50 protein-coding genes and 4 pseudogenes (1 of these 54 cut by a window edge) are annotated in these 55,828 nt (G+C 72.5%); 27 read left to right on the forward strand and 27 right to left on the reverse strand.

Going from position 1 to position 55,828, the window contains the following annotated elements:
* Positions 1 to 128: 128 nt before the first annotated feature.
* Positions 129 to 2,762 (reverse strand): rifamycin-inactivating phosphotransferase, encoded by a 2,634-nt coding sequence (rph, locus tag AVW11_RS19145; protein ID WP_076044945.1) that lies wholly within the window; start codon positions 2,760 to 2,762, stop codon positions 129 to 131.
* A gap of 819 nt (positions 2,763 to 3,581) precedes the next feature.
* Here rph and AVW11_RS19150 point away from each other — a divergent pair.
* Both AVW11_RS19150 and AVW11_RS19155 read left to right on the forward strand, forming a co-directional pair.
* On the forward strand, positions 3,582 to 3,863 hold the full coding sequence (locus AVW11_RS19150; RefSeq protein ID WP_060178598.1) for a hypothetical protein: 282 nt from the start codon (positions 3,582 to 3,584) through the stop codon (positions 3,861 to 3,863).
* A gap of 355 nt (positions 3,864 to 4,218) precedes the next feature.
* Complete coding sequence (locus AVW11_RS19155; RefSeq protein WP_030848011.1) at positions 4,219 to 5,460, forward strand: NAD(P)/FAD-dependent oxidoreductase; 1,242 nt, start codon at positions 4,219 to 4,221, stop codon at positions 5,458 to 5,460.
* 13 nt (positions 5,461 to 5,473) lie between these two features.
* Here the strand turns inward: AVW11_RS19155 and AVW11_RS19160 are convergent, their stop codons facing one another.
* Complete coding sequence (locus AVW11_RS19160) at positions 5,474 to 6,910, reverse strand: serine/threonine-protein kinase (protein WP_076044947.1); 1,437 nt, start codon at positions 6,908 to 6,910, stop codon at positions 5,474 to 5,476.
* 286 nt (positions 6,911 to 7,196) lie between these two features.
* Here AVW11_RS19160 and AVW11_RS19165 point away from each other — a divergent pair, with 286 nt between their 5' ends.
* The 3 genes from AVW11_RS19165 to AVW11_RS19175 all read left to right on the forward strand — a co-directional run bounded on the left by AVW11_RS19165 (position 7,197) and on the right by AVW11_RS19175 (position 12,822).
* A complete protein-coding gene (locus AVW11_RS19165; RefSeq protein ID WP_076044899.1) occupies positions 7,197 to 9,137 on the forward strand; it encodes an FHA domain-containing protein in 1,941 nt (646 codons plus the stop codon).
* Between the two features lie 568 nt (positions 9,138 to 9,705).
* The gene (locus AVW11_RS19170; RefSeq protein ID WP_240528212.1) at positions 9,706 to 10,929 is read left to right on the forward strand and encodes a 4-hydroxybenzoate 3-monooxygenase; all 1,224 of its coding nucleotides are present in this window, start codon (positions 9,706 to 9,708) and stop codon (positions 10,927 to 10,929) included.
* A gap of 132 nt (positions 10,930 to 11,061) precedes the next feature.
* On the forward strand, positions 11,062 to 12,822 hold the full coding sequence (locus tag AVW11_RS19175; RefSeq protein WP_076044903.1) for a methyltransferase: 1,761 nt from the start codon (positions 11,062 to 11,064) through the stop codon (positions 12,820 to 12,822).
* A gap of 150 nt (positions 12,823 to 12,972) precedes the next feature.
* Here AVW11_RS19175 and AVW11_RS19180 read toward each other — a convergent pair whose 3' ends face one another.
* Together AVW11_RS19180 and AVW11_RS19185 are read right to left on the reverse strand one after the other, a co-directional pair.
* Positions 12,973 to 13,515 (reverse strand): GNAT family N-acetyltransferase, encoded by a 543-nt coding sequence (locus tag AVW11_RS19180; protein ID WP_076044949.1) that lies wholly within the window; start codon positions 13,513 to 13,515, stop codon positions 12,973 to 12,975.
* A 175-nt stretch (positions 13,516 to 13,690) separates the two neighbouring features.
* The gene (locus AVW11_RS19185) at positions 13,691 to 14,098 is read right to left on the reverse strand and encodes a RidA family protein (RefSeq protein ID WP_030847996.1); all 408 of its coding nucleotides are present in this window, start codon (positions 14,096 to 14,098) and stop codon (positions 13,691 to 13,693) included.
* A 98-nt stretch (positions 14,099 to 14,196) separates the two neighbouring features.
* Between AVW11_RS19185 and AVW11_RS19190 the strand changes: the two genes are divergently transcribed.
* The 3 genes and pseudogenes from AVW11_RS19190 to AVW11_RS39300 form a co-directional block, all read left to right on the forward strand.
* Positions 14,197 to 14,580 carry a winged helix-turn-helix transcriptional regulator gene (locus AVW11_RS19190; RefSeq protein WP_030847993.1) on the forward strand — a complete coding sequence of 128 codons (384 nt, stop codon included), beginning with the start codon at positions 14,197 to 14,199 and terminating at the stop codon, positions 14,578 to 14,580.
* A 79-nt stretch (positions 14,581 to 14,659) separates the two neighbouring features.
* A complete protein-coding gene (locus AVW11_RS19195) occupies positions 14,660 to 14,857 on the forward strand; it encodes a three-helix bundle dimerization domain-containing protein (RefSeq protein WP_060178602.1) in 198 nt (65 codons plus the stop codon).
* 29 nt (positions 14,858 to 14,886) lie between these two features.
* Positions 14,887 to 15,231, forward strand: a pseudogene (locus AVW11_RS39300) (hypothetical protein); the annotation flags it as partial.
* 165 nt (positions 15,232 to 15,396) lie between these two features.
* Here the strand turns inward: AVW11_RS39300 and AVW11_RS19205 are convergent.
* The 7 genes from AVW11_RS19205 to AVW11_RS19240 form a co-directional block, all read right to left on the reverse strand.
* Complete coding sequence (locus tag AVW11_RS19205; protein WP_030847989.1) at positions 15,397 to 15,684, reverse strand: hypothetical protein; 288 nt, start codon at positions 15,682 to 15,684, stop codon at positions 15,397 to 15,399.
* A 168-nt stretch (positions 15,685 to 15,852) separates the two neighbouring features.
* The gene (locus AVW11_RS19210; protein WP_060178603.1) at positions 15,853 to 16,500 is read right to left on the reverse strand and encodes a hypothetical protein; all 648 of its coding nucleotides are present in this window, start codon (positions 16,498 to 16,500) and stop codon (positions 15,853 to 15,855) included.
* A 197-nt stretch (positions 16,501 to 16,697) separates the two neighbouring features.
* Positions 16,698 to 16,904, reverse strand: coding sequence for a hypothetical protein (locus AVW11_RS19215; RefSeq protein WP_060178604.1), 207 nt, complete (start codon positions 16,902 to 16,904; stop codon positions 16,698 to 16,700).
* Positions 16,905 to 17,065: 161 nt separating this feature from the next.
* Positions 17,066 to 18,100, reverse strand: coding sequence for an iron-containing redox enzyme family protein (locus tag AVW11_RS19225; RefSeq protein WP_076044907.1), 1,035 nt, complete (start codon positions 18,098 to 18,100; stop codon positions 17,066 to 17,068).
* Positions 18,097 to 18,333 carry a CDGSH iron-sulfur domain-containing protein gene (locus tag AVW11_RS19230; RefSeq protein WP_076044909.1) on the reverse strand — a complete coding sequence of 79 codons (237 nt, stop codon included), beginning with the start codon at positions 18,331 to 18,333 and terminating at the stop codon, positions 18,097 to 18,099. The genes AVW11_RS19225 and AVW11_RS19230 overlap by 4 nt, the downstream gene beginning before the upstream one ends.
* Entirely contained in the window at positions 18,311 to 18,991 is a 681-nt protein-coding gene (locus AVW11_RS19235) for a HemK2/MTQ2 family protein methyltransferase (RefSeq protein ID WP_107423301.1), read from the reverse strand. The genes AVW11_RS19230 and AVW11_RS19235 overlap by 23 nt, the downstream gene beginning before the upstream one ends.
* Before the next feature lie 204 nt (positions 18,992 to 19,195).
* Positions 19,196 to 19,495: a WhiB family transcriptional regulator gene (locus tag AVW11_RS19240; RefSeq protein WP_030847972.1), complete on the reverse strand. Its 300-nt coding sequence runs from the start codon at positions 19,493 to 19,495 to the stop codon at positions 19,196 to 19,198.
* Positions 19,496 to 19,804: 309 nt separating this feature from the next.
* On the opposite strand from AVW11_RS19240, the gene AVW11_RS19245 reads away from it, so the two are divergent.
* The 7 genes from AVW11_RS19245 (at position 19,805) to AVW11_RS19275 (ending at position 27,827) form a co-directional block, all read left to right on the forward strand.
* Positions 19,805 to 21,526 carry a thiamine pyrophosphate-dependent enzyme gene (locus tag AVW11_RS19245; protein ID WP_076044913.1) on the forward strand — a complete coding sequence of 574 codons (1,722 nt, stop codon included), beginning with the start codon at positions 19,805 to 19,807 and terminating at the stop codon, positions 21,524 to 21,526.
* A 177-nt stretch (positions 21,527 to 21,703) separates the two neighbouring features.
* Complete coding sequence (locus AVW11_RS19250; RefSeq protein WP_076044915.1) at positions 21,704 to 23,896, forward strand: catalase; 2,193 nt, start codon at positions 21,704 to 21,706, stop codon at positions 23,894 to 23,896.
* Between the two features lie 91 nt (positions 23,897 to 23,987).
* Positions 23,988 to 24,311, forward strand: coding sequence for a DUF6479 family protein (locus AVW11_RS19255; RefSeq protein ID WP_079250685.1), 324 nt, complete (start codon positions 23,988 to 23,990; stop codon positions 24,309 to 24,311).
* A gap of 50 nt (positions 24,312 to 24,361) precedes the next feature.
* Complete coding sequence (locus tag AVW11_RS19260; RefSeq protein ID WP_076044953.1) at positions 24,362 to 24,685, forward strand: DUF3253 domain-containing protein; 324 nt, start codon at positions 24,362 to 24,364, stop codon at positions 24,683 to 24,685.
* Positions 24,686 to 24,694: 9 nt separating this feature from the next.
* Positions 24,695 to 26,065: a mycothione reductase gene (locus AVW11_RS19265; protein WP_076044917.1), complete on the forward strand. Its 1,371-nt coding sequence runs from the start codon at positions 24,695 to 24,697 to the stop codon at positions 26,063 to 26,065.
* 36 nt (positions 26,066 to 26,101) lie between these two features.
* Positions 26,102 to 27,067: an LLM class F420-dependent oxidoreductase gene (locus AVW11_RS19270; RefSeq protein WP_060178610.1), complete on the forward strand. Its 966-nt coding sequence runs from the start codon at positions 26,102 to 26,104 to the stop codon at positions 27,065 to 27,067.
* Between the two features lie 310 nt (positions 27,068 to 27,377).
* A complete protein-coding gene (locus AVW11_RS19275; protein WP_030847953.1) occupies positions 27,378 to 27,827 on the forward strand; it encodes an SRPBCC family protein in 450 nt (149 codons plus the stop codon).
* Positions 27,828 to 27,896: 69 nt separating this feature from the next.
* Here the strand turns inward: AVW11_RS19275 and AVW11_RS19280 are convergent, their stop codons facing one another.
* Positions 27,897 to 28,376: a hypothetical protein gene (locus tag AVW11_RS19280; protein ID WP_076044919.1), complete on the reverse strand. Its 480-nt coding sequence runs from the start codon at positions 28,374 to 28,376 to the stop codon at positions 27,897 to 27,899.
* A gap of 37 nt (positions 28,377 to 28,413) precedes the next feature.
* On the opposite strand from AVW11_RS19280, the gene AVW11_RS37435 reads away from it, so the two are divergent.
* Positions 28,414 to 28,587 carry a hypothetical protein gene (locus tag AVW11_RS37435; RefSeq protein ID WP_158076145.1) on the forward strand — a complete coding sequence of 58 codons (174 nt, stop codon included), beginning with the start codon at positions 28,414 to 28,416 and terminating at the stop codon, positions 28,585 to 28,587.
* 271 nt (positions 28,588 to 28,858) lie between these two features.
* Here the strand turns inward: AVW11_RS37435 and AVW11_RS19285 are convergent, their stop codons facing one another.
* Together AVW11_RS19285 and AVW11_RS19290 are read right to left on the reverse strand one after the other, a co-directional pair.
* Positions 28,859 to 30,133, reverse strand: coding sequence for a DUF1266 domain-containing protein (locus AVW11_RS19285; protein WP_076044921.1), 1,275 nt, complete (start codon positions 30,131 to 30,133; stop codon positions 28,859 to 28,861).
* Between the two features lie 395 nt (positions 30,134 to 30,528).
* A complete protein-coding gene (locus tag AVW11_RS19290; protein ID WP_060178613.1) occupies positions 30,529 to 31,200 on the reverse strand; it encodes a TIGR03086 family metal-binding protein in 672 nt (223 codons plus the stop codon).
* A 100-nt stretch (positions 31,201 to 31,300) separates the two neighbouring features.
* On the opposite strand from AVW11_RS19290, the gene AVW11_RS19295 reads away from it, so the two are divergent.
* Both AVW11_RS19295 and AVW11_RS19300 read left to right on the forward strand, forming a co-directional pair.
* Positions 31,301 to 32,272, forward strand: coding sequence for a helix-turn-helix transcriptional regulator (locus tag AVW11_RS19295; protein ID WP_060178614.1), 972 nt, complete (start codon positions 31,301 to 31,303; stop codon positions 32,270 to 32,272).
* Between the two features lie 143 nt (positions 32,273 to 32,415).
* Entirely contained in the window at positions 32,416 to 33,138 is a 723-nt protein-coding gene (locus tag AVW11_RS19300; RefSeq protein ID WP_143568867.1) for a hypothetical protein, read from the forward strand.
* Positions 33,139 to 33,398: 260 nt separating this feature from the next.
* Here the strand turns inward: AVW11_RS19300 and AVW11_RS37440 are convergent, their stop codons facing one another.
* The 3 genes from AVW11_RS37440 to AVW11_RS19310 form a co-directional block, all read right to left on the reverse strand.
* Positions 33,399 to 33,542 carry a hypothetical protein gene (locus tag AVW11_RS37440; RefSeq protein ID WP_158076146.1) on the reverse strand — a complete coding sequence of 48 codons (144 nt, stop codon included), beginning with the start codon at positions 33,540 to 33,542 and terminating at the stop codon, positions 33,399 to 33,401.
* 657 nt (positions 33,543 to 34,199) lie between these two features.
* A complete protein-coding gene (locus tag AVW11_RS19305; protein WP_063898504.1) occupies positions 34,200 to 34,850 on the reverse strand; it encodes a hypothetical protein in 651 nt (216 codons plus the stop codon).
* Between the two features lie 155 nt (positions 34,851 to 35,005).
* The gene (locus AVW11_RS19310) at positions 35,006 to 36,988 is read right to left on the reverse strand and encodes an APC family permease (protein WP_060178743.1); all 1,983 of its coding nucleotides are present in this window, start codon (positions 36,986 to 36,988) and stop codon (positions 35,006 to 35,008) included.
* A gap of 805 nt (positions 36,989 to 37,793) precedes the next feature.
* On the opposite strand from AVW11_RS19310, the gene AVW11_RS19315 reads away from it, so the two are divergent.
* Both AVW11_RS19315 and AVW11_RS19320 read left to right on the forward strand, forming a co-directional pair.
* Positions 37,794 to 39,164 carry an NAD(P)/FAD-dependent oxidoreductase gene (locus AVW11_RS19315; protein ID WP_076044923.1) on the forward strand — a complete coding sequence of 457 codons (1,371 nt, stop codon included), beginning with the start codon at positions 37,794 to 37,796 and terminating at the stop codon, positions 39,162 to 39,164.
* 122 nt (positions 39,165 to 39,286) lie between these two features.
* Positions 39,287 to 39,610: an antibiotic biosynthesis monooxygenase family protein gene (locus AVW11_RS19320; RefSeq protein ID WP_240528213.1), complete on the forward strand. Its 324-nt coding sequence runs from the start codon at positions 39,287 to 39,289 to the stop codon at positions 39,608 to 39,610.
* A gap of 1,158 nt (positions 39,611 to 40,768) precedes the next feature.
* Here AVW11_RS19320 and AVW11_RS19325 read toward each other — a convergent pair.
* The 5 genes and pseudogenes from AVW11_RS19325 to AVW11_RS19350 form a co-directional block, all read right to left on the reverse strand.
* Positions 40,769 to 41,200, reverse strand: coding sequence for a subtilase-type protease inhibitor (locus tag AVW11_RS19325; protein ID WP_076044925.1), 432 nt, complete (start codon positions 41,198 to 41,200; stop codon positions 40,769 to 40,771).
* Between the two features lie 356 nt (positions 41,201 to 41,556).
* On the reverse strand, positions 41,557 to 42,249 hold the full coding sequence (locus AVW11_RS38485) for a hypothetical protein (RefSeq protein ID WP_240528214.1): 693 nt from the start codon (positions 42,247 to 42,249) through the stop codon (positions 41,557 to 41,559).
* 195 nt (positions 42,250 to 42,444) lie between these two features.
* Positions 42,445 to 42,940, reverse strand: a pseudogene (locus AVW11_RS19340) (transposase); the annotation flags it as partial.
* Positions 42,847 to 43,326 (reverse strand): annotated as a pseudogene (locus AVW11_RS39305) (transposase); the annotation flags it as partial. The pseudogenes AVW11_RS19340 and AVW11_RS39305, both read right to left, overlap by 94 nt.
* 258 nt (positions 43,327 to 43,584) lie before the next feature.
* Positions 43,585 to 45,126 (reverse strand): fused MFS/spermidine synthase, encoded by a 1,542-nt coding sequence (locus tag AVW11_RS19350; protein WP_476755988.1) that lies wholly within the window; start codon positions 45,124 to 45,126, stop codon positions 43,585 to 43,587.
* 215 nt (positions 45,127 to 45,341) lie between these two features.
* Here AVW11_RS19350 and AVW11_RS19355 point away from each other — a divergent pair, with 215 nt between their 5' ends.
* The 3 genes from AVW11_RS19355 to tpg are packed head-to-tail and all read left to right on the forward strand — an operon-like array spanning position 45,342 to position 48,464.
* Entirely contained in the window at positions 45,342 to 45,728 is a 387-nt protein-coding gene (locus AVW11_RS19355; RefSeq protein ID WP_060178621.1) for a hypothetical protein, read from the forward strand.
* Positions 45,729 to 45,751: 23 nt separating this feature from the next.
* Positions 45,752 to 47,851, forward strand: a complete 2,100-nt coding sequence (gene tap / locus AVW11_RS19360; protein WP_076044929.1) for a telomere-associated protein Tap — start codon at positions 45,752 to 45,754, stop codon at positions 47,849 to 47,851.
* A gap of 58 nt (positions 47,852 to 47,909) precedes the next feature.
* The gene (gene tpg, locus AVW11_RS19365) at positions 47,910 to 48,464 is read left to right on the forward strand and encodes a telomere-protecting terminal protein Tpg (RefSeq protein ID WP_076044931.1); all 555 of its coding nucleotides are present in this window, start codon (positions 47,910 to 47,912) and stop codon (positions 48,462 to 48,464) included.
* Positions 48,465 to 48,518: 54 nt separating this feature from the next.
* On the opposite strand, the pseudogene AVW11_RS38490 reads toward tpg, so the two are convergent.
* The 3 genes and pseudogenes from AVW11_RS38490 to AVW11_RS19380 form a co-directional block, all read right to left on the reverse strand.
* Positions 48,519 to 48,632 (reverse strand): annotated as a pseudogene (locus tag AVW11_RS38490) (ATP-binding protein); the annotation flags it as partial.
* Entirely contained in the window at positions 48,589 to 49,128 is a 540-nt protein-coding gene (locus tag AVW11_RS19375) for a 2'-5' RNA ligase family protein (RefSeq protein ID WP_076044933.1), read from the reverse strand. The pseudogene AVW11_RS38490 and the gene AVW11_RS19375, both read right to left, overlap by 44 nt.
* A 61-nt stretch (positions 49,129 to 49,189) precedes the next feature.
* Positions 49,190 to 49,642: a pyridoxamine 5'-phosphate oxidase family protein gene (locus tag AVW11_RS19380; RefSeq protein WP_076044935.1), complete on the reverse strand. Its 453-nt coding sequence runs from the start codon at positions 49,640 to 49,642 to the stop codon at positions 49,190 to 49,192.
* Positions 49,643 to 50,333: 691 nt separating this feature from the next.
* Here AVW11_RS19380 and AVW11_RS19385 point away from each other — a divergent pair.
* Both AVW11_RS19385 and AVW11_RS19390 read left to right on the forward strand, forming a co-directional pair.
* Complete coding sequence (locus tag AVW11_RS19385) at positions 50,334 to 51,347, forward strand: SPFH domain-containing protein (protein WP_076044937.1); 1,014 nt, start codon at positions 50,334 to 50,336, stop codon at positions 51,345 to 51,347.
* Positions 51,344 to 52,243, forward strand: a complete 900-nt coding sequence (locus AVW11_RS19390) for an inorganic polyphosphate kinase (protein ID WP_030847898.1) — start codon at positions 51,344 to 51,346, stop codon at positions 52,241 to 52,243. The genes AVW11_RS19385 and AVW11_RS19390 overlap by 4 nt, the downstream gene beginning before the upstream one ends.
* Before the next feature lie 141 nt (positions 52,244 to 52,384).
* On the opposite strand, the gene AVW11_RS19395 is transcribed toward AVW11_RS19390, so the two are convergent.
* Together AVW11_RS19395 and AVW11_RS19400 are read right to left on the reverse strand one after the other, a co-directional pair.
* Positions 52,385 to 52,867: a peroxiredoxin gene (locus tag AVW11_RS19395; protein WP_076044939.1), complete on the reverse strand. Its 483-nt coding sequence runs from the start codon at positions 52,865 to 52,867 to the stop codon at positions 52,385 to 52,387.
* A 245-nt stretch (positions 52,868 to 53,112) separates the two neighbouring features.
* Positions 53,113 to 53,619, reverse strand: coding sequence for a DUF2199 domain-containing protein (locus AVW11_RS19400; protein WP_076044941.1), 507 nt, complete (start codon positions 53,617 to 53,619; stop codon positions 53,113 to 53,115).
* Positions 53,620 to 53,783: 164 nt separating this feature from the next.
* Between AVW11_RS19400 and AVW11_RS19405 the strand changes: the two genes are divergently transcribed.
* Together AVW11_RS19405 and AVW11_RS19410 are read left to right on the forward strand one after the other, a co-directional pair.
* Positions 53,784 to 55,220 carry an SDR family NAD(P)-dependent oxidoreductase gene (locus AVW11_RS19405; protein WP_076044943.1) on the forward strand — a complete coding sequence of 479 codons (1,437 nt, stop codon included), beginning with the start codon at positions 53,784 to 53,786 and terminating at the stop codon, positions 55,218 to 55,220.
* A 175-nt stretch (positions 55,221 to 55,395) separates the two neighbouring features.
* Positions 55,396 to 55,828: the start of a vWA domain-containing protein gene (locus tag AVW11_RS19410; protein WP_079250687.1), read on the forward strand. It continues 1,181 nt past the right edge of the window; only the first 433 of its 1,614 coding nucleotides appear in the window; the start codon lies at positions 55,396 to 55,398; its stop codon lies off the right edge, out of view.

Here is a 55,828-nt window from a genome sequence, read left to right on the forward strand (position 1 = left end):
GTGCCCGGAGCCACGCAGGAGGCTCCGGGCACGGCGCGGTCCCTTCCCGCCGGGCTCAGGCCCGGGTTCTGGCTCGGGTCCGGGTCCGGGTCCGGGTCCAGGTGCGCAGTGCTCGCGGGTCGGCCGTGTCAGGACAGGATCTCGACGTACCCGCCGGTGCCGTGCACGCGGATCCGCTGCCCGTCCCGGATCGTCCGGGTGGCCCGCTCCACGCCCACGACCGCCGGCAGGCCGTACTCTCGGGCGATCACCGCGCCATGGGTCATCAGACCTCCCACCTCCGTCACCAGACCCGCGGCCGAGACGAAAAGCGGCGACCAGCTGGGGTCGGTGAAGGCCGTCACCAGGATGTCGCCCGCTTCGAGGTCGGCGTCCGACATGTCCAGGACGACGCGGGCCCTTCCCTCGACGGTCCCGGCGGACACCGGTACGCCGACCAGGGCGCCGGCCGGCACGTCGTCGCGCCGGTACACCCCGGTGAGGGCCTCGCCGTCCGAGGTGAGCACGCGGGGCGGCGTGAGCGCGTGGTGCGCCGTGAAAGCCTCCCGGCGCCGCCGGATCAGCTCCGGGTCCTCCAGCCGCTGCGCGCGCACGACGTCGCGCAGTTCCTGGAAGGTGAGGTAGAAGACGTCCTCGGCCTCGGCGACCACGCCCGCGCGCACCAGGCGCTCCGCCTCCTCCAGCAGAGCCCGCTTGTAGACGAAGTAGCGGCTGACGATGTCGTACTTCGGATACTCCCGGTACCCGATGAAGGTCCGGACCCGGTCGATCATCCGCTTGGCCTCGTCGGCCTTGCGGTCCCCGTCCGGCAGGTCGCGCAGGCGCGACAGCACCTCCTGTTCCTTCTGCCGGGCCTTCCGCGCGCCTTCCTCGAAGCGCCGCCGGGCGGCGCCCGGTGCGAAGTTCCGCACGTTGTCGAGGAGTACGGGCACCAGCGTGGCGGGCCGCTCGCCCCAGCGCGGCCTCGTGATGTCGATCTCGCCGACGCAGCGCATGCCGTACCGGTCGAGGTAGGACCCGATGGCGTCGCGCGCCTCGGTGCCGCCCGGCAGCTTCGCCAGCTCCTCCAGGAAACCGTCGTCCTCGACGCCCTGCAGGAACGCCACCACCTCCGCGTGGGGGCGGATCACGTCGGCGACGTCCAGCAGCGCCAGACCCATCTCCGAGGTGATGTTGTGGGGGGCGGACAGGGTGAGGGTGTCGGTGGCGTTCTTCTCGCCCAGCCACTCCTGCAGCCTGTCGGCCAGCCACCACGTGGCGTCCATCCCCGCCATGACCGCCTGCATGCTCAGCCGATCACCGAGGACCCGCTTGTGCTCCTCGAAGGCCTCCGACAGGAAGTCGAAGAGCGCCGGGCCGGTCTTGGTCCGGATGTCCCGCTCCAGCGCGGCCACCGACTCCCGGCTGCGCTCGATCAGCTCGGCGACGATGTTCGGATCGGTCTCGATCGGGGCGGGATCCCCACCGCCGGGCGGCGGCACGACGGGGCCGGCGTCCGGGAACGACGGGAGGAAGCCGTCCCGTTCGAGGACCGTCTCCAGGGCATCCCTCACCAGCGGATCGCCCTTCCCGAAGGCTTCCAGCAGAGCGGCGCGGCTCGCGGGCGAGGCCAGACGCCGGGTGACGTCGACGAACAGCCTTCCGCCGGCCTCCTGCATCGGCACCATGGCGGTCAGCTGCCACATCGAGAACCCCAGCGGCCTCATGGGGTCGGTCATCATCTGCCCGTGGCCGACGGAGACATAGACGTGGATGTCCCGGTCGCCGCTGTCGGGAACGGGGAACAGCGTGGTGATCGGCCTGCTCTGGACGATCCGGAAGCCGTCGTCGACCAGGCACCACTCGATGTCCTGCGGGCGGCCGAAGTGCGCTTCTATGCGCCTGCCGAGCCGGACCAGCTCCACGGCCTGCTCATCCGTCAGCGCGGGCTGCTCCTGCCGCCCCGGCTCGACCGGGACCTCCCGCGTACCGCCGTCCGGCAGGGCGTGCACGGCACGCTGCTTGACGGAGATCGCCCGGTCCACGACCTCCCCGTCCCGCACCGTGAACACGTCCGGGTTCACCAGGCCGGAGACCAGGGCCTCGCCGAGGCCGAAGCCGGCGTCCACGGTGGCGGTCCTGCGGTCGCCCGTGACCGGGTGGGCGGTGAACAGGATGCCGGACGCCTGCGGGAAGGCCATCCGCTGCACGACCACGGCCATGTGGACCGCACGGTGGTCGATGCCGTTCCGCCTGCGGTACGTCACGGCCCGCTCGGTGAACAGCGAGGCCCAGCACCGGCCGACGTGCCGCAGGATCGCCTCACGGCCCACGACGTTGAGGTACGTGTCCTGCTGGCCGGCGAAGGAGGCCGTCGGCAGGTCCTCCGCCGTCGCGCTGGACCGGACGGCGTAGGCGGCCTGCCCGCCGTGCCGGGCGAGCGCGCCGGTGATCGCCGCCGCGAGATCGTCCGGGACGGCGATCGCCTCGATGGTCCGGCGGACCTGTGCGCTGAGAGTCCGGACCGCCTCCCGGTCGTCCGGGTCCACCTCCGACAACCGACCGAGCAGGACGTCGAGCGCCGGTGCCCCCGCCATGACCCGCCGGAAGGCTTCCGTGGTCACGCAGAAGCCGGGCGGCACCCGGACACCCTCGATCCGCGACAGTCCGCCCAGGTGCGCGCCCTTGCCGCCGACGACCGAGAGCTGTGTCTCGTCGACCTCCTGGAGATCCCGTACATACAACTCGTGCGCGGCCCCTTCGACGCGCGCGTCCTCATCCAGCTCGTCCGGCTGATCCCGCTCATCCCGCACTTGGAGTCCCCGTTTCCGCAGGTCGTGGCTTTGATCGGTGATTCTGCTCCATGGCGGGGGCCTTGCGGCAAGCCCCCCGGCGCGCTATAAGTTGACAGTGGCAAGGAGAGCGTTCTCCTTGCCTTCGTCGTTTCCGGTGCGGTTTCGCGAGCCGGGGTAGGCCCTGCGGACGGGGCGCCCGCAGCGCGCACGCGTCCACCGGGGGCCGGCTGGCGGGCCGGCGGGGGTGCGGGTCGTGCACCGGAACCCGGAACCGCCCCACTGGCGGCCCGGGAGCCTTCCGCCGCTTCCTGGTCTTGCGCACCCGCCCGCACGGCATCCCGTCCCTGGAACCCCCCGGCCGCCGCGCCGCCATGGGCTTCGACCCCGCCGTGCTGCGACGGCTGGTCACCGCGCGCCGCCGCTCGCGCCCAGAACTGATTCTCGTACCATCGCCCTCCCGGGCGAATGCGGAGGACTATTCACGCGGCATAGGTGGAGGGGCGTGTTTCGGCCGAGTTGAACCGGATCGAATCTGCCGCGAATGAACGGGAATGCAAGATTCCTGCTATTGAATGATCATATCTCGAATGCATTCGGCCTCATGCGCCCCACGGGTTCACCGGCCCTTCCCGCGCCACGCGGCCGAAGAGAGCCCACCCGGAACAAAAGTAGGCGGCATCGCGCCCCTACGCCTGTCCGCCGGATATTTCCATCCTCTTTTCTGCCATTTCTGCAAGATCTTTCTCTAGCCTCTTGATTGCGCCGGAGGAGTGACCGCCGGCGAAACCCGTCTCCTCGGAGGAAAACATGAAGGGATCCCTGCGCGCCCGTATCGCGAGCATCGCCGTCGGCGCTCTCGCCCTCGGCGGCTTCGCCGTCGTCTCGGCCCCGGCCGCCCAGGCCGCACCGAGCGACTGCACCACCTACCTCGCCGCCTTCGGCTTCTCCAGCACCGACATCAACCTCGCCTGCACGATCGGCGGCTCCGGCCTGCCGGCCGACTCGGCCCTGTGTCGCCTGCTCCTCACGAGCGTCTCGGCGGTCCCGCCGGCGCTGGCGCAGACGGCGTGCTCGCTCGCCAAGGTGTGACCGTGTGACCCGTGACTGACGGCCGGCCCGTCCGTCGCAAACCCGGCGCTCCGGGAAGACGCCCGAAACGTCTTCCCGGAGCGTCTTTTGATGCTCCCCCTCGCGGGTCGTGTACGCAACCTTCCTGCGGCCGCGTCTGACACCGCGTTAGGGTTGCCGGTTGGCTTCGGCTGAGACCGTGTCAGGTCGGCTCGCGCACCCCCGGAGCCCGCTGTGGGCCGTTGACGCCGGCCGCCGGGGGCCGGACGGGCGGCGGTCGGGCCCGCGGGGCGGTGTCGCATCCGTGTCCGGGTGATGCGCGGAACACAGTGGAGGAGCGGCATGCGCCGCACCGACACGGGAGAGAGGTGGTCGTATGTCCGCACCCCTGGACGCTACGGACGTACTGGTCGTCGGGGCCGGTGTGGCCGGGCTGGCGTGCGCCCGGGACCTGCTGGCGGCCGGCGTGGGCGTACGGGTGGTGGAGGCGGGCGACGCGGTCGGCGGCCGGATGCGCTCGGACCGGATCGGCGGCTTCGTGGTGGACCGCGGGTTCCAGGTGTTCAACACCGCCTACCCCCAGGTACGGCGCAGGCTCGACCTGAAGGGACTCCGACTGCGGCCCTTCACACCCGGCTTCCTCGTCCACACCCCGAACGGCAGGCTCGGCTTCAGCGACCCCACCCGCCGGCCGCGCACGCTTCCCGAGCTGCTCTCGGGCCGCCTCGCCGGCCCGCGTGACCTGGCCGCCCTCGGTCTGCTGTCCGCCCGCGACATGCTGCTGCCGCCCGGTCGGCTCAAACGGCGCCCGGACACCACCGCCCGCACCGCGTTCGCCGACGCGGGATTCTCCGAAGCCTTCGTCGAGAGGCTCTTCCGCCCCTTCGTCTCAGGGGTCTTCCTGGAGGACGAACTCGAGACCTCCGCCCGGGTGTTCCACATGGTCTGGCGGAGCATGCTGCGCGGCACCATCTGCCTGCCGACCGAGGGCATCGGGGCGGTCCCGCAGGCTCTCGCGGCCGCCCTGCCGCGGGACACCGTACGTCTGGAGACCGCCGTGGCATCCCTCACGGGCGACGGCGCCCTGACCGCCGCGGGGCAGGAGATCCCCGCGCGCGCCGTCGTCGTCGCCACCGGCCCCGGGTCCGTCCCGACGCTGCTCCCCGAGGTCGCCCTGCCCGCCTACCGGATCGTGACGACGTACTACCACGTGGCCCCGCGGTCCCCCCTCGGCGAGCCGACACTGCTCACGGACACCCGCCGCCGCTTCCTCAACACCTGTGTCCTCAGCGACGTCGTGTCCTCCTACGCCCCGCCCGGCCACGCGCTCGTCGCCACCTCGGTCCTCGGCCGGGACGGGCAGGACCGCGAGCGCGAGCTGCGGGCCGCGCTCGGCGAGGCGTACGGAACCGGCACGGACGGCTGGGACCTCCTCACCGTCCGCACCATCGAGGACGCGCTGCCCGCCATGGCGCCGCCGCACCCGCTGACCCGCACCACGCGCGCGGCGCCGGGCCGGTACGTGTGCGGCGACCACCGTGCCACCGGTTCCGTCCAGGGCGCGCTGGCCTCCGGCGCGCGGGCCGCTCGCGAAGTGCTGCGCGACCTGCGGCGCTGAGGGACGGGACGGGTCAGGAGGTGCAGGTGATGGAGAAGGGGACCGGGTTGGAGAGGGTGCGGGTGGGGCTCTGGAGTTCCACGGCCATCCCCGTGGTCAGGGTGCCCGTCTTGGCATAGGCCGCCAGGCGTACGGTGTCGCGTCCGGTGGGGTTGGCCTTGTCCCCGATCGACATCGTGCGCCACTGGGGGTCCACCACCGAGCCGTCGCCGGAGACCCATCGGTAGGAGATCAGCGTCGGCTCGGGCGCGGTGAACGTCGCGGTGAACGCCGGGGCCCGGCCGTCGGGGGCCGGACAACTGCCGCTGTAGGTGGTGTTCGTGCCCGTCACCGACACCCGTACGCCCGAACCGGCCGCGGGGTCCCCGCCGCCGTCGTCGCGGGTGAGCGCGTAGGCGAGACCGCCTGCGGTCAACAGGCAGGCGGCCGCGCCGGCGGCGACGAAGGCAGCCGTCCGGCGCCGGCGCGGCGGGCCCGGGACCACCGCGGGCCCGGCGGGCGGCTCGGGCGAGGGCTCCGTCGCCGTGGTGGTGGCCGGCTCCTCGGGGCGGGGGGCCGGGGCCGCCGCCGGCGTCCCCGCAGTGGCGGTCGTAGCGGTCGTGGAGGTCGGGGCGGTCGTGGAGGTCGGGGCGGTCGTGGCGGCATCCGGCCCGTGCGCGATGTTCCGCAGTGCCTCGGCGACTTCGGCCGCGGGTGTCCGCTCCGCCGGCTCCTTGCGGAGCAGCCCGGCGATGACCGGGGCGAGCGGCCCGGCCCGGTTCGGCGCGGGCGGTTCCCCGTCCACCACGGCCCGCAGGGTGCTCAGCGCGGTGTCCTGCCGGAACGGGGAGATCCCCTCCACGGCCGCGTACAGCATCACGCCGAGGGACCACAGGTCGGACTCGGGGCCCGAGGGGCGGCCCAGCGCCCGCTCCGGCGGCAGGTACTCGGGGGAGCCGACCACCTCGCCGGTCATGGTCAGGGCGGTGCTGCCCTCGACCACCGCGATGCCGAAGTCGCTGAGCACCACCCGCCCGTCCTCGGCGAGCAGCACGTTCGCGGGCTTCACGTCCCGGTGCTCCACCCCCGCGGCGTGCGCGGCGCGCAGCCCGCACAGCACCTCCGCGCCGATGTGCGCGGCGTGCCGGGGGGTGAGCGGCCCCCCGGCCCGCAGCAGATCGGCCAGCGACTGCCCGCGGATCAGTTCCATCACGATCCACGGCCGGTCGTCCTCCATGACCACGTCGTGAACGGTCACCACGTTGCGGTCGGGTATGCGGGCGGCGGCCCAGGCCTCCCGCTCCAGCCGGCTGTACATCCGCGCGATGTCGCCGGACCGCAGACCGGCCGGGGCCCGTACCTCCTTGACGGCGACCTCCCGGTGCAGGGTCTCGTCGTGGGCCCGCCACACGGTGCCCATGCCGCCCTCGCCGAGCCGGGACAGCAGCCGGTAGCGGTTCGCGATCAGCATGTCCCCAGCCGCCGCAGCCGCTGTCGTCACCGCGGTGGTGGCGGCGCCCGCGCCGGGCACCGCCGTGGTGGCCGCGAGCGCGGTCTCCGTCAGGGTCTCGGACTCTTCGTTGTGCATGGGGGCGGTTCTCCCTCGTATCGCCGGCCGACGCGAACATCACGTACGGCCCCGGCCCCCGGTTCAGCGGTACTCAAAAGTTTCTCGAAACTGGTTGAACCGAACACCTTCTCGGTGGCGTGTTGTCGGCGTAGGGGGAATCAGCGGCATCGTCTTCAAGGGGTGTGGAGTGGCATCGGTCATCGTTGGGCGCACGGGTCCGTTCACCGGGCAGAGCGTGGTCCTGGGCGGCGAGCCCCTCAGCTTCGGGCGCAAGGGGGAGAACGGCGTCGTGATCGTCAGCCCCAGTGCCTCCCGGCTGCACGCCGAAATCGTCACGGAGGACGCCGGGTTCGTGCTGTACGACCGCGACAGCCGCAACGGCACGTTCGTCAACGACCAGCGCGTCACCCGGCATGTACTGCGTCCGAACGACTGCATACGGATCGGTGACGAAACGTTCCTTTATGAGGCGCAGGACTCCATGGAGACGGTCATGGACCTCTCCCTCATGGACGTCCCCCGGCCGGCTGCCGCCGACCCCGGCACCCTGCGGGTCACCATCACCGGCGGCGGCCCCGTGGGCCTGGCCTTCGCCCTCGCGCTCGACGAGATGCTGCCCGGCCGGACGGCCGTGACCATCTACGACGGCCGCTGGACCAGGAAGGGCTCCGCGGTCGTCTGGAAGGACGAGACCCAGGGCAACTTCCGCCGCCAGCAGGTCGTGACCGTCCAGAGCCGGCAGTACCTCGCCCTCTCCGAGGAGGTCCGCGGCGCGCTGTTCGGCGACGCGGGTGCCTACAGCGAGATGTGGCCCGTCGGTCCGGACTCCGTCGACGGCCACCCGCCCCGCAACATCAGGATCGCCCACATCGAGGACCGGCTCCTGGACCTGGCGAACCGGAGGCCGGCGATCCGGCTCGTCGCCAAGCGCTTCGACGCGACGGAGCAGCAGAACCGGATCACGCAGGATCACGTCCTGGTCGTCAGCGAAGGCGGCCGCTCCCGCACCCGCGAGCACTACACCGACCGCTTCGGCGCCGCCGACGCCTCCATCTACTCCCTCGACGGCGAGCACCTTCAGGACATCGTGCTGGGACTGCGGGTCAAGTCGAAACTCCCGGACCCGATGAGCGTGCTGCTGACGGTGTCGCAGAACCGCTTCCTGCTCAACTCCCTGCGCGGCGAGGGCTTCCTGAACATGCGGCTCACCCGGGAGGAGGCCAAGAACGTCATCGGCATCGACCCGGTCCGCCACGTCTTCGAGGAGTGCATCGCGTCCCGCCCCTGCCTGATGAGCCGGCAGGAGGAGGACAACGAGTTCCGCTGCCCCACCCACGGCACGCTCTTCCTGCCCGCCCTCCTGCGCAGCTCCCCGCTGTGGAAGGAGATCCGGCAGGGCCTCGCCCTGTTCGGCGTGGCCGAGGAGGACCTGACGGCGATCACCTCGTTCCGGCTCGACATGGTGCAGCGCCCGCGGTTCACCGCGCAACTGCACCGGCCCACCGCGACCACCCCCGGCACCTACGGCTTCCTGCTGGGCGACGCGGCCAACGCCATCCACTTCTGGCCGGGCCGCGGCCTCAACAGCGGCCTCGCCTCCGCCACTTCGCTCGCGCGGTCCCTCAGCCGGGCCTGGCAGGGCAGGCCGTTGCGGGACGCCGACTTCATCCGCCACGAGGCCGCCATGTCCATGCTCCAGTACCGGCACAAGAGCAGGGCGTGGAACGCGATGGTCACCACGGACGAACAGGGCGTCACCCGCGCCATCAAGGACATCATCGCGCGAAGCACGGAAGCCGGCGGGGCCGCCGGGGCACCCGGCGCCCCCCGTCCCGCCGGTCCCGACGCCGCGGGCGGCAGCGACCTGGACGCGCTGCTGGACCGGATGGCCGAGATCCGCGACCGGCTGGCGTCCCGGCTCCCCGGCCTGCCCACGGACGGCGAACTCCGCGACCACCTCGCCCCGACAGCCCCCGCCACCCTCCGCACCCTGCGGGAGAGCGGCGCCTGGGACACCCTGATCGTCGGGGGAGAGGAGGCCGACATCGACCTCTTCTACCAGTCGGACTCCCCGGTCTACGTGCCCCGCCCGGCCGACCCCCGCAGCCTCCTGCAGCCTCAGGCGTAGGCGCTTTTCCGGATCGTGCCGGGCCCGCGCCGCCCGGCACCGCGCCTCATCGCCCGGACGCCGCCCGGGGCCCGCGTTGTCGGTGCTCCCGGGTGCGCCCGGTACACGGATGCCCCTGCGCCCTCGCCGCGTAGGGCAGCGGACGACGCGGACCCGGTCGGCGCCCCCCGACGGCAGGGCCCGGGCGCTCGGGGGGCCGCCGTCGCCCATGTCCCGACGCCGCCGGCCAGCCGGTGCGTCGGCGGCCCGAAAAGACCGGGTGTGGCGGCCAGGGCCGAGGGGCGCCCACGGCCGCGCCGGGCCGCGCACAGCCCGCGTAGGGCCCAGGGCCCGGGTCCCGCCGACGGGGCTCCCGCCCCTACGCCGAACGGCCGGGCCCGCGGCGGGGCGCGCGGGGAGAGCGCGCGTGCTCCCGTACGCCCGGCGCGCACCACCGGAAGGCCGCGGAATCGGGGAGCGGGTCCCGGTGTCAGCGGGCAGGCTCGGCCATGCCGATTGTCACTCTATTCCCGCCTTCGGATGGATCAGGTAGGTCCGTGGATCTTCGCGTGCTTATGCTTCACCCGTTATGACGGAAAGTCACACCTCCCGCACGTTATGTGAATCGGCCGACGTGGTCGTCCTCGGGGCAGGCCCTGCCGGGCTTGTCGTAGGACTCCTCCTGCAGGCCGCCGGAATCGACTGCGTCATCCTGGAACGCGCCTCCCGCACCCATGTGCAGACCCGGGCCCGTGCCGGGTTCCTCGCCCCGAACACCGTGCGGGTCCTCGAACGCCACGACCTCGCCGACGGTCTGCACCGCGACGGCCGCCGCCACGGCACGTGCGAATTCCGCACGGAGGACGGCCGGTTCCGCCTCGACTACGGATCCCTCGGCCAGGGCGGGCAGCACCATGTCTACCCGCAGCAGAACCTGGTCACAGACCTCCTGACCCGCTACCTCGACAGCGGCGGACGCATCCGGTTCCGCACCGAGGGCCTCGCCGTACGCGACGCCGACAGCGCACGCCCGTCCGTCACGACCCGCGAGCCCGACGGCCGGCCCACCCGGTGGACGGCCCGGTACGTCGCCGGCTGCGACGGCCGGCACGGAGCGGCCCGCCGCTCACTGCCGCCGGACACCGTCCGCCACCACCGGCACGACCACGGCGTCACCTGGCTCGGCCTGCTCGCCGCAACTCCGCCGAGCCTGGATGCCGTCGGATACGCCATCCACGCCCATGGTTTCGCGGGGCACATGGCCCGCACCGCCGACGTCACCCGCTACTACCTCCAGTGGCGGCGCGGCACGCCCGCCGACGCCTGGCCCGAGCAACGCGTCTGGGACGAGCTGGACATCCGCATGCGCGCGGCGGACCACGGCCCGCTGCGACGCGGCGCACTCCTGGAACGCGGGGTCTTCGACCTGACCTGCGACGTCGTCGAACCGCTGCGCCACGGCTCGCTCTTCCTGGCGGGCGACGCGGCGAGCCTGCTCGCACCCGCCGCCGCGAAGGGCGCCAACCTCGCCGTCCTGGAGGCCGAGATCCTGGCGCAGGCCCTCGTCGACGCCCTCGCCCGAGGGGACACCGCAGGACTCGACGCGTACTCGGACCGCTGCCTGGCGCACATCTGGCGGGCCCAGGAGTTCACCGGGTGGATGACGCGCCTCCTGCACGCGGCACCCGAGCAGGACCGGGGCGCCGGTGGCGGATCGTTCTTCCACGCCGCCCTGCAGCGTTCCCGGCTCAACTCGCTGCGCACCTCACGCATCCACCAGGACTGGTTCGCCGAGAACTACGTCGGCGTGTGACGACCGCGCCGTCCCGCACCCACCCCGCCTACCGCGCACCGCGCCGCCGCTCCACCGGCTTCATCCGGCCCTGCCCTGCCCTGCCTTGCCGCCCTGCCCTGCCCAGCTCCGTACCGGCCCGAGGACCCCACGATGACGACGACCCTCCCCGACAAAACGTTGCTCCTGGACGACATCGCCTGCCTGCGCGAGGCCGCCCGGTTCGTCCGCGAGCACGACAGCGCGGCGCTGCTCCCCCTCCTCCTGCCCGGACTCGAAGGCCCGGACCTCCAGGCGTTGGCCGGGCACTGCCGGTTCGCCCACGCGGGGCTGCTGCTCTTCCCGCCGGACGCGGACACCCTCCGGGCCCAACTCGCCTCCTGCGACCTGGACGCCGACACCCCTTCGCACCCCAGCGTCGTCGTCCGGGAACGCCTCGCCCGGCGCCACGGGCGCGACCCGGCGGAGCTCGACGTCCGGATCCTGCGCCCCCACGTGTACGGCTCCGCCGGGCAACGGCGCGCGGTCGAGGTGTTCGCCCTGACCGTGCCCCCGCACTCCGGCCTGGAACCGGTCGCCGCCTACGAACGAACCCGCCGGCACGAGGCGCACCTCGCCTTCGAGATCGAGCACCCGGAGCCGCTGGCGCTGCGCGGCCTGTGCGCGATCCTCCTCCGCCACGGCGCCCGGCCCGACGGCGGCGGCTACAACCCGCACGAGGACGGCACCGTCCTCTACTTCACCCTTCCCGCCGCCGGTGCCTGCGACTACGGGCGGCTGGAGCTGTACGCACGGGGCGACCACCGCGACACCCTCGCCGCCCACCTGGACCACCCCGACCTGTTCGAGCGCCCCCGCCACGACGCGCGACAGCCGGCCGAAACGCTCCTCCACCTCCTCACCGGCGCGTGGACGACACAAGCCCTCGCCACCTTCACCCGGCTGGGCCTGCCCGACGCCATGGACACCCGCAGCGCGCACCGCACCGAGGACCTCGCCCGGTCGACCGGCACCCATCCTCGAAGCCTCGCCACGCTCCTGCGCTACCTGGTGATGCTCGGAGCCGTCGCCGAGGACCAGGAAGGATTCCGGCTCACGGAGCTCGGGTCCCTGCTGCGCGCGGACACGCCCGGGTCGATGCGGCCGCTGGCCCTGATGTACGGCGGCCCGTTCTACCGTTCCTTCGGCGGCCTCGACCACGCCGTGCGGACCGGACAGCCGGCCTTCGACCGGATCTTCGGCGAGAACCACTTCGACCACTTCGCCCGCGATCCCCAACTCGCCTCGCTCTTCGACCAGTCCATGGCCGCGAGCTCACGGATGTTCCAGCCGCTACCCGCCCACCCGGTCATCACCGCCGCCGCCCGGGCGTCCGGACCCGCACCCGCGACCGTCGTCGACGTCGCCGGCGGCAACGGAGAGCTCCTCGGCCGGGTCCTCACCGCCCACCCCCGCCTGCGCGGCATCCTGCTCGAACGCCCGCACGCCGTCGAGGCCGCCCGGCACCGCCTCGACGCCGCCGGCTGCGGGGCGCGCTGCGCATACCGCCCGGGGGACTTCGCCGACGTGCCGCCCGGCGGCGACGTCTACGTCCTCTCACGCGTCCTGCACGACTGGGACGACGACCGCTGCCGCGAGATCCTGCGCCACTGCGCGCGGGCGATGCCCGCCCACGCGGACCTGCTCGTCGTGGAACGCCTCCTGCCCGTCGACGGTTCCCCCTCGCTGGCCACCGCCTGGGACCTGCACATGCTGTGCAACGTGGGAGGCCGCGAACGCAGCGCCGACCACTACGCACACCTGCTCGCCGAGGCCGGCCTCGAACTCGTCGGCCACAGCCCCCTGCCGCTGGACGCGCACGTGCTGCACGCCCGCAGGGCGGCGGCGCCGCAGCCCGCCACCCGACGCGGCTGAGGCGGCGCCCCGCCGCCACGCGGACCCGCCCGGCCCCGGACCGCTGCGCATCCTGCGGCGAGGCGCGGGAGAGGCCGGCGCCCGGTCCGCGCGGCGGCCGGCCGCCGAAGTTCGACCGGCAGGACGAAGCTACCGTCCTCGTTGCCGCCATCAACGAGTGGTTGTGACGTACTGATCCGACAGCAACTCGAACACCCGTACTCGCCGACCCCCTGTGGGATTGACCGTCTCACGGACCGGATGCATCCCCAGTTTGGTCATGATCCGTTCGGAGGAGTCGTTGCCCACTTGAGCGATGCTGACGATCCGCTCCAGCCCTCGCTCTTCGAACCCGAACCGTACAGCGGCCGCGGCGGCCTCGGTGGCCAAGCCCTGTCCCCAGTGGGAACGACCCAGCCGCCAGCCGACCTCAACCGCCGGCAGTACCTCCGGCAAGAAGTTGGGCACCGAAAGGCCGGTGAACCCGGCCAACTCGCCAGTGGACCGGATCTCCACGGCGAACAGGCCGAAGCCCTGTGACTCCCACTCGCTCTCCCACGCCTGGACCCGGCCACGAGTCTGCTGTTCGTCAAGGACGCTGCCGTCACGGATCCACCGCATGACCTCGGGGTCGGCATTGACCGCGGCCATGGGCGCAACGTCTTCCTCACGCCAGCGACGCAGGATCAAACGGGGAGTCTCAAGCGTGACCATCCGATCATTCTGGATCACAAATGGGCTCTCCTCCATCCTCGCCAGGCGCTTTCGACTCGCCCGGAGGCCTGGGCCGGAACGGCCCAGGCCCCGCTGCGCCGCCGACGAGCGGACGGGCTGGTCGGATCACCGGCCCGCGGCGAGCGCGCCCCTGCGGCGAACTCGGGTCGGCCCGTCAGTCGAGGACGGCGACGGCCTCCAGCTCGACCAGGTGCTCCGGCACGTCCAGGGCCGCCACGCCCAGGAGGGTGGCCGGCGGCACCGGCGCGACCCCCAGCTTCCCGGCCGCGCGGGTGATGCCCTCCATCAGCAGGGGCATCTTGTCGGGGGTCCAGTCGACGACGTAGACGGTCACCTTCGCCACGTCGTCGAACGACGCGCCGGCCTCGGCCAGGGCGATGCCGACGTTGAGATAGCACTGCTCGATCTGCGCGGCGAGGTCGCCCTCGCCGACCGTCACGCCCTCGGCGTCCCAGGACACCTGCCCGGCGACGAACACGAGCTTCGACCCGGTCGAGATCGACACCTGCCGGTAGGCGTCGACCTTCGGCAGTCCGGTGGGGTTCATCAGGGTGATAGCCATGCTGTCCGTCTCCTATGACTCTCTTGCGGTTACTCGAGAACCGTAGGAGAGTGTGCGCTGACGTGGAAGAACGCACTTATTAGTTACTGGGGAACCTCATGGTTACCAAGCAGTTCACCGGCTCGCCGGACGACGCGGATCTGCGGCGCGCGGACTCTCTGGCGCGGGAGATCTTCGCGGACGTCGCCAACAAATGGGCGTTCCTGATCATCGAGGCCCTGGGGGAGCAGACCCTGCGCTTCAGTGAGCTGCGCAACGAGGTCGAGGGCATCAGCCACAAGATGCTCACCCAGAACCTGCGCATGCTGGAGCGCAACGGGCTCATCGAGCGGACGGTCTACCCGGTGGTGCCGCCACGGGTGGAGTACACCCTCACCGAACCGGGGCAGGGCCTGCGGGTGACGATCGACGCCCTGTGCGACTGGACCCACCGGTATCTCGGGGACATCGAGGCCGCCCGCCACCGCGCGGATCCGGCATAAGCCGAAAGATCGACTTCCCGGCGGACGGCCGCTCCGTGAAAATGAGGAGGGGCCGGTCACCGGGAGGCTGAGGCGTGTGATGGCGGATCCACAGGACGCGACGACCATCCGTGACGTCGCCGAGCGGCTGATGAAGGCGCACCCGCAGGTCGACGCCCGCCTGGTGCACAGCTCGGTTCAGACCGCCTACGAGGAGCTCAGGTACGCGCGCGTACGCACCTACCTGCCGGTCCTGATGGAGCGCAGGGCGCAGGACCTGCTGCCGTCCGACGGATAGCAGCTGCGGACGACCACTCGGGTGTCAGTATGAACCTCGTGACCACACCTCATGCGTCGGTGAAGGCGAAGCCGTGTCGGCACGACAGGTCCTGCCTCTCCCTCTGGTCCAAGGACTCGATCCTGTCGATCGGGTCCGTCGGATCGGTCCTGTCGATCGGATCGGTCGGCTCGGTCCTGTCCGTCGGATCCGTGGGCTCGGCCCTGTCGGCCGCGTCCATCGGCTCCTCGCTGTCCCTGCTGTCCGCGGGGTCCTGGCTCAGCCTGGGCTCGGTGCTGTCCGCGCAGTCCCGCTGGTCGGTGCTCTCCTGGCGTTCACGCGGCGGCCTCCTGTCCGCGGGGATCGCCGCCGCGGCCACCGCCGCCGTCGCCCTGCACGCCACGTACGGCGGCGGCCGCGGGAACGGCGGAGCCGACGGCGCGGCAGGCTCAAGACCCGGCCGGCGGAACGGGCCCGGGACCGTGGCCCGGGATCCGCTCGGGCCTACGCGGCGGTGACCCCGCAGGCCCCGCCGTCCCCGCTGTCCCGGTCGGTACGGCTCACTGCGCCTTGAGCAACTGGTCGACCCGGGGCACGGAGAGCCCGGTCAGTTCCGCGACCTGCTTCAGGGTGCGGCCCTGCTTCAACTCGCCCATGGCGGCGCTGCGTATGAGCTTGGCCGCTTTGGCGCCGGTGAGCATGTCGTCGGTGACCAGTCGGGCGCCGCGCTCACGCGTGAGCGGGGACTCGACCTCGGCGAGGCGTGCGCGGACGGCCTGCATGTACTGGTCCGTCAGGGCGCGAAGGTCGGCGTACACCTGCTCGTCGTCTGTACTGGTATCGGTCATGCGGGTCAGCGTACTTGGGCGAGGAGCCGTGTCCGGCTCCTCTGCCGGCTCCTCCCCGACACTGCCTCCCGCGAGGCCGATTCCCCTCGGCAGGAGGCCGATTGGGGTACGCCGGGACAGTGCCGTCGGTGCCGTGGCAGTGCCGCCCGCCCGTTGTCGTCCTCGCCGTCAGCGGTGGCGCGTCAGGCAGTCGGAGCCGTCCTCCGCGCCGGCGCCGGGCTCGCCCCGCCGCGCCCGCCACGTCATGAGCGCGTGGACCGGGACGGCCGCGAAAGCGACTACCGCCGCGCTACGGATCACCTGCCAGGTGATCCCCACCAGCGGCCCCTGCCCCGGGGCTTCCGCCTCCAGGCGGGCCGACGTCTCCACGAACGCGGTCAGCGGCACGAGCAGGCGGAACGGCAGACCGCCGATACCGGGTGTCCGGGCCAGGTTCCCGAAGAGCCCCACAGGGGCGCCGAGGACGAAGGCAGCCGCGCCCCAGACGAGCACCTTGGAGATGAGTTCGTCACCGGACCCGAAGGGCACGGCCTGCGCGCCGGGATACGCCGGAAACAGGAACTTGAAGACGTAGTACACGACCACGGCCAGGGCCAGCGCCGAGGAAGCCAGCAGCCCGGACTCGATCTTCGACCTGCGCGCGTAGCCCACGAGGAAGGCGAAGCAGGCCCACGCCCATCCGCTGGAGAGCACGAGGCCGGCGGCCTGGCACACCTGGTGGTCGAACCTGCTCGCCAAGGGGCCGCTGACACCCAGTGCCACGGCGATCGCGAAGGCGACGGCCACGGGCATCGCGCGGGCACGCAGGAAGCTCATGGTCGCTCGACCCCTCCATGGTCCCCGGCCGGGCGGGTACCGGTCGCCGCGGCGACGGCCGGCGCAGCCCGTCGGGCATGTCGTGCCCGTCCGGGACCGGCACACCGACCGCACACCCCTGTGCGTCGCGCGGGAGCCCCCGCCTTGAGCGGCCCATTGTTCCAGACACGCCGACGGACGCGGGCCGGTGAGTCCCCTCAAGTGATGTTCTGACGGCTTCCGTCGGGCAGGGTGCAGACGTCGCCGCCGTAGGGGATGGACCTGACCTGTCCGCCCGCGGCCGTGCACTCCTCCCTGGTGATGGTGGGGGTCGAAGCGGCCTGGGCGCTGACGGCTCCGACCGCGCCCGTGCCGGCAAGGGTGGCTGCGGCCAGGATGAGGCCCAGCGTTCTGCGGATCCGCATGGCTTCCTCCTCTCGGGCTCACCCCTCGGCCCTGTGGGAGGACGACCCGCAGGCCGAAGGTGCCCTACCCACCAGCATGGGCGCCGTCCCGGAGGACCGCGAGACGGGCCGGAGGCCGCCGGGGCGCGGGGGCTCGGTGTGCGGTGAGAAGGGCTTCGGCCTCAACTCCCGGCCGGCGTGACACCGTCCGTGGCGCGCAGCGCCGAGCGCCCCTCCCTCCAGGCCGTGAGGAGGTGGGCGCCCAGGCGGTCCTCCAGCAGGACCGTCGCGGCGCAGCCGAAGGCGACGTCGGGCTCCAGTTCCGGCTCGTCGGCGAGGAGGCCGCCCACCACCTCCCGCCGGACCACCTGCTCGTGCACGGCGTCGGCCTCGACGTGTTCCGCGTAGAAGTGCTCGGCCGCGGGTCCGGCGCCGCAGCGGCGCATCGCCGCGGCGAGACGGCGCGATCCGGGCGAGGAGGTGATCTCGACGCAGGCGAAGTGACCGACCAGGGCCCCGCGCAGGGCGCGGTGCAGGCCGAAGAGGGACATCAGGTTGACGGTGGCCAGCAGTACGGCCGGTGCCCGGTCGAGGTGGGCACCGTAGGACGTGTCCAGGTCCAGGTCCGCCATGAGCCCGGCGAACAGCCGCGCGTGGATGCGTTCGGCCCTTCCGGCGCCGAACTCGTCGTACTCGACCGCCACCATGCCCGCTTTGGCGCGGCCGGTCAGCCGGGGGACGACCCACAGGTGGGGGTCGGCCTCCTTCAGGTGGTAGAGGGAGCGCAGGGCCGCGTACTCGCGCAGCTGCCACAGCTCGCCGTCGGTCTCGAGGTGGCGGCTGACGCTGCCCGAGAGGTCCACCGGTTCGACGAGGAGGGGGGCGAAGGCCTCCTCGACCGAGCGGGGCGCGTGCCGCAGGTCGACCCGCAGTGCGTGCAGGAAGCGGGTCTCCAGGGCCCGGCGCAGCCGGAGCAGGTCCGGATCCCATTCCCGGTCGTCGTCGACGCCTGCGAAGCCCCGGTAGTGGAGCTCGTAGAGCAGGTGCAGGGCGAGCTGGAGGTCCTCGCCCCAGGGGTCGGCCCGCAGGAGTGCGGCGGGATCGTGCACGGGCGGCCGTCCGGTACGCAGGGCATCGACCACGGCGGCCGAGACGTCCCCCCGGCCTTCGACGAGCGCCGGCGCCGGCGCGGTGGTGGCGGGTGCGGGTGCGTTCACGGGCGGCCTGCTTCCTCAGGGGTGTGGTCCGCCGGGGCGCGCTCGCGCCGCCGGTGGCTGGTGTCGCACCACGGGTAGGTGCGGCTGCGGCGGCAGGTGCACAGCGCGACCGCGAAGCGGTCGGACCGGGCCACGGTGCCGTCCTCGAGGACGACCTCCACCGGGCCTTCCACCACGACGGGGCCGCCCCGTTCCAGGGAGACGCGCCGGCTAGCGGCCGGTTCGTTCGGCACGGACGATCACCAGCCCTTCCCGGTCCTCGCCGGCGCCCACGAACCCCTGCTCCTGGAGCCAGGCCCGACGCGAGCGCAGCACGGGCCCCCAGGGCACGACGGCCCGCATCGGGATCTCCGCGGACAACCCCGTGCGGCGCAGGTGCTCCACCGTCGTGCGGGGTCCGCACAGGGCGGAGTGCACCATCAGCAGGACCCCCCCTGGGCGCAGCAGCGCTGCGGCCCGCTCGCAGATCCTGTCGATGACCTGCCGCCCGGCCAAGCCGCCCTCCCATGCGCGCCGGGGGCCGTGCCCGGGCAGGCGGGCCCGGGGTGAGGGAACGTACGGGGGGTTCGCCAGGACGAGGTCGAAGCGCCGGCCCCGGCTCACGGCGGCGAAATCGCCGTGGAGGACGCTCAGGGGCAGCCCGAGCCGGACGCCGTTCATGCGGGCTGCCGCGACGGCCCTGCGGGAGACGTCGACCGCCGTGACCCGGGCCCCTCTGGACGCGGCGAGGAGCGCGAGGGCGCCCGAACCGGTGCCGATGTCCATGACCTCCGTGCCGGGACCGATGCCCTCGTGTGCCAGCGCCCGCGCCAGCAGCCCGGTATCGGCCTGCGGGCGGTAGACCCCGGACGGGACGTAGAGGCCGGCGGGCGGTGCCGGTACTGCTGTCATGAGTGCGGACGCCATCGATGATCTCCCGGGTCGGCCGTGCGTTACCGGTGCCGGCGGGCACGGTGTGGCTGGTGTGTTCGCTGTGGCGGCTACCCGCAGACGGACGCTCTACCCGTGGCGGCCGGAGGGGGAGGGCCTCTCGTACGGGTCGGGCCCGGCCGGCGCCCCTTTGCCCCCGTAGCCGCCCCCGCAGCCGCCCCCGGGTCAGGCCGACGGGGGAGTCGCCTTTCCCGTCGGAGGGAGGAGCCGGCGGCGCTCCTGGGCCGTGAGGCCGCCCCACACCCCATGCGGCTCCTGCGTGGCGAGGGCGTGGTGCAGACAGGCTCGGACCACGGGGCACGATCCGCACAGAGCCTTCGCCTGCCGGTCGCGTTCCTTCCGGTCCCTGCGTCCCTCCTCGACCGGATCGAAGAACGGCTCCGACCCCACCTCACGGCAGACCGCTTCGGCCTGCCAGGCCCAGTTCTGCAGCACGGGGGCCGGGAGGCGGGAGGGATTCGGCATCGCTGGCTCCTTGACGTCGACGTCGGGGGGTCCTGCGCGCACGTCTGTTCGCGTTTGCGCGGATGAAACCCACCAGGGGGGCACAGATCCCGCGACGCCGCCGCGCGAAGCGGCACGGACGCGCCCTCGACGCCGGGTCCGCCGACACCAGGAAGCCGCCGTCCGGAGCGTCCCTCCGCTCCTGCGCCGAACTCCACGAGCGGCTCGCGCCGAGCCGGCGCCTGGCATCCCCGCCCCGATCGCGGGCAGCCGACTGGTCGGCGGCCGATCCCGACCGCTTCACCCACCGCACCCGCACCGGAGGTCCACATGGCACGCACCGTCGCCCGGGTCATCATCGACGCACTCCAGGAACTGCGCGTCGGGCACGTCTTCGGCGTCGTCGGAGACGCACTGAACCCGCTGACCGAGGCCATCCGCACCACCGACGGCCTGGAGTGGGTCGGCTGCCGGCACGAGGAGGCCGCCGCCTTCGCGGCGGGCGCCCGGGCCCAGCTCTCGGGCACCCTCGGGGTGTGCATGGGCACCGTCGGACCGGGCTCCGTACACCTGCTGAACGGTCTGTACGACGCCGCGAAGAGCCGCGCACCCGTCCTGGCGATCTGCGGGCAGGTCCCCCTCGCCGAGATCGGCAGCGACTACTTCCAGGAGGTCGACAACGACCTGCTCTTCCGTGACGTGGCCGTTCACCGGGCCACCGTCACCTCCCCGGAGCAGATGCCGCGCGCCCTCGAAACCGCCGTCCGGGCCGCCGTCACCCGCGGCGGAGTCGCCGTCCTGACCGTTCCCGGCGACATCGGCGACCGGGAGGTACCCGAGGACCGACCCGTACGCTTCGCCCTCGACCGTGCCGTCACCCGCCCCGACGACCCCTCCCTGGCCCGCGCCGCCGACCTGCTCAACGCCGCATCCCGGGTGACCCTGCTGGTCGGCCAGGGAGCCCGCGGCGCCCGGGCCGACGTCCTGCGGACCGCCGAAGCACTCGCCGCCCCCATGGTCCTGACGCTGAAGGCCAAAGAGGGCTTCGAGGGGGACAATCCCTTCCAGGCCGGACAGACGGGCCTCATCGGCAATCCCGCGGCCGCCCACGCCTTCGACACCGCCGACGCCCTGCTGATGCTGGGCACGGACTTCCCCTACCGCGACTGGTACCCGCACGACGCCAAGGTCGTCCAGGTGGACACCCGCGAGGAGCACCTGGGACGCCGCACGCCCGTCGACGTAGGCCTGGCCGGCGACGTCGGCGCCACACTGCGGGCACTCCTCCCGCTCCTCGGGACCGACCGGGACCGCACGCACCTGGACGACGCCGTCGAACGGTTCGCCGCCTGGCAGGAGGGACAGCAGCGGCTGGCCGACCCGGCCCGGGAGCACCGGCCGGCCAGGAGGCTGCGCGCAGCCCTGGACAACCGCGCCCACGACATCCGCCCCCAGGCGCTGGCCGCCGCCGTGGACGCCCACGCCGCCGACGACGCCGTCTTCACCTCCGACACCGGCATGGCCACCGTGTGGCTCTCCCGCTTCGTCACCATGCACACCGACCGTCGCCTGCTCGGCTCCTACAACCTCGGCTCGATGGCCAACGCCATGCCCCAGGCCCTCGGCGCCCAGCTCTGGGCACCCGAGCGCCAGGTCGTCGCCTTCTGCGGGGACGGCGGACTGAGCATGCTGCTCGGCGACCTCATGACCATCAAGACCTACCGGCTCCCCGTCAAACTCGTGGTCTTCGACAACCGCCGCCTCGGCATGGTCAAACTGGAACAGGAGCAGGTGGGGCTGCCCGAATTCGGCACCGAACTCGACAACCCCGACTTCGCGGCCGTCGCCACCGCCCTCGGCATCACCGGCATCCGCCTCACCGACCCCGCAGAGCTCGACGAGACCGTACGCCGTGCGCTGGCCACCCCCGGACCGGTCCTGCTGGACGTCCTCACCAACCCCGAAGAGATCGCCGTCCCCGCCAAGCCCACCCTGGCCCAGGGCTGGGGCTTCGCCGTCGCCAAGGCCAAGGAAATCCTCCCGGGCCGGTAGCGGACCCGCGCCGCCCGATCCACCACCTGACGCCGCGCACCGGCCCCCGCACGCCCTGTCTTCGCAGCACAGACGGCAGCAAGCACGGCCATTTCGGTTTATCCCGGTCAAGAAGGGCAGGCGCAGCGGAGGAGAACCACCGCCCCTTCACCCCCTGACCCTCTCCAGGGAGAGCTCATGGCCACGGAAAATTCCGACAGCACCGCCGGGTCCCAGCCCGTGGAGCCGCGACAGCCCGCTCCGGACCAGCAAGGACCGGAGACGGTGAGCCCGACCGGTCAGCCGACCGGGGCCGCCCCGGCCCGCGTCGCGCAGAGCGGCGCGTACCTGACCACCGCCCAGGGCGCACGGCTCTACGACACGGACCACTCGCTGAAGGCGGGCGAGCGGGGGCCGGTCCTCATCCAGGACCACCACCTGCGCGAGAAGATCACCCACTTCGACCACGAGCGGATCCCCGAGCGGGTCGTGCACGCCCGCGGCGCAGCGGCGCACGGTGTGTTCCAGGGGTACGGCACGGCCGCAGAGGTGTCCAAGGCCGCCTTCCTCGGCAAGGACGTGGAAACACCCGTCTTCGTACGCTTCTCGACCGTCCTGGGCTCGCGCGGCTCGGCGGACACGGTGCGTGACACCCGTGGGTTCGCGACGAAGTTCTACACCGAGGAAGGCACGTTCGACCTCGTCGGCAACAACATTCCGGTGTTCTTCATCCAGGACGCGATCAAGTTCCCCGACATCATCCACGCCGGGAAGCCGCACCCGGACCGGGAGATCCCCCAGGCCCAGTCCGCACACGACACGTTCTGGGACTTCGTGTCCCTGCACACGGAAGCCACCCACCACACCCTCTGGAACATGTCCGACCGGGGCATCCCGCGCTCCTACCGCATGATGGAGGGCTTCGGAATCCACACCTTCCGGCTGGTCAACGCGGCCGGCGACAGCGCGCTCGTGAAGTTCCACTGGAAGCCCAAACTGGGCGTGCACTCCCTGGCCTGGGAAGAAGCCCAGCTCATAGCCGGGACGGACCCGGACTTCCACCGCCGTGACCTGCACGACGCCATCGAAGCCGGCGCCTACCCCCAGTGGGAGCTGGGCATCCAGGTCTTCCCGGACACCCCGGAGCAGACTTTCGAGGGCATCGACCTCCTCGACCCGACCAAGATCGTCCCGGAGGAGCTGTCACCGGTCCAGCCCATCGGGCTGATGACGCTGACCGCCAACACCACGAACTATTTCGCCGAGACCGAGCAGGTCGCCTTCCACCCCGGCCACCTCGTACCCGGCATCGACGTCACCGACGACCCGCTGCTCGCCGGACGCCTCTTCTCGTACCTCGACACGCAGATCAGCCGGCTGGGCGGCCCCAACTTCGGCCAGATCCCGATCAACCGGGCGCACGCCCCCGTCAACGACATGCTCCGGGACGGCATGCACCAGAGCGCCGTGCACACGGGCGTCGCGCCGTACCGCCCCAACAGCCTCGACGGCGGCTGCCCCTTCCTCGCCGGAGCGGACACCGCGGCCTTCGTCGAAACACCCGTGCCCCTGCCCGAGACGCACAAGGTCCGTGAGGCACCGGCCTCGTTCTCCGACCACTTCAGCCAACCGCGCCTGTTCTGGCTCAGCATGAGCCCGCCCGAGCGCGAACACGTCGTCGCTGCCTACACCTTCGAGTTGAACAAGTGCCGGCAGCGGACCGTGCAGGAACGCACCCTGGAGGTGCTGGCGAACATCGACCCGGGCCTGTGCGCCGCGGTCGCCGAGGGGCTCGGGCTGCCCGCCCCGGCCGCCGGCGTGCCGCTCGCGGCGGCGGAGCCGAGCCCCGCCCTCTCGCAGCTGGGCGAGACCTGGCCGACGGACGGCCGTGTGATCGGCATCGTGGCCGACGCGGCGGCCGACCTCGACGGTGTACGCAGGGTCCGGCAGAAGATCCGGGACACCGGCATGACGCCCCTCGTCATCGCACCGACCGGCGGCACCCTCGGCGGCACCCCCGACGGCGACAGCGGCGAACCGCTGCCCGTCGAACGCACCTACGCCACGGCCCGCTCCGTCGAATTCGACGCCCTGCTGTTCTCCGGCGCACCGGGCGCCGCAGCCGACGCCCTGGGAGCCCGGGACGCCAAGGCGGGGACCCCCGTGCCGCAGGACCCCGACCCCCGCGTCCTGCTCCTGCTGACCGAGGCCTACCGGCACGGCAAGCCCCTCGGCGGCTGGAACGGCGCCGACCGGCTGCTCGCGGCCGCCGCCGTCGACAGCTCCGCACCCGGAGTCGCCCTCGCGGACGACGCGACCAGTGCCCTGGACGCCGTCCTCGCCACCCTCACCCAGCACCGTGCGTGGGACCGCTTCCCGCCCGCCGCCTGACCGGTCCCGCGGCGGCGCGGTCCGTTTCCCCCGCCGACGCGGGGGCAGACGCCGCTGACAGCCCGAGCACTTCCGAAAGGCGGGAAACACCATGACGGACCTGTCCTCCCACCCGGCCGAGCAGCTCTCCGCCGGAGCCGCCGGCACGGGACTCCTGGCCGTCGGCATCGTGGTCGCCCTGCTCCTCATCGCGGCCGTCTGGTGGGGCATCCGCCGCCGCGCCGCGGAGCCGCCGCCGGGCGCGCCTCCCCGGCGTCCGGCCCGGCGGGCCCACCACGCCGAAGAGCACCGCGAGGCCGACCCCCGGTCGTTCCCGAGTGACGGCGAAAGGCTGTCACCGCACGAGATGAAGGGCTACGGAAACCTCGGCTCCCGCCGGGAGGGCGGCGACGGCCCCGAAGAGGGGAGCCGGTGATGACGAACGCCGGCCGCAAGGACCGGCAGGAGGCGACAGCCCAGCAGGAGATGACGGGCCGACAGGAGGCCACAGGCCTTCAGGAGGTGACGGGCCGGCACTTGGAGCAGGCCATCCTGAACCTGCTGGAGCGCCGCGGCCCGACCGCGACGATCTGCCCCTCCGATGCCGCGCGGGCGGTCTACCAGGGCGACGACGACGGCTGGCGCGACCTCATGGAGCCGACCCGCCGCGCCGCCCGCCGGCTGGTCGCGACCGGCGAGGTCGAGATGACCCGGGGCGGCCGCGCGGTCGATCCGGCCGGAGCGCGCGGCCCCGTCCGCATCCGGCGCGCCCGCCGGCCGACGACTCGCGCCGACGGCGCGTCGACGTAGGCGGGCCCGATGCGCCACCACGATCTTGTCGTCATCGGCGCCGGATCCGGCAACGCCGTCGTCGACGACTCGTTCGCGGACCTGGACGTGGCCGTCGTCGAGGAACGCTGGTTCGGCGGGACCTGCCTCAACGCCGGATGCATCCCGAGCAAGATGCTCGCCCACACCGCCCAAGTGGCCCGCACGGTCGCGGAAGCCGCAGCCTACGACGTGGACGCCGCAGCGGGCGGGCTGCGTTGGCGCGCCGCGCGCGACCGGGTCTTCCGGCGGCTGGACGCCGAACGGGACAAGGGCCGCAAGGGCCGCCGGGGCCAGGACTTCGTCACCGTGTACGAGGGCCGGGCCCGGTTCACCGGCCCCAGAACCCTCCGGATGGAGCGTTTTGCCGGTGGCCCCGTCGACGTCCGCGCCGCCCAGGTCGTCGTCGCCGCGGGCGGCCGACCGCTGGTCCCCCCGGCCGTCGCCGACTCGGGCCTGCCGTACGAGACCTCCGACACCGTCATGCGCATCGACGAGCCGCCCCGGCGCCTGGCGATTCTCGGCGGCGGCTACATCGCCGCGGAACTCGCCGAGGTGTTCGCCGCGGCGGGCAGCGCCGTCACCATCGTGGAGAAGGAGCAGCGCCTGCTCGGACCGCAGGACGAGACGGTCGCCCAGCGGTTCACCGAGCTGGTCCGGCCCCGCTACGACCTCAGGCTCGGCCGGGAGGTCACCAGGGTCGGCGGCAGTCCGGGCGCGCTGAGGCTGACCCTCGACGACGGTTCGACGGCCGAGGCGGACACGCTGCTCGTCGCGGTGGGCCGGATTCCCAACAGCGACCGCTTGGATCTCGAAGCGGCCGGCGTCGCCACCCACCACGACGGCCGGGTGATCGTCGACCGCCATCAGCGCACGAGCGCGGAAGGCGTCTTCGCCCTCGGGGACATCTCCTCGCCGGTGCCCCTCAAGCACGTCGCCAACCGTGAGGCGGAGGTCGTCGCGCACAACCTCCGCCACCCGGACGACCTGATCAGCTGCGACCACGAGCAGGTGCCCGCGGCCGTCTTCACACAGCCCCAGATCGCCTCGGTCGGTCTCACCGAGCGCCAGTGCCGCGACCGGGGCCTGGACTACGCGGCGGGAACCGCCTGTTACGCCGACACCGCCTACGGCTGGGCCATGGAGGACACCACCGGTTTCTGCAAGGTGCTCGCCGAACCGGGCTCCGGCCGCCTCCTGGGCGCCCACCTCATGGGTCCCCAGGCCGCCACCCTCATCCAGCCCCTCGTGGTGGCCCTGGCCCTCGGCATCGACGCCGCCACCCTCGCCCGTCGCCCGTACTGGATCCACCCCGCGCTGACCGAGGTCGTCGACAACGCTCTGCGCGACCTCGACCGGTGAGGGTTTCGAGGGCTCCGCAGCGGTAAGGCGCACGACATGGTGCACATCGGATACACGATGATGACCGAGCAGGCCGGACCCAGGGAACTCGTCGACCACGTGGTGGGCGCGGAGCGGGCCGGTTTCGACTTCTCCGTCATCTCCGACCACTCCTTCCCCTGGCTGGACGCCCAGGGGCACGCCCCGTACGCGTGGAGCGTCCTGGGTGCGGCCGCGCAGGCCACCTCCCGCATACCGCTCATGACGTACGTGACCTGTCCGACGTTCCGCTACCACCCCGCGGTGGTCGCCCAGAAGGCGGCCACGATGCAGCTCCTGTCCGAGGGACGCTTCCGGCTCGGCCTGGGCTCGGGCGAGAACCTCAACGAGCACATCGTGGGCGCGGGCTGGCCCGCCGCCCACGTCCGCCTCGAGATGCTCGAAGAAGCCGTGGAGATCATCCGATCCCTGTTCGCCGGAGGGTACGTCAGCCACCACGGCACCCACTTCGACGTCGAGAACGCCAAACTGTGGGACCTCCCCGACGACCCGCCTCCCCTCGGTATCGCCGTCTCCGGAGACCGGTCCTGCGAGATCGCGGGCACGCACGGCGACCTGCTGATCGCCACCGAGCCGAAGCGGGAGCTGCTGACCGCGTTCGACGCGCACGGCGGCGCGGGCAAACCGCGCGTCGGCCAGCTCCCCGTCTGCTACGACCCCGACCGCGATGCCGCGGTGGAACGGGCCCACAGGCAGTTCCGCTGGGCGCTCGGCGGCTGGAAGGTCAACGCGGAACTGCCCGGCCCCGCCGGATTCGCCCAGGCCTCACAGCACACCAGGCCCGAGGACGTCGCCGACGCCATCCCCTGCGGCGACGACGTGGACGCCTTCGTCGACGCCGTACGCCCTTACGTCGACGCCGGATTCGACGAGGTCGCCCTCGTCCAGGTCGGAGGGGACCAGCAGAAATCCTTCCTCGCCTGGTCCGAGGCCACGCTGCTGCCGGCTCTGGCGCAGCTGTGACAGCGGCCCCGTGAAGCAGCAGCGGCCGCGTCCATCACGGCCGCGCCCACACCGGCGCGCCGCCGCGGCCGCATGACGCGTGCGCCGCTCGGGCCGGCCACGCCGGGGTGCCGGATTCGGGCACGGCCGGGCGGGGAGGGGCCAGCGGGGCGGGCCGTGTGGCTCAGCAAGACGGCTCGTTCGGTGAGTACCGCGTACGGGGTGGGGCAGGCGCGCGAAGGCAGGGCACCGATGGAGTGCCCCACCCCAGGGCCTGAAGCGGCGGCGACCGCGCGGGGTGCGGGCTCCCACACACACCAGGAGGTTGTACATGTCGCAGGTCAAGGAATCCATCGAGGTCAATGTCCCGGTCCGCACGGCCTACGACCAGTGGACGCAGTTCGAGACGTTCCCGCAGTTCATGGACGGTGTCGAGCGAATCGAGCAGCGAACGGACACGATGACGCACTGGGTGACGAAGATCGCCGGTGTGGAGCGGGAGTTCGACGCGGAGATCACGGAGCAGATCCCGGACACCAAGGTCGCCTGGGTCACCATCGGCGGAGAGAGCGAGCAGTCGGGCCTGGTCACCTTCGAACCGATCGATCCGTCCCATACCCAGGTCACCCTGATGATGGACTTCGACCCCGAGGGGATGGCGGAGAACATCGGGGACAAGCTCGGCTTCGTCGACCGGCAGGTCAAGGGCGACCTGAAGCGCTTCAAGCACTTCATCGAGGACCGCGGCACCGCCTCCGGCAGCTGGCGCGGCCAGGTCTGACACCCGCGCCCACGCCGAGGTCCGGCGCACCGGCCACCGCCGGCGCGCCGGACCTCGGCCGTGGTGCGGTCAGGCCGCCAGCTTGGGCAGCAGCGTCTGGAGGAGCTGCCTCATCGCCGTGAAGGAGCCGTCGACCTCGGCGTCGGTCAGCGGCGGTGCCGGCGTGGCATCGACCCGGCAGTACAGATTGCGGACAAGGACCGTCATCCCGATCCCGGCACCGTTCGAGGCGCGGTACCGGAGGGCCTGTTCCCCGAGACCGGCGACCGTCTCCACGGGACCGTAGGGCGCCCTCAGGCCGACCTCGAAGGCTCCGACGGCCTTGTCCACGTCCCTGTAGGCGCTGCAGAGAACGGTGACCTCCACCACGCCCGTCCCGCCGCGGGCCATGGACTGCTCGCACATGGAACCGGAGACCAGCTCGGGTTCGAGGCCGGTGTCGTATCCGTCGCGTACACCCTGGGGGTGGAACAGTTCCGCGAACTCCGCGAAGTCGACGCGTTCGCAGAGGTTTCGGGGCGGGAGGTAGTCGCCCGGCCTGAGGGCCACCGCACCTGCCTCGGGCGACGGCGACGACCGGCTTCCCATGGGCGCGGGTGGCGAGTGGGAGACTCCCCATGCCATCGCCAACCGGATCAGCAGGCCGACGGCGACGAACGAGGCTCCGACCAACGCCCAGATCCTGCTTCTGCTCCTACCCGCCATGACGTCCGTCCCCTCCGCCGTCCCACGACTCCCGCAGCCCGCCGAGCAGCACTGACACAGCATCAGCAGACGGTGCCGCCCGGCCCCCTCGCCCGCAGGGGCGGAACCCCCTGGGTACCAAGGGGGACGGCAGACCGAACCCCGCCAGTTCCCTGCCGCCCCCGCCCAGGCGGCTGCGGGACCTGTTCGCTGCGCGCGCGGGGGCCTGCTCGCGGTGAGACCGGCAGGGGTCACGGCACCTGCCGGCCTTCCACCCGGCCGGTACGGCGTCAGCCGTCAGACCCGCCCGGCGGCGTCACCGCCCCGGCACCGTGGAAGCGGGATCGTCAGCTCCAGTCGAGCGTGCGCCACGGGCTGGCCGGGTCCGTGGTCAGGGCGCGGTGGGTCGCGAGGGCCGTCTCGTACCACTCGCCGAACTCCTCCTCGTCGAAGTGGAGGCAGCGGCCCAGGATGTAGGAGGCCGAGAAGTCCTCCCACGAGCGGTAGTTGAGCTGGACGAGCCGCCCGGCCCGGACCACCGCCGTCTCCGCCTCCTGCAGGGAGCACAGGCGGGCGGCGAGTCCCCAGCGGGCCATGCCGGAGGCCCGGCCGTAGTCCCAGGCTTCGACGCTCCGGACGAAGCCTCCCTCGGGCAGCAGGCCGTCGGCGCGGAACCGCGCCTCGTAGCGGGCGATGCGGCCGATCAGTCGCTGGACTCCGGTCACCTGGCCCTCCAGCTCCGCGGCGGTGACGGGGCTGCCCGGGGTGACACCGTCTGCGGTCAGGTGCGGTTCTGCGGCGGCCTCGGCACGCCGGCGCACCACGTTCGCCGCGGCCTGGCGCCAGTGGTCGACGTCGACGGGGCCCGCGAAGTCCAGGGCCATGGAGCGGCGAAGTTGCAGGACGAATTCCCAGACCCCGCTGACCATGCCGGCGCTCAGCAGCTGTTCCTGCGTGTCCTGCCAGTCCTCGCGGGTGGTGACGCCCCACCAGCGTTCCAGCGTGCGCTTCTCGTCGCGGTAGCCGCAGCCGTGGTAGGCCATCGAGTTCCAGTAGCGTCCGTTGCGCACGTTGATGTGCGCGCCGGCCGCGAGACCGAAGGCGACGGGGCCGGTACGGGGGCCGCCCACCTCCAGGGTGTGGACGACGTCCCGGGCCAGTCCCGGCCGTTCGACCGGGGCGGCGTGCCGCTGCCACAGGGCGCGGCCCTCCGGTCCGGCCGGCAGAACGCCCTCGCAGGGGCTGCCGGGGTTGACGACGAGGTAGGGCGGGTCGTTCTCGTTCCAGACTTTCGCGAACCAGCCCAGGTCGTAGCAGTTGTAGACCGGGTCGGCGACGGGCGGCGGCAGCATGCCGCCGGTGTACACGGCCAGGCACGCGGTCCGGGTCTGCGGGTTCCAGTAGGGGTGGAAGCGGGTGTTGCCCGCGTTCGCGTCGACGTACGCCCGCGACTGCATCATGTACAGGTCGGCCCGGGCGACGAGGTCGTAGTACGCGGGCCAGTCGCCGCGCGCCTTCGCCTCGTACAGCCCCCGCTCGACCGCGCTCGGCGCCTGCCAGCCCTGCGCCGATGCCGTCGGACCGGGCGGGGCTCCTTCTTCGTGACCTGCTGTCAAGCTCATGGGAAAACCCTAAAGGCCGGTCCGACGCGGTCGGCATGCCGGCCCCGACGGCCCCCCACGCCGGCCCGGGACACGCGACGCACTCCCGGCCCCGTCGGCCGTATCGCGCTCCACGGCCGGCCCCGGCCCCCGTGGAGCGACCCCGGCGCATTCGCATCGACCGCGGTCTGACCGGCTCGAACGCGCCGGGGGCAGCCCGGTTGCCGCGGAGTTCCGGGGCGGCAGCCGCATGCTGCCGTCCCGGAGCGGACGGCGGCCCGTGCTCCGCGGCCCTGACGGTCGACGGGGGCCCTGCTGAACCGGTGGCTCACGGTCCGCACCGTGTCAGGCGGCGCGGACCGCCCCCCGACAGCCCCCTTCGGCCGATCCGGGAGGACGGCCCCGCCGCAGGGCCCTCAGGGCCGGCGTCCGGCCCAGGCCACGAGCCGGTCGATGGCCGGGGCCCCGGCGTCCACGGCCACCGCTTCTCCGAAGGGGATCCGCCCGCCGCGCGGTTCGGCCGGCAGCGCACGACGTACGACGCCGATCACCCGCTCGATCAGAGCCGGGTCCCAGTCCGGGTCCTGCCCGGTCGCCCTGGCGAGGTCCCAGGTGTGCACCGTGAGCTCGTGGGTGTAGATGGCCGCGGCGGCCGCGCCCGGCAGGACGCCGATCGGCAGGCGCAGCTGCCGACCGAGGATGCCCGGATCCGCCCACACCTCCGCGACCTCGCGGGCGCCCGGCCCCCAGGCCGCCGCCCACGCGCCGTCGGCGATCTCGTCGGCGAAGGACGGGACGCTGAACGGGTCCTCGCCGCGCCCGATCACCGAGATCCGGCGGACGACGGCGACGAGATGGCTCGACAGCCGCCGCACATCGAACTCCTCGCAGGGCGTCGGGGAGTCGTACTGCTCGGGCCGGACGGCGGCCAGCGTACGGCCCGCCAGCTCGACGGCCGCGGCGAGGTCGGTCCGCGGATCGAAGGAGGAGGGGCCGGTGACGGTAGCGGCGGTACCGGACGACTCGGAGGAGTCGGAGGAGCCGGAAGAGTCGGACGGGGTCGTGATGAGCTGCTCGATCTTGTTCATGAGTTCACCCTGCAAGCAGAAGTGGCCACCTTCTGGCCAGTTCTCCGAAGAGAATGTGAGAGGCGACGACACGGCACCCACGAAGGAGCAAAAGGGGCACATGAAAGCGGACCGGCTGGTGGCGACCCTGCTCTTCCTCCAAGAACGCGGCCGCGTCACCGTCCCCGAAGTGGCCGCCGAACTGGAGATCTCCGAACGCACCGCGCGCCGAGACCTGGAAGCCCTGGCGGCGGCCGGCATCCCCGTCTACTCGCAACGCGGCCGCGGCGGCGGCTGGTCCCTCGTCGGCGGGGCACGCACCAACCTCACCGGACTGACCGCCGACGAGACCCGGGCACTCTTCCTCGCCACCGGCCCCCTGACGGCGACCCCCGAACTGCGCACCACACTGCGCAAGCTGGTCCGGGCCCTCCCGCCGCCCATGCGGGCGCACGCCCGAGCCGCGACCCGCGCGGGGGTCGTCGACAGCACGGACTGGTCCCGCAACGCCGTCACCGCCGATGCCGCACACCGCTCCGCGCTCCAGAGCGCCGTCGTGGACGGGATCCGTGTCCGTCTCGGGTACGCGGGTGTCGGCAAACCGGCCGGCGAACGCACCGTCGACCCCCTGGGCCTCGTGGCCAAGGCCGGGGTGGACTACCTGGTCGCCGGTACGGACAAGGGCCTGCGCACCTTCCGGCTCAGCCGGGTCACCTCCGTCGAGCCCACCGGCGAACCGGTGGTCCGGCCGCCCGACTTCGACCTCGCCACGGCGTGGCGGACGCTGTCCGGGGCCTTCCAGGACGGCATGCACGCGGTGACCGCGCGGGCCCGCGTCCACCCCGACACGCTGGCCCTGCTGCAACGGTTCCTCGGCGGCCGCGTGCGCGTCGGCGGTCCGCTGCCCGACGGCTGGACCGAGGTGTGGGTCGACGGCCCGGCCGCGAAGGCCCTCGCAGGGCATCTGGCCGGTTTGGGAGCGGGAGTCGAGGTACTGGAGCCGCCGGAAGTACGACAGTGGCTGGCCCGGATCGCCGCCGAACTCGCCGGGATGTACGCGGGGGAGGAAGTGCAGACACCCGACGGCCGGTAACCGATGCCGAACCGTTCTGCGCGGTGCGCGTGCGACCGCGGTCGCTGCGTCTGCCGAAGGCGCCTGACGAGACGGCCGTTGTCAGTGGCGGGCGCGAGGATGCGGTCATACCGCTGAACCGGCCGCCTCGTGAAGGGTCCTCCATGTCCGATTCCATGCCCGTTTCCGTTTCCGTTCCCGGGTCCGCAGCCGACACCGCGGCCCTACCCTTCCCCACCGGCTGGTGTGCCACGGATCTGGGGAACTTCCGGCCGTGCGCGTCCACCTACGAGGTGTACCCCCTGGAGAGCCTGCCGCCGCTGGAGGCCGCCCACCTCGACGGCGGGTTCGACTGGCTGGGCGGGGCGGGCGGGCCGCGATCCGGGCACACGGAGCATCTTGCCGCCACGGAGCGGGAACTGGCCGAGGCCGGACTGACGCTCCCGGAGGGCTTCGCCGCCTTCTACGGCAGCGAATCCCTCTGCCGCGTCTTCGACGAGGTCTCGGTGACGGCCTGCTGGAGCCACCTTTCCGGTCCGCTGCGCAGCCCGGTCGAGGAGGGCGCCCGCCTCGTACGGTTCCTGCGCGACCAGCAGGACTGCGTCATCTGGTACCTGTACCTGCGCCCCTCCGGCGAGGCGTTCGTGGTCTTCTCGCATCTGGAGCTGGAGTCCGCCGGCTGGTGGGCGGACGGTGAGCCGACCGAGGAGGTCCGGGCCGCGGTGGCCTCCTCGCTGATGCGGTGCGCCGACACCTTCGAGGAGTTCGCGTACCGCTTCGTCGTGGAGAACGAGCTGTGGATGCAGGCACACTCCGCAGGCGCCGCGGGCCCGCTCGCTCACCACCTGCGGACGTACGCCGACCACTACGCGTCCGCTGCCTCCTGACCCGGGCGGGCCGGTCGGTGCGAGGCCCTTTCGGCCGCTGCCGTACGGGCGTTGAACACATCCGGTAGTGGCGGCCGCTGGGTGCGGATACAAGCGTCCATCCGTGCGTGGATGGCGTCATGTTGATCCGAAAGGGCGATGAGCGGGCTGCCCGCCCGGGACGATCAACGGCGGGTGGTGGACCAGGATGCGTGAACGCTGACCCCGTACCCGGCGCCGCCTCGTTCTCGACGGGGCAGCGAGGGCGGGCCTGCGCTGTATCAGGCGAGGGCGTAGACCACGATCACCGAGGTGCAGGCGATGGCACCCGCGGCAGCGACCGCTGCGGCCACTGCCAGGATGGCGATGGCCGCACGTTCTACGCCGCGACGGTGGCCGGCCGGTTTCCATTCACGCTGATTCATGAGCACAGCCTGTGCCCTCAGCCCCATCACCGCATGAGTACGTGTACTCACCTTCCCGGGGCGGCTATATGCCCCTCGACGCCGTGGGGACTGGAACCGGCGGGCCCCTTCCGGTGCTTCTCGCCCACCCCCCGCCCGCACCTGACGCTCGGCAGCCCGTGCCTGCGACAGCGACGGCACGCACGGGGTGGGAAGGAGCTGGGGCTCCACCGGACCTCGACCCCGTCGCGTTCGGTGAATGAGTCCCTCGGCGCATGGGTCGGCTCCGCCGGCGAACTCGCCAGCGCGCTGAACGCCGTGGTCCTGGACCGCACCGGCAAGGACGGGGAACACCCGCCAAGGTCACCGGGATCGACGCGGCGCGGCCCTGGACCGCGTCGGTACCCGCGCCCGGGAGACCGGCGTACGATGCCGACCTCGCCCTGATCACGGGCGAGTGCGCGGACCTCGCGCCTCCGGTACTCACCGGCCCCACCTTCGCCCGTCCTGCGCGCCTGTCTGAGGGGCGTCGATGCCGTACCGGCCGCGCGGGGCGTGCTCCAGCAGGCCGAGGACGCCAGGGACCGGGGCTTCGCCATGCCGCCGGCGTGCTGCTGTCGCAGCTTCGGACCCTCCGTCGACCTCGGTATCCCCGGCCCGCCCCCGGCCGCCAGTGCCTCAGGCGGCGAACGGGTTGACGTGACCGGGCAACTGCTGCCCGGGGCGCAGGAAGCGCCGGCCTCCCTGTCCGTCGCGCACCGCGAGGAACCCGGCGGCCGTCAGCCGCCGTGCGATCATCCTGCGGCGGATCTCGCCCACCTTGAACGCCACGGTGAAGAGCACCGCGACCGCCCCGCCGGAGGCGACCGCCTCGACCGGCGACCTGTCGATGAACAGGATGACGGTCAGGACCGCGCAGGCGAGGTAGCCCTTAACCTTCTGGCCCCGGTTCGCGATGTACAGGGCCATGACGTCGAAGGAGATGAGGTCCTTCAACACCTCCACGGCACCGACCGCTTCGGGGACCGGCTTCAGTGAACCCTGCTCCAGCCCCGGTACCGTCCCGCCGTTGCCCGCCTGCGGATGGGCGGTGATGGTGGCCGCCTCGCGGACGCGCGCCTCGGGCCGCGGGTCCCGGTACATCCGGACCTGGACGAGCGAGTTCCTGAACCCGGTCCGGTAGGCCACGCCGTACGTGTAGCCGTACTGCTCCGCCACGTGTGCCAGGGCGGCCGCCTTCGGCGCTGAGCCCTGGGGAGCGATCTCGACGATGTCCTGCTGACGGGCGATCTGCTGGAGCATCCCTGCTATGTGACGTTCTACGGACATCCTGTTCCCCGCCCCTGGCCCCCGCGCCCGGGGCCAACTGGCGCACAGCCTAGCCCGCCGACGGGTGCACGCAGGGCGCCGTCCCCTACCGAGCCGCAGGGTGAAGAAGGGGCGTTCGGCGGCGTGCACCGGCGGCGGCGCACGGCTGAAGGAGGTCAGCCTCCGACGTGGATGCCGGGGCGGCGTGCGGGGTCGGGTTCGTGGCTGCGGATGATCTCGCGGGTAACCGGAGCGGTGTCGCCGCGTCCCAGGAGGAAGTAGCGGACCATGTGCACGAGCGGGCTGCCCTCGGCCCAGGCGAAGTGGCAGTGCGGCTGGACGCCGGTGGCATCCCGCAGGGCCAGCAGGACGGCGGCGATGGCGTTCGGTGCGGCGGGCGCGGCTGCGCGGAGGATCCGGTGGCCGTCGACCTCGACTCCGTGGACGGTGAGGGTGTCACTGAAGTCCGAGGGGTCGACCACGTCGATCTCGAGGAAGATGACGTCGGCGCGGCCGGGGACCGGGTTGACGCCGCGTTGCTCGCGTTCCTTGTCGCGGTACTCGGCGACGTCGCCGGCCTGTCGGCGGTTGGCGATGATGTTGATCGCGTTGTCGTGGGCGAGGGTGTCGTCGATGAACCGGCGGGCGCCGGCGTCGAAGACGATGCGGTCGGCGCGCAGTTCGGTGGTGCGGGAGACGCGGGAGATCAGCGACACGACGATGATGCCCGCGATGAAGAACGCGGAGATGACGATGCCGTCGGGCTTGTCGATGATGTTGGCGATCAGGGCGTAGAGCAGGACCGCGGTGAGCAGGGCGAAGCCGATGGCCGTGGCCCGGCGGCGGCGGCGCGCGACGGAGACGGTGACGGCGAAGGCGCCGGAGACCATCATGGCGAGGATGCCGGTGGCGTAGGCGCCGGCCTGCTCGTCGACGTCGGCGTCGAAGGCGATCGTGATGAGGATGCACAGGAGTGTGTAGACGATCACGACCGGTCGGACGGCGCGTCCCCACTCGGGGGCCATGCCGTAGTCCGGCAGATAGCGGGGCACGATGTTGACCAGGCCCGCCATGGCGGAGGCTCCGGCGAACCACAGGATCAGGATGGTGCTGATGTCGTAGACGGTGCCGAACGCCTCGCCGACCTGCTCGTGGGCCAGCCACGCCAGGGCACGGCCGTTCGCGGCGCCACCCGGTTCGAACAACTCGTGCGGGATGAGCAGGGTGGTGACGAAACTCGCGGACAGCAGGTAGACGCTCATGACGAGTGCGGCGGTGGTCAGCAGCCTCCGGGTGTTGCGGATCCGCGACCGCAGCCGCTGCTCGGCATCGGCGCCCTCCGCGGCGACGAGCGGCATCATGCTCACGCCGGTCTCGAAGCCCGACAGGCCGAGCACCAGCAGCGGGAAGGCGAGCAGCGCCGGGCCCATGAGGTCGCCGAAGCCGCCTCCGCCTGCCACGAGGGCATCGGTCCACGCCGACCAGGCCCCGGGAGTGGTGAACACGTGGACCAGCCCGACACCGATGACGATCGCGTTCAGCGCGAGGAAGACCGCCACCAGAGGGATGGCCACGCTGACCGCCTCGCTGAACCCCAGCAGGAACACTCCGCCGAGTACGAGCAGCAGCACTACCGTCAGGGCAACCTCATGGCCGTGCAGGGCCGCGGGGAAGAAAGGATTCTCCACGACGTGCACGGACGCGTCCGCGGTGGACAGCGTGATGGTGATGATCCACGAGGTGGCCACGAAGCCGAGCAGGACCAGCACGAACAGCTTGCCCCACCAGAAGGGCAGCAGGTCCTCCAGCATCGCCACCGACCCGGCGCCGTGCGGGCTCTCCTTCGCGACCCGCCGGTACATCGGCAGCATTCCCAACAGCGTCAACGCCACGATCAGCAGCGTCGCCAGCGGTGAGACCGCCCCCGCGGCGAGAGCGGCGATCGCGGGTACGTAGGCCAGGCTGGAGAAGTAGTCGACACCGGTCAGGCACATCACCTTCCACCACGGGTGCGGCTGGGCATGCCCCTCGTCGGCCGCCGGCCCCACGGGCTGCACCTGGTGCCGCAGCATCCACTGCCCGAACCCGCCCGACGGCTGGGGCCGAAGGGCAGGGCTGTCCACCACCTCGGGCATACCCGTGTGATCCGCGTCCCTCATGTCCCCCATCAACCTCTCCGGCCTGCTCACACATCACGGCCACCAGCGCGGCGGCCTCACGGCGATCATCGAGTATGGGCCAGACGCCGACGCGGACCCGCACCGGACGCAGCAGCCGCCCTCACCCCTCTGCGCCCGTGCCCGGCGGCCCACCCACCGCCCCCGGCCGCCCACCCCGGCCTGAACAGGCCGCGCGGCAAAGGGAAAAGCGCTGTTCAACGCCATGCCGTTGCCCCCGTGCCCGCACCTGCCCGGAGGGGACCACAGCGCCTCCCACGGCCTCCCCGGCCGCGAAATCCATACGGATCCCTAACGCCGCCCCAGGGCGGACGGAACTCCCCGCGCAGGGCCACGACCCGCTGCCCGGCCAGGACCCGCTGCCCTGCCCGGATGACCCGCTGCCCGGCCTGCCCGGCCTGAGATCTTCCGCGAGGTGGTGGAACAGACGACCGCCACCCACTCGATGCGACCCTGCTCGCCGACGTTCCGCCGATACTCCATCGGGGTGGATTCCGGGGCCTGCTGTTGCGATCAGCAGGGGGCGAGCGGACCGTTGCCACCGGTCAGAGCCCGGATGAGTCCGGATCGGGTCCTCGACGAGGACGAGGTCCAACTCGGCCCGCCGGCGAGGCTCGAAGCGCCCGCGGCGGCGAGCCCACCGGAGATACGGGAGCGCCGGCGCGACACCGCCGCCGGTGCCGCGGCCCGGGCTCGCCCGCAGGAACCGGTCCCTCCTTGTGTGCATGCGACGGTCTGGCGGGGAAGGCGCACCGGGGACCTGTACACCCGAGGAGGGACGGACACCATGGCGCGACCGAGGATCGTGGTCGTCGGCGCAGGCTTCGCCGGCGTCGCCTGCGTACGCCGCCTGGAGCGGACGCTGTCACCGGGGGAGGCGGAGATCATGCTGGTCACTCCGTTCTCCTACCAGCTCTACCTGCCCCTGCTGCCACAGGTGGCCTCCGGGGTGCTGACCCCCCAGTCCGTGGCCGTGTCGCTGCGCCGCAGCCGCCGCCACCGGACCAGGATCGTGCCCGGCGGGGCCGTGGGCGTCGACACCCGGGCCAAGGTCTGCGTCATCCGGAAGATCACCGGGGAACTCGTGGACCAGCCGTACGACCATCTGGTGCTCGCACCAGGAAGCGTGACCCGCACCTTCGACATCCCCGGCCTGGCCGAGCACGGGCGCGGCATGAAGACGCTGGCCGAAGCGGCCTACCTGCGCGACCACGTGATCGCCCAGCTCGACCTGGCCGATGCCGCCGCACCGGGTTCGCCGGAGCGGGCCTCGCGGCTGGGCTTCGTCGTGGTGGGCGGCGGCTACGCGGGCACCGAGACCGCCGCGTCCCTGGAGCGGCTCACCGCCAACGCCGTCGGCCGCTACCCGCGCCTGGACCGGCGCGAGATCAGCTGGCACCTCGTCGACGTGGCCCCGAAACTGATGCCCGAGCTCGGCGACCGGCTGGGCCGGGCCGCCCTCGACGTGCTGCGCCGCCGCGGCATCGAGGTCTCCCTCGGCGTCTCCGTCGCCAAGGCGGGCCCGGAGGACGTCACCCTCACCGACGGGCGGGTACTGCCCTGCCGCACCCTTGTCTGGACGGCCGGCGTCGCCGCGAGCCCGCTCGTCGCCACGCTGGGCGCGGAAACCGCCAAGAGCGGCAGGCTCGTCGTCGCCGCGGACCTGCGGGTGCCGTCGGCGGACGGCGTGTTCGCGCTCGGTGACGCGGCCGCCGTGCCCGACCTCGCCGGCGACGCGGACGGCGCGGTGTGCCCGCCCACCGCGCAGCACGCCGAGCGCCAGGGCAAAGTCGCCGCCGACAACGTCGTGGCCGCGCTGCGGGGCACGCCGCTGCGTTCGTACGCCCACAAGGACCTCGGACTGGTGGTGGACCTCGGCGGCCGCGACGGTGTCTCCCGGCCGCTCGGCATCGGCCTGCGCGGCATGCCGGCGCAGGCCGTGGCCCGCGGCTACCACTGGGCGGCGTTGCGCACGGGCGCCGCCAAGACCCGGGTGCTGACGAACTGGCTCCTGAACGCCGTGGCCGGCGACGACTTCGTCCGTACCGGCTTCCAGACGTACAAGCCGGGGACGCTGAGGGATTTCGAGTACACGGACCAGTACCTCACCCCGGAGGAGGTACGGGCCCGCACGGCGGCCGCCGCCGGACGAAACTGACGTACGCGGGGCGTGATCCCGTTGCCGCCCGGACCCGCTGCCGCCGGATGCCCGTCGCCGCGGCTCACAAGAGGGGCGCAGGAGCATGGCGCCGCGTGTGCGTGCGTGACACCCTGGTGACCGTGATCATCAGGGTGAGTGAGGCACACGTACGTCCTGAACGGTTCGACGCGTTCCGCGACATGATCGTCTCAGCGGTGCGGGAGTTCCCAGCGCGCTATCCGGGGCTCGTGGACCACGAAGTGCTGCTCGCGCCGCCGGACTCGCTGCTCTACGTCAGCCGCTGGCGCAGCGAGGAGGACCTGGCCGACTACGCCGGCGAGCACTGGCGCAGCCGGCCCGTGGTCCTGCCGGGCGAGGACGAGTACCTCGTGGCGCCGCTTCAAGTACGGCACTTCACGCTCGGGTCCCTGGGCCCGGTGAACGCACCCCGATCGGACCGATAGCCAGGGGTGAGGCTGCCTCCGGACGAGACGGACCGGGGGAGGGCGGGCCGGCACCCCCGCTCGGGGGCTCGGCGTATCCCGTATCTACACGCTCGGGGACGGAGCCGGTGCCACCCGGGCAGCCGGGAAGCAGGCCCACAGCGCGACGCCGATGAAGACCACCTGCTCGGGAATCCGGAACCACAGCGGTGTCGCCGGTTCGCCGCCCAACGGGATGTGCTCGACGGCCGGGTGGCCTCCCGGATCAGTCCGGCGGCGCCGAGGAGTTCCAGGACGCCCGTCGCGTAGACCGCGAGACGGGGGAACGGCACGAACGGCGGGACCATCGCGGCCAGGTCGTCGTGGCCGGGCATGGGGCCGAGGTCGGACGGGACGAAATGGGCGCCCGCCGTGAATTCCAGCATGACCGCGAGGTCGCGCACCGTCCGACGCCGAAGGCGCCGAGCAGCCGGAACAGCACGCTGGGAACGGCGATGAGCATGAGTGTGCCGAGCACGAGAAGGGATCCCTTCGGTCGGGTCGCGTTCAGGCCGTGGTGAGCAACCGGCGGTCGCCGCACGCCGTCCGCCACGCCGTACACCTCAGGGCATGGGCGGGCATGGCGCATTGCCCTTCGGGGCGGGTGGGCGAGCGTCGCGGCGAAGAGCATGTGCACCGGCTCCGGCTCATCCGCACTTTGATCGGGATCCGCGGCCTGTCGGCCAATGCAACGAAGGAGATCTTGCACGCGATCACCACCGAACAGGACGATCTGCACCAGGTTTTCGGGATCGTGCTCGGCGTACGTCCGACCACCCGGGAGGGCGACGCGGGCGGCGCGGGCGCGCAGAGGCCCGAAGGGGAGCCCGGGGCCGATGTGGCGTCGGCATCGGACCCGGACCCGGACCCGGGCCCGGACCCGGAGCCGGCGGGCTTGGCCGAGGCGCGCATGCTGATCGCCGAGATGGGGTGGGACGTCTCCCCGGCCAACCCGGCGGCGGGTCGGCCGCGCCCTGAGGTCTGTGCGGCCGCAGCCCCCACCATCGAGCGCGGTCCCGTCGGCAGGAGGCCCCGGCCGGCCGGGGTCGGCCATGGCGCTGTTCCATGCCATGGCCGACCCCGTGGGACCGGGTGTCCGTGCCCGGCGATCCGCCGGCTCGGGCGGTCGGCTGTGCGGTGTCAGAACGCGTACACCGGATTCCCGTTCAGGGTCGCGGCCATCACGCACGTGTTGGAGAAGGTGTGCTTCCAGGCCACGCGCTTGCCGTGCAGGACGCCGTCCGCGGTGACCGTGACGGGGTCGAAGTGCATGGGGCAGGCCTGCGAGGTGTTCGGTGCCGCCAGCAGGCGGTTGAGTTCGCCGTCGGTGGCGTTGAGGGCGTCGCACGCGGCCCTCGGGGCGGGATGGGTGCCCTCGGCGGTGTAGCCGCAGGTGAGGGTGGACGCGCGCACGACGGTTTCCGCATCCGCGGGCTCGCCGGAACCCTGGATGACGGTGAAGACCATCGCGGAGGGGCCGTGCACCCCGGCGGGTTGCGCCTGCGCGAGACCCGTGGTGCCTGCAAGGCAGAGAAGACTGAGGGCGGATGTGGCGACGATGTGGTGACGCATGACAAGTTTCGCCTTCGATCCAAAGTTGACTGCGGTTCAGTACCTGTGATCTGACGTGGAACTGAAGACGAGCCTGGCAGGTTCCCAGGAGGGCCGCCAATTGGGCGTCGATTTACGGACACATCGTGCGAATAGCGGATCGCTGAGGGGTGTTCGCGCAGCTGGCGAGGTGGGTTCCCGGCTCCGCGCGGCCCAGCCGGCGGGGTGTTCCGCCCGCCGCGATATGTCCCATTCCTGGTGGCGGCGGTGCGCGGTTCGCCGAACCGGCTCACAGGGTGACGGGATGAAGGCGGTCCCGAGCCGGGCCCCGAGCCGGCCCGAGCGTCACCGTGGCCCACGAACGGCGTCGACGTCGTTCAGGACGCGTCATGGGTGCTGCGACCCGGCCCCGCGGGGTCGCACTGTAGTGGTCGGCCGAACGGCAGCGGCAGGTCGACGCGATGCTCGGCAGCCGATCGGTCATCGACGGATCCGTAGCGCAAGACGACATGCGCCGGCCGGAACGGCAGGTCGTTCAGGATGGGTGCCATAACAGCGAAGAGTGCGTCGGCGTCCGGTCCGTAGGCGTAGAGGACCACCTCGCCGCCTCCGTACTCGTTTCCGTCGAACTCGCCGACGCCGGCCTGCTCGATCGCCTCGGCCAGCAGGGACTGGGCCTGGCGGACGACCTCCCGTCGGCCTGGCTCGCCGAGGCCGTCATCGGCCAGTCGGTAGTGAGCGATGACGGCATGCTCAACGTCGTCCTCTGCTTCGTCCGTGTCGGCCACGCGGGAAACGATCCCATCCTGGACCGACATCTCGCCGGCCTGGCCCGTCCGGGACGCGCCCTTGAGCCTGTCTCTTGGATCCGTCCGTGAGATCGTCGTGCTCATGACCGAGTCTTGGGTGATCAATGACGACAGCCCTGTCCCTGTGTCGTCGGCGGGGGTGGTGGAGGCTCTTCGGTCGAGGATCGACAGCGGGCAGCTTGAGACGTGGCTGACCAGTTCGTCTGGACGGTTGCTGGCCTTCGTGACGAATGCCGAGCGAGCGATGGTGGTGCTGCTCAAAGGCGAGGGTGATCCCGGCGAGCACGCCGTGGCCCCCGGAACTGCGGGGTCGAGCGACGGGTTCGTCCTCTCCAACGGGCAGGGCGACGAGTATCAGGATGAGGACACCGTCCCCATCCGTGAGGCATTCAGGCTCGTGGAGCACATCGTTGGCACGGGCTCTTGGCCTGCGGACGCACGCTGGGTGGTCGATCGCTGAGCGGGGTATCGCCGTGCCCAGATGAGGATCGCGGCGACGTGGAGCGCGGCTTGGTAGGCGATGGCGAGCTTGTCGGTCCGCATGGCCAGGCCGCGCCACTGCTTGAGCCGGTTGATGCAGCGTCCGACTGAGTTGCGCTGCTTGTACGCCTCGGTGTCGAAGGCGGGCGGTCGGCCTCCGGCGCTGCCTCGCCGCAGCCGGTGACCGATCTGGTCGGAGGGTGGGGGATGACAGCGGGGATTCCGCGTTGGCGGACGTGACTTCGGATCGCGCGGGATGAGTACGCGAGGTCCGCGAGGACGGCATCGGGGCGGGTCCTTGGTCTTCCGGGGCCGCTTCGCGGAACGCGATGGCGGCCATGACGGTCTCGAAGGCCGGGGCGTCACCCGCCTGGCCTGCGGTGACGCGGAGGCCCAGGGGCCGTGCATGGGCGTCACATCGCCTGTAGGCCACTGCGCGATCAGCCAGGTCAGCGGGCTCGTGCCGTCCTCTGTCGGTTGGGGGCGGCGGCCGGCGAGCCGGACCCGCAGGAACACGAAGTGCGAGCTCATCGCCGCTTTCGAGCCCTTGCGCCAGGACAGGGTCCGGCCGCGGCCTGCGGCCAGCACGTGCTCGCGTAGGGAGACCGGGCGGGTGCGGTAGCGGGGCAGCGGCCGGGGGCCCAGGCCGCCGTAGGCCGGCTGGTGGGGTTCGGCGTCCTCGCCGTGGGCGGTGATCTCGGCTTTGACCTGTAGCACGTAGGCCCGGCCGCGGTTCTCCAGGCCGCGGCGGAAGTCGGCGTTGGCACCGTATCCGGTGTCCGCGACCAGGACGGCGGGCCGCAGACCGGTGGCGTCGAGTTCGTCGAGCATGTCCAGGGCGAGTTGCCACTTGGCCTTCTTGTTCGCGCGGTAGCTGGGGCTGTTCCTGATGACCTGGTGGCTGGTGTTGATCGGCCGGGACGGGGAGGAGTGGATACCAGTCGCTGGCCGCCCGGTTGCGGGTGGCGATCAGGGACCGGCCCTGCCGTACGCGGACCAGGTCGTAGAGGTCATCGGCCTGGGACGCTCCGAGTCGGCGCGCGGCGAAGTCGCGGGGACCTCACGGCCTGCCCGTACGGGGGCGGCCGAGGGGCTGGGTCCACGGGCCGGTCCCCGTCACTTGGGGGAAGAGCCGTAGGGCTGGAGGAGCTGGTCCACGGGCGCGTGGTCGTCGGTGAGGAGTCGAGCACCGCCGATCCACGAGGTGAGGTCGTCACCGCCGGTGATCTTCCAGCCGTTCTGGCGTGCGTCCAGCGCCGCCTGGGTCGCGCGGAGGTCGACCGGCCGGTCGGAGGCGAGGACTACCAGGTTGCCCCCCTCGGGAAGGGCGGCCGGGTCGAGGCCGATGTCAGACGGCTTGCCGACGACGGCGACGTGCCCGAAGGCCGCGCGGAGGGTGGCCACTTCGGCGCGTGCGAAGGCCAGACCGCCGTGATCGATGAGGTTGGCGACATACAGGCCGTCCGCGTTGAGCACCCGCCGTACGTCGGACATCGCCTCCACCGTGGTGAGGTGCCACGGCACGCTCACACCCCCGAAGGCGTCGCCGACGACGAGGTCACGACTGCCGGTCCCCAGACGGCGCAGGCCGAGCCTGCCGTCCTCGACGCGTACCGAGATTCCGCTCGCCGATCCCGCACCCAGCTGGTCGCGGTCGATGCGCACGACCCCGCCGTCGATCTCGGACACCAGGCTCTGCGTCCCGGGCCGGGTGGCCGCGAGGTAGCGGGGGAAGGTGAGACCGCCACCGCCCACGTGGTGGGCGGCCAAGGGCGCACCCTCGGGAAAGGCGGCATCGACCACCGACGCGATGGCCCGCACGTACTCGAACTGGAGGTGCGTCGGGTCGTCGATGTCGACGTAGGAGTGCCGCACGCCGTCCAGAACGAGCGTGCGACCACCGTCCCGATCGGGGTCCGTGACGACCCGCGCGCAGTGATACCTGGTCTCCGTGTCGCAGCCGCCCGGCGCGACGCCGGTGGCGAGGCCGCCGGCCACGACCGCGGCCATGAGGGCCGGGGTGCCGCTCCACCCGCGCGTGCGCCACTCGACCAGCGCCGAGCCGACCACCAGCAGCGTCCCCAAGCCGATCAGGATGCCGCTGACCGGCAACCGCGCGATGAGGACGAAACCGGTGAGGACCGTGCCCACGATGGCGCCGACGGTACCGACGCCGGACAGCCGGCCGACAACCGTCCCGGTCTCGGCGAGGTCGGTGAGACGCAGCTTCGTCACGATCGGCGTCACCGCCGAGAGCAGCGCGCCCGGTACGAGGATGGTCAGGGACGCGATCAGCAACAGCACCGCCGGTGCCCACTCCGCGGTGGTGCGCAGCACGGCAGGAGTGAGGGCCACAGCCGCTCCCGACACCCCGAGCGAGGGGCCGATGAGCCGGCGTGGATCGACCTGGTCGGCGATGCGCCCGCCCAGCCAGGAGCCGGCGGCGATCGCGGTCAGGGCGATGCCGATCACCATGGTGCTGGTCTCGAGGGTGAGGCCGAGGTAGGGAGCCAGCAGCCGCAGAGCGACGATCTCCACCACCAGGACCGCGGCCGACGACCCGAACACGAGCACGGCAGCGGTGCGGGGCCCCATCCCGCGGTTGCGGGGCGTGCCCTCGGCGACAGGCGAGGAGGACGATCCGGTCACGGGCGACATCCTTGCACGCGGCTGGTCGACAGCATGGCGAAAGGCACGAAAGGGCCGTTCCGACGCTCATGAGAACCACGGGCGCGCACAGGGCGCTCCGTTCCGGTCAGGGGATGTTCCGGGACGGAAGCGGCCTGCTGGAGCCCTGGGAGCCCAAGTGGTCCATGGGTGGCCAATGAAACAACGGAACGTTGTTTCATTGGCCACTGGAGTAGGATGACGTCATGTCGGACGACACCGAGACCACCGCCGGCCGTCGGCCTGCCACTCCCGCGGGCCGGCCGTCGGCCGATGGCGCTCTCGCCGAGGGCCTGCTGCGTGACGTCGCCTTCCTGGAGGGGCTGTTGGCAGGCACGGCGGGTGTCGGCGGTGGAGCAGGACGGTCCCGCGGTGCTTCGGACGAGGACGTTGCCGCTGCCCTGGGCGTGTTCGAGGGCATGCGTACGGCGCTCGACCGGCTGGAGGCGCACGTCGTCATCGAGGCCCGGCGGCGCGGGATGGAATGGCGGGAGATCGCCGGCCACCAGGGGATGAAGTCGTCCCAGGCCGCTTCGCAGCGTTACCAGCGCCTGGTGACCCGCCTCGAAGAGATCCGCCAGGGCATCCGGTAAGACCAGGCAGGAGACACCCCTTCATGAGCAGTCAGCCTTCCGACCCCCTCGCCGCGGTCGACGCCCTCCTCGCCGCCGTGGAAGCCGGCCACCTCCTCCCGGTGCCCGCGGAACGGGTCCGTCTGCGGGAAGCGGCCGGGCTGACCCAGGCCGCCGTCGCTCAGGCGCTCGGCGTGCGCATCCCCAGCATCCAGGCCTGGGAGGAAGGACGCGCCGAGCCGAAGCCCGAACGCCTCCAGGCCTACCGCCGTCTCCTCGAAGGCCTGGCCCAGCGCTACCCGGCCCCCGCCCCCACCCCGTCGCGGCCACAGGACACGCCTCCGGCCCCCACCGCGGACCCCGCCCTCCCGCCGACGCCGGCCACGGACACCATCGCGGCCGCCGGACGGCCCGCCCCCCACACCCCCCACACCCCCCGGCGTCACGCCGTGCGGCAGGCCGCCAAGCGCCCCACCACGACAGCCGATCCCCGGTTCCCGCACGGCCCGCTCGCCGTGCTGGACGGCGACGGCAGCGCGTACGGCGTCGACGGGATCGTGCTGGAGTGCCCCGCCACCACCCTCATCGAGTTGGTGGAGTGGACGCTGAAGGAATCCGGTCTGGGCGCCGCCCGCCTGAACCGCAACGGCAAGGACTCCGACCCGCTCATCGTGCTCACCGCCTCCGCCGCGGTGAAGCTCGGACTCCCGGAGCGGTTGGAGGGCCGTGAGGAGCGCCGCTCGCTGCGCCTGGCCGACGACCACCCGGTCGTGCAGCAGATCGGGAAGGCGAAGTGGCAGCTCACACAGCGCGGTTTCGGCCCCTGGCCGCGGATCTACCGCGCGGCGGACGGCAGCGCGCGGCAGTGCGTGCAGCTCGCGATTCTGTCCTGGGACGCCCTCGACACCCGCTCGTGGCCGGGCGTCGCCGCCATGCATCCGGCCGACATCGCCCGTGTCCTCGGCACCTACGCCCAGCGGGTCATCACCCCGCGCGGTTCCACCGCCGTGTCCGGCCTGGAGCTGATGACCGCTCTGCGCCCGCCCACGAAGGCCGTCCAGGAGAACGGGACGTGGGTGTCGGGCCACAACCCGGGCAGCCTCGGATCGCAGCCCCTCGCGCCGGCCCCGCCGGAGGCCATCGCCGAACACCCCGTGGTCGTGAACTCCGGCTGGAGCGGGGGGTTCCTGAGCGAGGAGGCCTACCAGTGGGTCCGCGACCCCGCCCTCCTCTCCGACGCGGAGTGCCTGCTGCCGTATGCGGTCGGCCTGGACCTGAACACCGCCTTCCTCGCCGCGGCCGCCCGCCTGACGGTGGGATTGTCCGGCCCCGACCACTTCCACCGGCCGGTGTTCAACAAGAAGATCCCCGGCTCCTGGCTGGCCGACCTCTCCGGCATCGACCTCGACCCGTGCCTGCCGTCGCCGTTCACCCCGGACGGCACCCGGCCGGCCGGCCCGGCGTGGTACCAGACCCACACGCTCGCCTACGCCCAGGAACTCGGGTACGACGTCCAGCCGTTCGAGGCCTACCTGCGCCGCGAGACCGGCGCGTACCTCGACCCGTGGCACGACCGGCTGAAGAGCGCCTACCTCGACACCCTCGCCGACCTCGGCGTCACCGCCGGCCTCACCGATGCCGACTTCCTCAAGGCCATGGAAGTTCACCAGCAGGCCGACCCGGCGATGGCCGCCGTCCTCGCGGCGATCAAGGCCACGGTCAAGGGCGGCATCGGCAAGCTCCGCGAACGCCCCCAGGGCCGCACCTACCGCGACGGCGACCCGTGGCCCGCGATGCAGCGCCCGACGTGGCGCCCCGACATCCGCGCCGCCGTCATCTCCAAGGCCCGCGTCAACATGCACCGCAAGCTCGCCAACATGGTGAAACTGACCGGCCTGTACCCCCTCGCGGTCCTCTCCGACTGCGTCGTCTACCCCAGCCCCGGTCCGTCGCCGCTGGACTTCCTCCCGTACGACGCTTCGGGCAAGCCGCTGATGGGCGGCTTCCGCCTCGGCGCGACCCCCGGCCTGGCCAAGCTGGAAGGGGTCCAGGAGATGTCGTGGGCGGTCGACCTGATGGAGAAGGGCCTCAACCCCGCCCGCCACATCAAGGGCGGTGACGCCGTCCTCGACGACGGCGAATAGTGCCGGCTGCCGGATCGAGCAGCATGACCAGGACCCCGCGCCGAGGAGCTGAACCGCTGTGGGAGAGATCGAGGACGCCATCGTCCGCGCCGACCAGGAGGGCTTCACCAGACAGCCGCCCAAGACCCTCAAGGGCAGGATCAACTTCCTGCTGAAGCGGCTGGGGACGACCAAGGCCGTCGCCGCGGAGCTGGGGGTCAGCCAGCGGTCGGTGGAGCGCTACCGCAAGGGCGACCGCAAGACCCCGCCCAAGACCGTCGCGGACCGCATCGAGGCGGCCGTACGCGCCCGCTGGCAGCCCGTGGTCCGCGGCCGCCGCCGCAAGGAGGCCGCCACCAGCACCGGGATCACGGTCGAGACCCGTGCCCGGTTCGGCTACACGGCCCCCGTCGGCACCACCGACGACGGCCGCGTACGCCGCCTCACCGTGCACCTCCCCGCCACCTACGCCCAGCGACTGTTCGACGCCCGCGTCCGGGGCGCCGACGACCGCGAGCTGCGCGGGATCGTCGCCGAGGGACTGCAGGAGGTCTACTTCAAGGACGGCGGCACCCGGGCCGACCAACTCCGGGTCGAGTTCACCGACATCGACTACTTCGACGTCTCCTTCTGACCTCCCCGCCGCCGCGACGCACCAGCATGCGCCACCGGCCGGCAGCCCGTCCTCTCAGCCCCTGACGGCCCCTGCGATCTGCCGGGCGGCCTGGGCGGGGGAGAGCTGCGTGGTATCGACGACCTCAGCCTCTGCGTGCAACCACGCCCGTGCCGCCGAGCGGCGCGGTGAACCGCGATCGCCAGCCTTCCCGCGTCAGCTCGACGAGCTGGACCGCCGCCGCACGGGTGCGCAGCGGTAGCAGGCTCCCGACCGCATCGCGAACGCGGGCGGCGGCCGCCGGGTCGTCTGCACCCAGGGCGACCGTCACATGCGCGGCGGGCCGCGCCCCGAAGCGGCCGCCGTACGGACGCAGGCCGGGCCACTGGCCGCGGAACACATCGACGAGCGGCTGGAGTTGCGGCACGGAGACGGCGATGAAGCCGGATGCCGTCACGATGTCCTCCAGCAGCAGGTCGGCGGCGGGAAAACGCGCTGCCAGGGAACGTACGTCCTCCTCGTCCTGACCATTCAGCGCCGACTGCGGCAGGAAGGGGTGGCAGAGCGAGACGTGCGCCGGCACCCCGGGACGCACCAGGGCCGGGTCGATGCGCCGCGCCGCATCGAGGAGCGGGTCGGCGTCGGGCAGAACGATGACGACGGCGGTGGTCCCTGGCTCTGGCATTCCGTCATCATCGCAGCTCAGGTGTGTGAGCGGCGCTGTCAGAGCAGAGCGCTGTGCGTCCTCAGCCCTGGGCGGAGACGTCCAGGGCGGTCCCGTACAGGCGGGTGACGCGCAGCAGGATGGTCACGCGCCGGTCCGGCAGGGGGTGCTCGCCGGGGGCCGCGCCGTCAGCCGGGTCCGCTATCTCGGCCTCTCCCTCGGCGACGGCGAACGACCATACGTCCGGGCCGCTGACGTGCAGTGAGGCATGCGGGTCCCGGCGCAGTTGGCGGACCTTGAGGCGGTCGGCGGTGGAGGAGACCCGGAGTACACGTTCCTCGGCGTTCCAGTCGTACAGGACCGTGGACAGGTGCGGGTGGCCGGTGCTCCTGACGCTGGCGAGTACGCCGAACTGCTGCCGGCTCAACAGTTGGGAGAGCTCCTGGTCGGTGAGTGCGCGGGGGGCCGGGCCGTCGTTCGGGGTGGTGGTGGCAGCGGCAGCGGTGGTGGTGACAGTGGCGGTGTGGTTGCTCATGGAGATCAGCCTCGGTGGTCGGAGTGGGTGGACTGGAGGGCGGTCAGGGCGGCTTGCGGAGTGCAGCGGACGCGGGCGGGCCCCCGCGGTCGACCCGACGCAACATAAGTACCGTAGCAGATAGTTTTGTTGCGGACGATCTCCGGAATCCGGCACCTGCGCGTGCGGAGGTATCCGGATGCGCGGACGGGCCTGCCCGGCCTTCGGTGGCCGGCCGGCGCGGGAAGCTCTCGCGGCGGCTCGGATCCACGGACTTCGACCGGCCTGCCGGTCCGGCGCCCGCCTTCCCAGCCTGACGGTCCTCGATCCGGTCCCCTGTGGCAACGGTGATGTCGCCTCCGGGTGTCTACCTGGCGAGGGTGGTGCCGGTCGAGGTCGCAGGCAGCGGGTGCGGGTCCCGTGGGGCGCGGCCATGGGGCGGCCCGACGTGCGTCCCGAGGTCGGCGCTGATGCGTACCCCCCCTGCACCCCCGGGGAAGGTGCCTGTGCACGCCCCTGCCAACGCCCCTGCGCCCGCCCCTGCGTACGCCGCTTTGCGGCGCCTGTGGGCGTCCCGGCCCGCGGCCGTGGTGGAGTGCGCGGTCACCCGCGTGGCGGCGCGAGGTCTTGCCGCCCGCTCTCTCTTTTCGTCCCCTTGACGATATCGCCGCGCTCCCTTATCGTCGCGTTGACGAAATGAAGGGGGTTCGCCATGGCCGACATCACCCGGCGCCTGGGCTGGCGCCATCTGCGCTCCGCGCCCACCACCCACATCCGCCACCACCGGCGCGGCCGACTCGTCCATGACGGGCGGGGGCTCAGTTTCTGGTACCGCTCGCTGTCGGCGGCGCTGTCCGAAGTGCCGGTCGACGACCGTGAGTTGGCCATGGCCTTCCACGCCCGCACGTCCGACTTCCAGGACGTCGCCGTGCAGGCCACCGTCACCTACCGGATCAGCGACCCGGCCGAAGCCGCGGCCCGACTCGACTTCTCCGTCGACCCGGACACCGGGGTCTGGCGCGGGGCGCCCCTGGAGCAGATCGCCACTCTCCTCACCGAGACCGCGCAGCAGCACGCGCTGGACGTACTGGCCCGGACCCCGCTGGCCGGCGCCCTCGTGGACGGCGTCGCCTCCGTGCGGACGAGCGTCGCCGCCGGTCTCGCCGCCGAGCCCAGGCTCCCCGCCACCGGCATCGACGTCGTGGCCGTGCGGGTCGTGGCGATCCGCCCCGAGGCCGAGGTGGAGCGTGCCCTGCGCACCCCGGCCCGCGAGCAGATCCAGCAGGAGGCGGACCGGGCCACCTACGAGCGGCGGGCCGTCGCCGTCGAGCGCGAGCGCGCCATCGCCGAGAACGAGCTGGCCAGTCAGATCGAACTGGCCAGGCGCGAGGAGCAGCTGATCGACCAGCGCGGCACCAACGCCCGCCGCGAAGCCGAGGAGAAGGCGGCTGCGGACGGCATCCGGACCGAGACGGAGGCGGCCCGCAAGGTCCGCCTGGCCCGCGCGGACGCCGAGGCGGAGCGTGAGACGGGGGCGGCGCGCGCCGAGGTCCAGGCAGCCTGGCTGCGTGTGCACGGCGAAGCCGGCACGGGCACGCTGCATGCCCTGGCGGCCACCCGGCTCGCCGAGAACCTGCCGCGCATCGAGAGCATCACGCTCTCGCCCGACGTCCTCACCGGGCTCTTCACCAGGCTCGGACGTCCGGAAGGCGGCGCGGGCGAGTGAGCCTGGCCCCGCGGGCGGTGCTGGTGCACCGCAGGACCGAGTACGAGGAACTGCTCGCCCGGCACGGGACGCACGGGCAGGCCGCGTTCTTCCTCTCCAGCCGAGGCCGGTCGATCGACGAGGTGCTCCGCCGTCACGAGCGCACGCGGCACGCGCTGCGGGAGGTGACGGCGGCGGTACCGCTCACCTGGCGCACCTCCCGGGTGGAGCGGGCGGACCTGGACCGCTTCCTGTTCGCCCCGGAGGACGTGGTGGTCGTGGTCGGCCAGGACGGCCTGGTCGCCAACACCGCGAAGTACCTGGACGGACAGCCCGTGGTGGGTATCGACACCGACCCCGGGCGCAACCCGGGGGTCCTGGTCCGTCACCGCTGCACCGACGCGGCCGCCCTGCTGCGCGCGGCGACCACCGCCGGGAGCGGGAGGGAGGAGCTGACCATGGTCGAGGCCGTCGCCGACGACACGCAGCGCCTCCTCGCCCTGAACGAGATCTACCTGGGCTCGCCCGCCCACCAGACGGCCCGCTACCGCCTGGGCTCCGACGGCGACGAGGACCCGGGCGAGGCCCAGGCGTCCTCCGGCGTGCTGGTGGGCACCGGCACGGGTGCCACCGGCTGGCTGCGTTCCCTGTGGCTGGAGCGCGGCAGCCCCGCGGAGCTGCCCGCGCCCTGCGAGCGGAGGCTCCTGTGGTTCGTGCGGGAGGCCTGGCCCTCACCCACATCCGGAACGACCAGGGTCGCCGGTGAGCTGGGGCGGGGACAGGGGTTGCAGCTGACCGTGGAGTCGGACCGGCTCGTGGTGTTCGGTGACGGGATGGAAGGCGACGCCCTGGAGCTGACCTGGGGCCAGAGCGTACGGCTGGGCATCGCCGGAACCTCGCTGCACCTCGTGACGTGACAACCCTGCCCGTCCGGCTGCCGTCGCCGCCGCCGCTCCACGGCCGCTTCAGGACGGGTACCCAGGCCGGCCGGGGGACCGCCCGGTGCTGGAGGGACGTCGGGACGTCCCCTCCGCCCCGCGGACGGCCGCCGCTGAGGCTCAGGCGGGCAGGGTGGCGAGCTGTGCGGCCAGGGTCGCGGCCGGCGGGAAGGTGGCCCCCACCGCCGTGACGTGCTTCCAATGGAGGCGGCCAGCCGCGTCGACGATGAACACCGAACGCCTCAGCCCGATGAGGGGCGCGGTGATACCGAAGGACCGCGCCACCTCCCGGTCCGCGTCGGACAGGAGCGGCATCCGCAACCGCCTCGACCGGGCGAACCGCTCGTGGCTGTCCACGTCCTGGGCGCTGATCCCCCACACCGCTGCCCCCGCCGACTGCAACTGCTCCAGTCCGTCGGAGTAGGAACACAACTGTGCGGTGCAGACCGGCGTGTCGTCGCCGGGGTAGAAGGCGAGGACCACAGGTTTTCCGCGCTGCTCGTGGAGGCTGTAGTCGCCGCGGTGGAACGTTTCTCCGTCGAGTTGTCCGCCGGGCAGGCGGAATTCGCCGAGAACGTCCCCGACCTTCGGGGTGCTGGGCATGCGCGTTCCTCCTGGGTTTGGCTTCGGCCACCGCACGTCTGAAGAGTTCTTCGGAGCGGACACTCGTGCGGATGGGAGGGTACCCGCCTCGTTCACCGACCGCGACGCATTCCCACAGCAGCTCCCCCCCCGCCCCCGCAGCTCCACCGAATCACTCGCTCGTGCGGTCATCGACATGGGGTGAAGGCAGCGGACCGGCGCTGACGGGCCCGCCCACGCAGCCGGACAGCGGCGAACGCGACCGGTCAACCCCGCGCCAGCACGTCCGCGATCTCCTCCACCCGGCTGGTCGTGATGCCCTCGCGTTGCTCGATCGCGAGGGGATGGTCGGTGGGCTCCACTTCGACCAGCGGGCGCAGACCGACAGCACGAGTGTGGACGTGCGTCTTGAGGTGGAGCGTGGAGTGCGGATAGACGGGCAGCTCGGTGGAGAGCCAACCGAAGTACGGGGGCTCCTGCTCGCGCGCCGGATCGTTCCACAGGCCGTGCGCCCGGGTGAAGTTCGCCTCGCTCAAGGAGACCCACACCCCCCACGCGAACGTGTCGCCGCTGTCGCGCACCGGTATCTCGATCAGGCCGTGCACGAAGAAGTGCCGGCCTTTGACCACGCATTGGTCGGCGGTCAGCTCGCTGTCGCGCCGCCGCGAGTACCGGGGCTTCCATACCGCCGGAGCCGGAGCGCCGTAGGACAGCGGCGGGCCGTCCCCGTGTTCTGTGCAGCACGCGCATGCGTGGTGGTGATCAGCAGCCATGCTGCTGAGCCTAACCAGGCGGCCGGCGACGCCTGCGGGCGCATGCCCCGAGGCGCAAACCGCCCTGCCCCGGCCCGGCGGTTGCCTTCCCGCGCCCCGGAGGGCCGGTGGACCGGGACGATGCGGCCGACCCCGAGAATGGGGCGGTGAATTCGAAGACGTGTATGGACAGCGAGTCCGTGGCGAAGCTGCTGGAACTCCTCGAGCAGGCCGCCGACCTGCCGGCGCAGGACACCCAGCGGCGCCGCATCGAAGGAGCCGCCAAGAACCTCCTCCGGCGCGGCCGGCGCGACCGCAGGGCCCAAGCACGCGTACACGACCGGGAGGTCGACGCCGCGCTCCTCGCCACCACGGCCACCGGAGCCCGCGACCGGATCACGGACACAGCCCTCACCGCCCCGACGCCCGGCCCGCGGCGGCTCACCGGAGCCGGACCCGACACCGGGCCGTCCGCGGACGTGCCGACACCCGCCGCACAGCGGCCGGCCGCCCTGGGCACCCTGCGCCGCGGCCAGCGCTGCTACGTCTGCAAAGACCACTACCGCGAAGTGCACCCCTTCTACCACCAGCTGTGCCTGCCGTGCGCCACCTCCAACCTCGATCAGCGCACAGCGCGCACCGACCTCACCGGACGCCGCGCCCGGTTGACCGGCGGCCGCGTCAAGATCGGCCACGAACTCGCCCTGATGCTGCTGCGTGACGGCGCCGACCTGACGGTCACCACCCGCTTCCCCCGCGACGCCGCCGCCCGCTTCGCCGCCGCCCCGGACCGCGACCGCTGGTGGAACCGACTGACCATCGCCGCGCTCGACCTGCGGGACCCACGTCAAGTCCTGGCCTTCACCGACCAGGAGCTGGCCCGCGCCCGCCCGCTGGACATCCTCGTCAACAACGCGGCGCAGACGCTGCGCCGCGCACCCGAGACCTACGCGGCCCTGGCCGCCGGCGAGACTGCCGGGCCGCCGCCCGCACGCCACTGGGTGGCCCCCGGCTTCGTCGTGCCCGGCAGTCCGAGCCCTGCCCTGACCGCAGGCGGCCCGCCGGCCCCGACCGTACCCGACATATCCTCGGGCATCGGCGCCGCTGTCGACGCGGCGGGACTGCTGCCCGACACCGCCCCGGCGAACTCGTGGACCCTCCAGCTCGGCCAGATCGATGCCGCGGAACTCATCGAGGTGCAACTCGTCAACGTGGTCGCCCCGTTCCTGCTGGCCGACCGACTGCTGCCGCTGATGGAGGCCTCGCCCCGACCGGCCCGCTACCTGATCAACGTCTCCGCGGTGGAGGGCCAGTTCGGCGCCCTCAACAAGTCGCCCGACCACCCGCACACCAACATGGCCAAGGCCGCCCTGAACATGCTCACCCGCACCAGCGCCACCGCTCTGGCCTCGCGCGGAATCCACTGCTGCTCCGTCGACACCGGCTGGGTCACGGACGAGAAGCCCGCAGCGGCCCGCGCCCGACACGCGGCGACGGGATGGAGGCCGCCGCTGGACGTCGTCGACGGTGCGGCACGTATCTACCACCCCATCCGCGAGGGTGAGGCGGGCCGGCCGCTGCACGCGGTGCTCCTCAAGGACTACCGCCCCGCCGCCTGGTAGCCGCCCACGCCTCCGGGGTTGTACTCCGCGACGTCATCGTGTCCCGATCTCCGCCAGAGCTTGACATTCCGCACGCCGTTGCCCGTTCGAGACGCGTTCGCAACACCTTCGTCGGTTCCAACTCCCCTTCCCGGACGTCACATTCGCAGACAGCGATCGTCCTAAGGGGGACACCATGACGTTGCGCAAGCCAGGCCGCGGCCGCAACCGCAACCGCAACCGCAACCGCAGCCGCCGCCCGGCGGGACCCGCCGTGCTCGCCGTCCTCGCCGCCGGGGCGGTGCTGCTCTCCGGGTGCAGCGCCTCCGGCAGCGGCTACGACCGCAGCGGCGGCACCTCCCACGACAGTGCTCGGCGCAGCCAGGGCGGCAACCCCGCCCCGGCCCAGAGCGGGCCCGGCACCGCCGACCGTGCCGACGCAGCGGCGCAGGGCGAGGACGACGGTCGCCGCACCGAGGCACCGCCCGCGGACTACCTCTCCACCTTCGCCCTCGACGTGGACACCGCGAGCTGGGGCTACGCCCGCCGGACCCTCGCCGACGGCAACCTCCCCGACCCCGCGACCGTCCGCCCGGAGGAGTTCGTCAACAGCTTCCGCCAGGACTACC

It is taken from the genome of Streptomyces amritsarensis, assembly GCF_001953875.1.
GTDB lineage: Bacteria > Actinomycetota > Actinomycetes > Streptomycetales > Streptomycetaceae > Streptomyces > Streptomyces amritsarensis.

Excerpts from the sequence above, each read along its gene's own strand:
- AVW11_RS19270 (WP_060178610.1), top strand. The coding sequence starts at position 26,102 with ATGGTGCACATCGGATACACGATGATGACCGAGCAGGCCGGACCCAGG.
- AVW11_RS19235 (WP_107423301.1), bottom strand. The coding sequence starts at position 18,991 with ATGACAGCAGTACCGGCACCGCCCGCCGGCCTCTACGTCCCGTCCGGG.
- AVW11_RS19290 (WP_060178613.1), bottom strand. The coding sequence starts at position 31,200 with ATGAACAAGATCGAGCAGCTCATCACGACCCCGTCCGACTCTTCCGGC.
- AVW11_RS19250 (WP_076044915.1), top strand. The coding sequence starts at position 21,704 with ATGGCCACGGAAAATTCCGACAGCACCGCCGGGTCCCAGCCCGTGGAG.
- AVW11_RS19190 (WP_030847993.1), top strand. The coding sequence starts at position 14,197 with ATGGTTACCAAGCAGTTCACCGGCTCGCCGGACGACGCGGATCTGCGG.
- AVW11_RS19395 (WP_076044939.1), bottom strand. The coding sequence starts at position 52,867 with ATGCCCAGCACCCCGAAGGTCGGGGACGTTCTCGGCGAATTCCGCCTG.
- AVW11_RS19210 (WP_060178603.1), bottom strand. The coding sequence starts at position 16,500 with ATGAGCTTCCTGCGTGCCCGCGCGATGCCCGTGGCCGTCGCCTTCGCG.
- AVW11_RS19155 (WP_030848011.1), top strand. The coding sequence starts at position 4,219 with ATGTCCGCACCCCTGGACGCTACGGACGTACTGGTCGTCGGGGCCGGT.
- AVW11_RS37435 (WP_158076145.1), top strand. The coding sequence starts at position 28,414 with ATGGGCGCGGGTGGCGAGTGGGAGACTCCCCATGCCATCGCCAACCGG.
- AVW11_RS19310 (WP_060178743.1), bottom strand. The coding sequence starts at position 36,988 with ATGAGGGACGCGGATCACACGGGTATGCCCGAGGTGGTGGACAGCCCT.
- AVW11_RS19400 (WP_076044941.1), bottom strand. The coding sequence starts at position 53,619 with ATGGCTGCTGATCACCACCACGCATGCGCGTGCTGCACAGAACACGGG.
- AVW11_RS19380 (WP_076044935.1), bottom strand. The coding sequence starts at position 49,642 with ATGAGCAACCACACCGCCACTGTCACCACCACCGCTGCCGCTGCCACC.
- AVW11_RS19325 (WP_076044925.1), bottom strand. The coding sequence starts at position 41,200 with ATGCGTCACCACATCGTCGCCACATCCGCCCTCAGTCTTCTCTGCCTT.
- AVW11_RS19195 (WP_060178602.1), top strand. The coding sequence starts at position 14,660 with ATGGCGGATCCACAGGACGCGACGACCATCCGTGACGTCGCCGAGCGG.
- AVW11_RS19170 (WP_240528212.1), top strand. The coding sequence starts at position 9,706 with ATGACGGAAAGTCACACCTCCCGCACGTTATGTGAATCGGCCGACGTG.
- tap (WP_076044929.1), top strand. The coding sequence starts at position 45,752 with ATGAGCAGTCAGCCTTCCGACCCCCTCGCCGCGGTCGACGCCCTCCTC.
- AVW11_RS19285 (WP_076044921.1), bottom strand. The coding sequence starts at position 30,133 with ATGAGCTTGACAGCAGGTCACGAAGAAGGAGCCCCGCCCGGTCCGACG.
- AVW11_RS19185 (WP_030847996.1), bottom strand. The coding sequence starts at position 14,098 with ATGGCTATCACCCTGATGAACCCCACCGGACTGCCGAAGGTCGACGCC.
- AVW11_RS19300 (WP_143568867.1), top strand. The coding sequence starts at position 32,416 with ATGTCCGATTCCATGCCCGTTTCCGTTTCCGTTCCCGGGTCCGCAGCC.
- AVW11_RS19205 (WP_030847989.1), bottom strand. The coding sequence starts at position 15,684 with ATGACCGATACCAGTACAGACGACGAGCAGGTGTACGCCGACCTTCGC.
- AVW11_RS19405 (WP_076044943.1), top strand. The coding sequence starts at position 53,784 with ATGGACAGCGAGTCCGTGGCGAAGCTGCTGGAACTCCTCGAGCAGGCC.
- AVW11_RS19180 (WP_076044949.1), bottom strand. The coding sequence starts at position 13,515 with ATGGTCACGCTTGAGACTCCCCGTTTGATCCTGCGTCGCTGGCGTGAG.
- AVW11_RS19160 (WP_076044947.1), bottom strand. The coding sequence starts at position 6,910 with ATGCTGATCGCGAACCGCTACCGGCTGCTGTCCCGGCTCGGCGAGGGC.
- AVW11_RS19215 (WP_060178604.1), bottom strand. The coding sequence starts at position 16,904 with ATGCGGATCCGCAGAACGCTGGGCCTCATCCTGGCCGCAGCCACCCTT.
- AVW11_RS19240 (WP_030847972.1), bottom strand. The coding sequence starts at position 19,495 with ATGCCGAATCCCTCCCGCCTCCCGGCCCCCGTGCTGCAGAACTGGGCC.
- AVW11_RS19265 (WP_076044917.1), top strand. The coding sequence starts at position 24,695 with ATGCGCCACCACGATCTTGTCGTCATCGGCGCCGGATCCGGCAACGCC.
- AVW11_RS19375 (WP_076044933.1), bottom strand. The coding sequence starts at position 49,128 with ATGCCAGAGCCAGGGACCACCGCCGTCGTCATCGTTCTGCCCGACGCC.
- AVW11_RS19255 (WP_079250685.1), top strand. The coding sequence starts at position 23,988 with ATGACGGACCTGTCCTCCCACCCGGCCGAGCAGCTCTCCGCCGGAGCC.
- AVW11_RS37440 (WP_158076146.1), bottom strand. The coding sequence starts at position 33,542 with ATGAATCAGCGTGAATGGAAACCGGCCGGCCACCGTCGCGGCGTAGAA.
- AVW11_RS19175 (WP_076044903.1), top strand. The coding sequence starts at position 11,062 with ATGACGACGACCCTCCCCGACAAAACGTTGCTCCTGGACGACATCGCC.
- AVW11_RS19355 (WP_060178621.1), top strand. The coding sequence starts at position 45,342 with ATGTCGGACGACACCGAGACCACCGCCGGCCGTCGGCCTGCCACTCCC.
- AVW11_RS19305 (WP_063898504.1), bottom strand. The coding sequence starts at position 34,850 with ATGTCCGTAGAACGTCACATAGCAGGGATGCTCCAGCAGATCGCCCGT.
- AVW11_RS19275 (WP_030847953.1), top strand. The coding sequence starts at position 27,378 with ATGTCGCAGGTCAAGGAATCCATCGAGGTCAATGTCCCGGTCCGCACG.
- AVW11_RS19315 (WP_076044923.1), top strand. The coding sequence starts at position 37,794 with ATGGCGCGACCGAGGATCGTGGTCGTCGGCGCAGGCTTCGCCGGCGTC.
- AVW11_RS19150 (WP_060178598.1), top strand. The coding sequence starts at position 3,582 with ATGAAGGGATCCCTGCGCGCCCGTATCGCGAGCATCGCCGTCGGCGCT.
- AVW11_RS19295 (WP_060178614.1), top strand. The coding sequence starts at position 31,301 with ATGAAAGCGGACCGGCTGGTGGCGACCCTGCTCTTCCTCCAAGAACGC.
- AVW11_RS19260 (WP_076044953.1), top strand. The coding sequence starts at position 24,362 with ATGACGGGCCGACAGGAGGCCACAGGCCTTCAGGAGGTGACGGGCCGG.
- AVW11_RS19245 (WP_076044913.1), top strand. The coding sequence starts at position 19,805 with ATGGCACGCACCGTCGCCCGGGTCATCATCGACGCACTCCAGGAACTG.
- AVW11_RS19350 (WP_476755988.1), bottom strand. The coding sequence starts at position 45,126 with ATGTCGCCCGTGACCGGATCGTCCTCCTCGCCTGTCGCCGAGGGCACG.
- AVW11_RS19385 (WP_076044937.1), top strand. The coding sequence starts at position 50,334 with ATGGCCGACATCACCCGGCGCCTGGGCTGGCGCCATCTGCGCTCCGCG.